The organism is Polaromonas sp., assembly GCF_030680935.1.
GTDB lineage: Bacteria > Pseudomonadota > Gammaproteobacteria > Burkholderiales > Burkholderiaceae_C > Polaromonas.
In genome coordinates, this window is the sequence record NZ_JAUXUP010000059.1 from 1 (window position 1) to 56132 (window position 56132).

The 56132-nt window shown below is 61.2% G+C and carries 54 protein-coding genes, 1 tRNA gene and 2 riboswitches (1 of these 57 running past the window's edge); of the genes, 33 read left to right on the forward strand and 22 right to left on the reverse strand.

The features are described 5' to 3' along the window. A partial coding sequence (locus tag Q8L50_RS14470) for a hypothetical protein (protein ID WP_305349340.1) occupies positions 1–237 on the reverse strand: 237 nt, incomplete at its 3' end. Here Q8L50_RS14470 and Q8L50_RS14475 point away from each other — a divergent pair. After that, positions 236–700, forward strand: coding sequence for a CBS domain-containing protein (locus Q8L50_RS14475; protein WP_305349148.1), 465 nt, complete (start codon positions 236–238; stop codon positions 698–700). The two genes, Q8L50_RS14470 and Q8L50_RS14475, sit on opposite strands and share 2 nt — an antisense overlap. 87 nt (positions 701–787) lie before the next feature. On the opposite strand, the gene Q8L50_RS14480 is transcribed toward Q8L50_RS14475, so the two are convergent. After that, on the reverse strand, positions 788–2008 hold the full coding sequence (locus Q8L50_RS14480) for a polyhydroxyalkanoate depolymerase (protein WP_305349341.1): 1221 nt from the start codon (positions 2006–2008) through the stop codon (positions 788–790). A gap of 154 nt (positions 2009–2162) precedes the next feature. On the opposite strand from Q8L50_RS14480, the gene Q8L50_RS14485 reads away from it, so the two are divergent. Next, a complete protein-coding gene (locus Q8L50_RS14485) occupies positions 2163–2819 on the forward strand; it encodes a glutathione S-transferase family protein (protein WP_305349342.1) in 657 nt (218 codons plus the stop codon). A gap of 239 nt (positions 2820–3058) precedes the next feature. On the opposite strand, the gene Q8L50_RS14490 is transcribed toward Q8L50_RS14485, so the two are convergent. Further along, positions 3059–3478 (reverse strand): cupin domain-containing protein, encoded by a 420-nt coding sequence (locus Q8L50_RS14490; protein WP_305349343.1) that lies wholly within the window; start codon positions 3476–3478, stop codon positions 3059–3061. An 867-nt stretch (positions 3479–4345) separates the two neighbouring features. Here Q8L50_RS14490 and Q8L50_RS14495 point away from each other — a divergent pair. From Q8L50_RS14495 to Q8L50_RS14510, 4 genes are all read left to right on the forward strand, one after another. Then, positions 4346–4633, forward strand: coding sequence for a hypothetical protein (locus Q8L50_RS14495; RefSeq protein ID WP_305349344.1), 288 nt, complete (start codon positions 4346–4348; stop codon positions 4631–4633). Between the two features lie 112 nt (positions 4634–4745). Beyond that, complete coding sequence (locus Q8L50_RS14500; RefSeq protein ID WP_305349345.1) at positions 4746–5072, forward strand: hypothetical protein; 327 nt, start codon at positions 4746–4748, stop codon at positions 5070–5072. Positions 5073–5223: 151 nt separating this feature from the next. Continuing rightward, on the forward strand, positions 5224–6318 hold the full coding sequence (gene aroC / locus Q8L50_RS14505; protein ID WP_305349346.1) for a chorismate synthase: 1095 nt from the start codon (positions 5224–5226) through the stop codon (positions 6316–6318). A 3-nt stretch (positions 6319–6321) separates the two neighbouring features. After that, entirely contained in the window at positions 6322–7533 is a 1212-nt protein-coding gene (locus Q8L50_RS14510) for an MFS transporter (RefSeq protein WP_305349347.1), read from the forward strand. A 94-nt stretch (positions 7534–7627) separates the two neighbouring features. Here Q8L50_RS14510 and Q8L50_RS14515 read toward each other — a convergent pair whose 3' ends face one another. Further along, positions 7628–8512 carry a DMT family transporter gene (locus Q8L50_RS14515; RefSeq protein ID WP_305349348.1) on the reverse strand — a complete coding sequence of 295 codons (885 nt, stop codon included), beginning with the start codon at positions 8510–8512 and terminating at the stop codon, positions 7628–7630. A 260-nt stretch (positions 8513–8772) separates the two neighbouring features. On the opposite strand from Q8L50_RS14515, the gene Q8L50_RS14520 reads away from it, so the two are divergent. The 8 genes from Q8L50_RS14520 (at position 8773) to arfB (ending at position 15822) form a co-directional block, all read left to right on the forward strand. After that, the gene (locus Q8L50_RS14520) at positions 8773–9456 is read left to right on the forward strand and encodes a TetR/AcrR family transcriptional regulator (protein WP_305349349.1); all 684 of its coding nucleotides are present in this window, start codon (positions 8773–8775) and stop codon (positions 9454–9456) included. A 116-nt stretch (positions 9457–9572) separates the two neighbouring features. Next, a complete protein-coding gene (locus Q8L50_RS14525; protein ID WP_305349350.1) occupies positions 9573–10112 on the forward strand; it encodes a TRAP transporter small permease in 540 nt (179 codons plus the stop codon). An 18-nt stretch (positions 10113–10130) separates the two neighbouring features. Next, positions 10131–11411 (forward strand): TRAP transporter large permease subunit, encoded by a 1281-nt coding sequence (locus tag Q8L50_RS14530; protein ID WP_305349351.1) that lies wholly within the window; start codon positions 10131–10133, stop codon positions 11409–11411. A 141-nt stretch (positions 11412–11552) separates the two neighbouring features. After that, positions 11553–12560: a TRAP transporter substrate-binding protein gene (locus Q8L50_RS14535; protein WP_305349352.1), complete on the forward strand. Its 1008-nt coding sequence runs from the start codon at positions 11553–11555 to the stop codon at positions 12558–12560. A gap of 144 nt (positions 12561–12704) precedes the next feature. Beyond that, positions 12705–13538, forward strand: a complete 834-nt coding sequence (locus tag Q8L50_RS14540) for a shikimate dehydrogenase (RefSeq protein ID WP_305349353.1) — start codon at positions 12705–12707, stop codon at positions 13536–13538. Positions 13539–13592: 54 nt separating this feature from the next. Beyond that, the gene (locus tag Q8L50_RS14545; RefSeq protein WP_305349354.1) at positions 13593–14504 is read left to right on the forward strand and encodes a 4-hydroxyphenylpyruvate dioxygenase; all 912 of its coding nucleotides are present in this window, start codon (positions 13593–13595) and stop codon (positions 14502–14504) included. Between the two features lie 5 nt (positions 14505–14509). Then, entirely contained in the window at positions 14510–15415 is a 906-nt protein-coding gene (locus tag Q8L50_RS14550) for a sugar phosphate isomerase/epimerase (RefSeq protein WP_305349355.1), read from the forward strand. Beyond that, positions 15412–15822 carry an alternative ribosome rescue aminoacyl-tRNA hydrolase ArfB gene (arfB, locus tag Q8L50_RS14555; protein WP_305349356.1) on the forward strand — a complete coding sequence of 137 codons (411 nt, stop codon included), beginning with the start codon at positions 15412–15414 and terminating at the stop codon, positions 15820–15822. Before Q8L50_RS14550 ends, arfB begins: the two co-directional genes overlap by 4 nt. Positions 15823–15927: 105 nt before the next feature. Here the strand turns inward: arfB and Q8L50_RS14560 are convergent, their stop codons facing one another. The 11 genes from Q8L50_RS14560 to Q8L50_RS14610 all read right to left on the reverse strand — a co-directional run bounded on the left by Q8L50_RS14560 (position 15928) and on the right by Q8L50_RS14610 (position 29671). After that, positions 15928–16506, reverse strand: coding sequence for an HAD family acid phosphatase (locus Q8L50_RS14560; RefSeq protein ID WP_305349357.1), 579 nt, complete (start codon positions 16504–16506; stop codon positions 15928–15930). A gap of 70 nt (positions 16507–16576) precedes the next feature. Then, positions 16577–17461, reverse strand: a complete 885-nt coding sequence (locus tag Q8L50_RS14565) for an N-formylglutamate amidohydrolase (protein ID WP_305349358.1) — start codon at positions 17459–17461, stop codon at positions 16577–16579. Positions 17462–17550: 89 nt separating this feature from the next. Beyond that, on the reverse strand, positions 17551–18306 hold the full coding sequence (locus Q8L50_RS14570) for a sulfite exporter TauE/SafE family protein (RefSeq protein WP_305349359.1): 756 nt from the start codon (positions 18304–18306) through the stop codon (positions 17551–17553). 9 nt (positions 18307–18315) lie between these two features. Further along, a complete protein-coding gene (locus Q8L50_RS14575; protein ID WP_305349360.1) occupies positions 18316–19872 on the reverse strand; it encodes a class I adenylate-forming enzyme family protein in 1557 nt (518 codons plus the stop codon). A gap of 112 nt (positions 19873–19984) precedes the next feature. Further along, complete coding sequence (gene gcvP / locus Q8L50_RS14580; RefSeq protein WP_305349361.1) at positions 19985–22879, reverse strand: aminomethyl-transferring glycine dehydrogenase; 2895 nt, start codon at positions 22877–22879, stop codon at positions 19985–19987. A 119-nt stretch (positions 22880–22998) separates the two neighbouring features. After that, positions 22999–23367 carry a glycine cleavage system protein GcvH gene (gcvH, locus tag Q8L50_RS14585; protein ID WP_305349362.1) on the reverse strand — a complete coding sequence of 123 codons (369 nt, stop codon included), beginning with the start codon at positions 23365–23367 and terminating at the stop codon, positions 22999–23001. A 25-nt stretch (positions 23368–23392) separates the two neighbouring features. Further along, the gene (gcvT, locus tag Q8L50_RS14590; RefSeq protein ID WP_370869808.1) at positions 23393–24577 is read right to left on the reverse strand and encodes a glycine cleavage system aminomethyltransferase GcvT; all 1185 of its coding nucleotides are present in this window, start codon (positions 24575–24577) and stop codon (positions 23393–23395) included. 2 nt (positions 24578–24579) lie between these two features. Next, a riboswitch (glycine riboswitch) is annotated at positions 24580–24681 on the reverse strand. 21 nt (positions 24682–24702) lie between these two features. Next, positions 24703–24804, reverse strand: a riboswitch (glycine riboswitch). 187 nt (positions 24805–24991) lie between these two features. After that, on the reverse strand, positions 24992–26269 hold the full coding sequence (locus Q8L50_RS14595) for a TRAP transporter large permease (RefSeq protein ID WP_305349363.1): 1278 nt from the start codon (positions 26267–26269) through the stop codon (positions 24992–24994). Further along, the gene (locus tag Q8L50_RS14600; RefSeq protein ID WP_305349364.1) at positions 26266–26760 is read right to left on the reverse strand and encodes a TRAP transporter small permease; all 495 of its coding nucleotides are present in this window, start codon (positions 26758–26760) and stop codon (positions 26266–26268) included. Before Q8L50_RS14600 ends, Q8L50_RS14595 begins: the two co-directional genes overlap by 4 nt. Before the next feature lie 81 nt (positions 26761–26841). After that, positions 26842–27813 carry a TRAP transporter substrate-binding protein gene (locus Q8L50_RS14605; protein ID WP_305349365.1) on the reverse strand — a complete coding sequence of 324 codons (972 nt, stop codon included), beginning with the start codon at positions 27811–27813 and terminating at the stop codon, positions 26842–26844. 172 nt (positions 27814–27985) lie between these two features. Further along, positions 27986–29671, reverse strand: a complete 1686-nt coding sequence (locus tag Q8L50_RS14610) for an electron transfer flavoprotein-ubiquinone oxidoreductase (RefSeq protein ID WP_305349366.1) — start codon at positions 29669–29671, stop codon at positions 27986–27988. 139 nt (positions 29672–29810) lie between these two features. On the opposite strand from Q8L50_RS14610, the gene Q8L50_RS14615 reads away from it, so the two are divergent. Continuing rightward, complete coding sequence (locus Q8L50_RS14615) at positions 29811–30593, forward strand: SDR family oxidoreductase (RefSeq protein ID WP_305349367.1); 783 nt, start codon at positions 29811–29813, stop codon at positions 30591–30593. Positions 30594–30611: 18 nt separating this feature from the next. Beyond that, positions 30612–31031, forward strand: a complete 420-nt coding sequence (locus Q8L50_RS14620; RefSeq protein WP_305349368.1) for a thioesterase family protein — start codon at positions 30612–30614, stop codon at positions 31029–31031. 62 nt (positions 31032–31093) lie between these two features. Here Q8L50_RS14620 and Q8L50_RS14625 read toward each other — a convergent pair whose 3' ends face one another. After that, entirely contained in the window at positions 31094–31702 is a 609-nt protein-coding gene (locus Q8L50_RS14625; RefSeq protein ID WP_305349369.1) for a peroxidase-related enzyme, read from the reverse strand. A 258-nt stretch (positions 31703–31960) separates the two neighbouring features. Here Q8L50_RS14625 and katG point away from each other — a divergent pair, with 258 nt between their 5' ends. From katG to Q8L50_RS14640, 3 genes are all read left to right on the forward strand, one after another. After that, the gene (katG, locus tag Q8L50_RS14630) at positions 31961–34156 is read left to right on the forward strand and encodes a catalase/peroxidase HPI (RefSeq protein ID WP_305349409.1); all 2196 of its coding nucleotides are present in this window, start codon (positions 31961–31963) and stop codon (positions 34154–34156) included. A 135-nt stretch (positions 34157–34291) separates the two neighbouring features. After that, complete coding sequence (locus Q8L50_RS14635; RefSeq protein ID WP_305349370.1) at positions 34292–34681, forward strand: carboxymuconolactone decarboxylase family protein; 390 nt, start codon at positions 34292–34294, stop codon at positions 34679–34681. A 152-nt stretch (positions 34682–34833) separates the two neighbouring features. Then, positions 34834–35193: an HPF/RaiA family ribosome-associated protein gene (locus Q8L50_RS14640; protein WP_305349371.1), complete on the forward strand. Its 360-nt coding sequence runs from the start codon at positions 34834–34836 to the stop codon at positions 35191–35193. Positions 35194–35303: 110 nt separating this feature from the next. Here Q8L50_RS14640 and Q8L50_RS14645 read toward each other — a convergent pair whose 3' ends face one another. Next, entirely contained in the window at positions 35304–35861 is a 558-nt protein-coding gene (locus Q8L50_RS14645) for a PAS and helix-turn-helix domain-containing protein (protein WP_305349372.1), read from the reverse strand. A gap of 101 nt (positions 35862–35962) precedes the next feature. On the opposite strand from Q8L50_RS14645, the gene Q8L50_RS14650 reads away from it, so the two are divergent. From Q8L50_RS14650 to Q8L50_RS14715, 14 genes are all read left to right on the forward strand, one after another. Continuing rightward, positions 35963–36670, forward strand: a complete 708-nt coding sequence (locus Q8L50_RS14650) for a CoA transferase subunit A (RefSeq protein WP_305349373.1) — start codon at positions 35963–35965, stop codon at positions 36668–36670. A 5-nt stretch (positions 36671–36675) separates the two neighbouring features. After that, complete coding sequence (locus Q8L50_RS14655; RefSeq protein WP_305349374.1) at positions 36676–37314, forward strand: CoA transferase subunit B; 639 nt, start codon at positions 36676–36678, stop codon at positions 37312–37314. A 351-nt stretch (positions 37315–37665) separates the two neighbouring features. Further along, on the forward strand, positions 37666–39213 hold the full coding sequence (locus Q8L50_RS14660) for an ExeA family protein (protein ID WP_305349375.1): 1548 nt from the start codon (positions 37666–37668) through the stop codon (positions 39211–39213). Continuing rightward, positions 39210–41018 (forward strand): pilus (MSHA type) biogenesis protein MshL, encoded by a 1809-nt coding sequence (gene mshL, locus Q8L50_RS14665; protein ID WP_305349376.1) that lies wholly within the window; start codon positions 39210–39212, stop codon positions 41016–41018. Before Q8L50_RS14660 ends, mshL begins: the two co-directional genes overlap by 4 nt. Next, positions 41015–42706: a tetratricopeptide repeat protein gene (locus tag Q8L50_RS14670; RefSeq protein ID WP_305349377.1), complete on the forward strand. Its 1692-nt coding sequence runs from the start codon at positions 41015–41017 to the stop codon at positions 42704–42706. The genes mshL and Q8L50_RS14670 overlap by 4 nt, the downstream gene beginning before the upstream one ends. Continuing rightward, positions 42703–44418 carry a GspE/PulE family protein gene (locus Q8L50_RS14675; protein WP_305349378.1) on the forward strand — a complete coding sequence of 572 codons (1716 nt, stop codon included), beginning with the start codon at positions 42703–42705 and terminating at the stop codon, positions 44416–44418. Before Q8L50_RS14670 ends, Q8L50_RS14675 begins: the two co-directional genes overlap by 4 nt. Continuing rightward, on the forward strand, positions 44418–45620 hold the full coding sequence (locus Q8L50_RS14680) for a type II secretion system F family protein (protein ID WP_305349379.1): 1203 nt from the start codon (positions 44418–44420) through the stop codon (positions 45618–45620). The genes Q8L50_RS14675 and Q8L50_RS14680 overlap by 1 nt, the downstream gene beginning before the upstream one ends. Positions 45621–45622: 2 nt before the next feature. Beyond that, positions 45623–47197, forward strand: coding sequence for a hypothetical protein (locus Q8L50_RS14685; protein WP_305349380.1), 1575 nt, complete (start codon positions 45623–45625; stop codon positions 47195–47197). Next, positions 47194–47826: a hypothetical protein gene (locus Q8L50_RS14690; protein ID WP_305349381.1), complete on the forward strand. Its 633-nt coding sequence runs from the start codon at positions 47194–47196 to the stop codon at positions 47824–47826. The genes Q8L50_RS14685 and Q8L50_RS14690 overlap by 4 nt, the downstream gene beginning before the upstream one ends. 14 nt (positions 47827–47840) lie before the next feature. Then, positions 47841–48413, forward strand: a complete 573-nt coding sequence (locus tag Q8L50_RS14695) for a hypothetical protein (protein WP_305349382.1) — start codon at positions 47841–47843, stop codon at positions 48411–48413. Beyond that, a complete protein-coding gene (locus Q8L50_RS14700; protein WP_305349383.1) occupies positions 48410–49255 on the forward strand; it encodes a type II secretion system protein in 846 nt (281 codons plus the stop codon). The genes Q8L50_RS14695 and Q8L50_RS14700 overlap by 4 nt, the downstream gene beginning before the upstream one ends. Positions 49256–49258: 3 nt before the next feature. Continuing rightward, complete coding sequence (locus tag Q8L50_RS14705) at positions 49259–49876, forward strand: response regulator (protein ID WP_305349384.1); 618 nt, start codon at positions 49259–49261, stop codon at positions 49874–49876. Next, a complete protein-coding gene (locus Q8L50_RS14710; RefSeq protein WP_305349385.1) occupies positions 49873–51039 on the forward strand; it encodes a HAMP domain-containing sensor histidine kinase in 1167 nt (388 codons plus the stop codon). The genes Q8L50_RS14705 and Q8L50_RS14710 overlap by 4 nt, the downstream gene beginning before the upstream one ends. Positions 51040–51112: 73 nt before the next feature. Beyond that, positions 51113–51763 carry a type II secretion system protein gene (locus Q8L50_RS14715; RefSeq protein ID WP_305349386.1) on the forward strand — a complete coding sequence of 217 codons (651 nt, stop codon included), beginning with the start codon at positions 51113–51115 and terminating at the stop codon, positions 51761–51763. A 127-nt stretch (positions 51764–51890) separates the two neighbouring features. On the opposite strand, the gene Q8L50_RS14720 is transcribed toward Q8L50_RS14715, so the two are convergent. From Q8L50_RS14720 to Q8L50_RS14740, 5 genes are all read right to left on the reverse strand, one after another. Further along, a tRNA-Gly gene (locus Q8L50_RS14720) sits at positions 51891–51964 on the reverse strand. 49 nt (positions 51965–52013) lie between these two features. Continuing rightward, positions 52014–52454: a DsrE family protein gene (locus Q8L50_RS14725; RefSeq protein WP_305349387.1), complete on the reverse strand. Its 441-nt coding sequence runs from the start codon at positions 52452–52454 to the stop codon at positions 52014–52016. Next, a complete protein-coding gene (locus Q8L50_RS14730) occupies positions 52451–53929 on the reverse strand; it encodes an NAD-dependent succinate-semialdehyde dehydrogenase (RefSeq protein WP_305349388.1) in 1479 nt (492 codons plus the stop codon). The genes Q8L50_RS14725 and Q8L50_RS14730 overlap by 4 nt, the downstream gene beginning before the upstream one ends. A gap of 35 nt (positions 53930–53964) precedes the next feature. Continuing rightward, on the reverse strand, positions 53965–55215 hold the full coding sequence (gene gabT / locus Q8L50_RS14735) for a 4-aminobutyrate--2-oxoglutarate transaminase (RefSeq protein WP_305349410.1): 1251 nt from the start codon (positions 55213–55215) through the stop codon (positions 53965–53967). Between the two features lie 40 nt (positions 55216–55255). Then, positions 55256–56132, reverse strand: partial view of a gamma-aminobutyraldehyde dehydrogenase gene (locus tag Q8L50_RS14740; RefSeq protein ID WP_370869809.1) — the 3' portion only. 578 nt of this gene lie beyond the right edge of the window; the window shows 877 of its 1455 coding nt (coding positions 579–1455); the start codon falls outside the window, past its right edge — the gene reads right to left on this strand; the stop codon is at positions 55256–55258.

Here is a 56132-nt window from a genome sequence, read left to right on the forward strand (position 1 = left end):
CGCGTCGGGTGTGGCGCCTGCGTGCAGCGCCAGCGTGTCGAAGCCCGGGTCAGAGTAGCCAGACATGGTGTCTCCAGAAAATGGCGGAAGGGATAGACAAAAACGGCGGCCAGCCTGAAACAACTTGAGGTGGCCTGCAAACGGATTGTGGGCTATATTTGAACTGAATTTTCCGCCGGGCGGCACCGGGGAAGAACCTGCAGACTGCCGAGACAAATTCCTGAAGGAGCGCCCCATGAAAGTCCTTGATATCCTGCGCGTCAAAGGCAACACCCTTTATACCGTCCATTCTGACGAACCACTGGCCAAGGCGGCGCAGATCATGGCCGAAAAAGACATTGGTTCACTGGTGGTGATGGAGCACGGCGACCTGGTCGGCATGTTGACCTTCCGCGAGGTGATTCTCTGCATCGTCAAAAATGGCGGCGAGATCGGCGGCACGCTGGTGCGCACGGCCATGGACGACGCGCCGCTGACCTGCACCCCCGACACCGAGATCGATGAAGTCCGCCGCATGATGCTGGGCCGGCATGCGCGCTACATGCCGGTGCTGAACAAAAAAGTGCTTGAGGGTGTGATCTCGTTTTACGACGTGGCCAAGGCGGTGGTCGATGGCCAGAACTTCGAGAACAAGATGCTCAAGGCCTATATCCGGGATTGGCCTTCTGAAGAAGACGAGACGCCAGAGACCAAGCTCTGAGGCATGGCCTCTGTCCGAATTTTGCTATAAATTCAGTAGCTGCCTACGCCCGGCAGCAAAGGGCTGGCGGCCAATTCGACTACAATTTTACCCCATGCTGGCGTGAATCATCTCCCTGACCCGAGGGTAAATTTGCTGGTTCCACCTGCGCCCGCTGAACACGCCGTAATGCCCTACACCGGTCTGCACATGGTGGGTTTTCATGAATGGCCGGATGCTGCTGCACAGGTCTTGCGCGGCCACCGTCTGCCCGACTGAACAGATATCGTCGCGCTCGCCCTCGACCGTCATCAGCGCGGTGCGGCGTATGGCGGCGGGGTTGACGATGCGGCCACGGTAGCTGAGTTTGCCGAGCGCCAGGTCGTAGGTCTGGAACACCTTCTCGACCGTTTCCAGGTAAAACTCGGCCGGCAGGTCGTTGACCGCCAGGTACTCGTCGTAAAACAGGCGGATCACATTGGCCTTGTCCACGTCGCCATCGACCAGGTGCTGGTACATGTCCTTGAAGGATTTTTTGTGCCGGTCCAGGTTCATGCTTAAAAACGCGCTGAGCTGCACAAAGCCCGGGTACACGCGGCGCATGTAGCCTGCGTGCGGCAGCGGTACGTGGCTGATCAGGTTTTTTTCAAACCACTCAATCGGTTTGCTGGTGGCCAGGGTATTGACGCCGGTCGGGTTGACGCGGCAATCGACCGGGCCGGCCATCAGGGTCAGGCTGCGCGGCTGGGCCGGGTCATCGTCTTCGGCCATGAGGGCGGTGGCGGCCAGCGCCGCCACGCAAGGCTGGCACACGGCAATGACATGGGTGCCGGGGCCAATGGCCTGGGTGAAGCGGATCATGTGTTCTATGTAGTCGTCCAGGCTGAAGGGGCCGTGGCGCAGCGATACATCCCGTGCGTTGTGCCAGTCGGTGATGTACACATCGTGGTCCTGCAGCAAGGTGCGCACGGTTTCGCGCAGCAGCGTGGCAAAGTGGCCCGACAGCGGCGCCACCAGCAGCACCGCAGGCTGGTGCGGCCTGTCAGCCGCTTCTTCTTTCTTGAAGCGCAACAGGGTGCCAAAAGGCAGGGACAGCACGGTTTCTTCGCTGACCGCCAGCTCGCGTTCGCCCAGGTGCACGCTTGTGATGCCGTAGGCCGGGCGTGAGTGGGTGACCCGCATGCGCGAAAAAACGTCCATCGAAGCCGACAGCTTGCGCAGCAAGCTGCCTTCCGTGCGCCCCAGCCAGAAGGCGGCGCTGCCGCTTTGCGCCAACAGGCGAAGCGGGGACATCAGGTCGGACTGGAGCTGGTAAGCCTGGTAAAGCATGGGAGTCCTGGCGTGAGCGGGCTTTTGGCCGATACCCGGGTGCAGGCAAGTTACGGGCCAATCCGCGCATGGGAGCAGTTGGCACAGGGCTTGCGGAGAGCTGGCACCTCCCTGCGGCAGCGGGGCACTTCTTTTCGCCTTCAGGAGTAGCGCCATGGCCAAAGCCGTCTTGACGATCAGCAGCAAAAACTACGGCGCCTGGGCCCTGCGCGGATGGCTGATGGTCAAATTTGCCGGTCTGGAGTTTGAAGAAAAAGTGATTTCCCCCGACGACCCGGCGATGAAGGCCGAGATGCTGCTGCTCGCGCCTTCCATGCTGGTGCCATCGCTGCAGCATGGCGGCGTGAAGGTTTGGGACACCCTGGCGATTGCCGAATACCTCAACGAAATCAAACCCAAAGCCGGCCTGTTGCCAGCCGAGGTGAAAGCCCGCGCCCATTGCCGCGCCATCTGCGGCGAGATGCATTCAGGCTTTTCGTCCATGCGCTCTTCGCTGCCCATGAACCTCAAGGCGCACTTTCCCAACTTCAAGATATGGTCACGCGCGCAGGCCGACATCGACCGCGTGCTGGAGATCTGGAAAGAATGCCTGGCGAGCTACGGCGGGCCTTATCTGTTTGGCAAGCAGCCCTGTGTGGCCGACGCCATGTACGCGCCGGTGGTGACACGTTTCCTGACTTACGACGTGGCGCTGGACAAAAGCGCTACCGCTTATTGCAAGCGCATCATGGAACTGCCCGCGATGAAAGAGTGGGTGGCCGCCGCGAAAAAAGAGCCGGACGATATTGACGAGCTGGACGCGGAATTTTGAACACCCCCATTCAGGCTCACTGCGTGTAGCCTGTTTCCCCCTTGCAGGGGGCGGCGCCTGCGGCCCGGCAGAGCCGGTTCCGCGGCCCCCGCTGGAAGGGGGCTTTGGCGTATGAACGACTAAACAGTCTGAGTCTTATTCAAGCAGGGGCCGCAGGTCCGGCTATGCCGGCCTGCAGGCGCAGCGGCCCCCTTGGGGGGCAGGGCGCTACACGCAGTGAGCAACCGTGGGGGCTCTATCTACCAGGGGGTGGGTGGCGGAATCTCGCAAACCGGCTCAACATCAATTGACGTGAAATCCGCTGGCGAAACAATCTCGAGGTACTCCATGTCGGGCGAATAGTCGAACAGGCAATGCTTGATGCCCGGGCGCTGGTGCACCACGTCACCGGCTTCGACCAGGGTTTCCTTGTCCTCGTACATGAAACGCGCCCAGCCCTTGAGCATGTACACAATCTGGAAGTCCGCCTCATGCCGGTGCCAGCCCGTGCCTGTTTCTGGTGCCATGTTCGCCTTGACAAGGTGCGCGATTACTTTTCCGCGTGTCGCCTCGGTTATGCCCAAATCGCGGTAAAGAAAAAAGTCGCGCAAACCGCCAGACACGAAGGGCGTGTCACCGGGTTTGACGTGGGAGAAGGTGGTGTTGGTGCGGTCCAGCATGGGGTGCTCCTTGGTGCGGTGCAGCGTTGAGGAAATGCTGCACTGCGGCAAGCAGGAAGTGTTCCAGGAAAACGACGCTCCGCCTGGTTGGGCAACGCTCTTGATGCCCGACGCCGCCTAAAATCAAGAACGGCACTGCCGGGTTTTGCGTTTGTTCTATACCTGTATAAATTCATGACCGATTTCCGCAAAGCCAATAAAGGCGCCTGTTTCAAAGGAATGGCATGTCCAGAATATCGAGCAGAGGCCAGTTTGTAGAGCAGGATTTGCTCCATACATTAAGTTAGGCGTCGCCAAATCCCCAGCATTACCCCGCAAAGCATCGCTATGAAGCCCCACAACGCAATCTCCCTCCTCCTCGCCATTTTGCTTCCACTGGCCAGCGCGGCTCAAGACAAGTGCACTGCCCAGGGTCAGGCAGAGCAGCTTCGTATTGAGCGGGAATTTGTGGCCCAGCGTCCTGAGAAGGGTGACAAGACCGCAGAGCAAATCTGGTCGAAAAATCTAAATGCTGCACTTGCGGCCGCTGCGAAACAAGTCGAAGACTGCACACGGGCGAGCAAGCCAAAGCCTTCACCCGCGGCCACAGCGAAAGTCGATGAATGCCTGGCCGGTGTACGACGCCGCGGAGACGACCTACAACAGCGATACAAGGGGCGGACTCTTACGTTTCAAGAGCAGACCACTTTGAGAGGCGAGGAGCAACGCCTACAAGACGAGTACATGTCATGCACAAGAACAGTCGCTCGGTAGCAGCACTCGCGGCGACGCCTAACGGGGTCGGCCCACACGGACACACAGCAGCAGGTTGCCGCTTCGCGGCGCTTGCTGTGCGCCGGTAGCCTCCAACGTTAAACCGCACAGTCCATGGCAGAAACAACGCCAATGCTTATCAACTGCGGCCCACACGGGGAGCGCGTAGCGACTGTCGTTTGTCAGCACCTGTTGGACGCCGCGAAGCTGTCACCTGCTGGGTTCGTTGAGAACTCGTCCGATCCTGCCGATCTCCAAGCCTGGTGCCATGCGTGTGAAGAGAAATTCCTGGCTGAAGGCGAGATGACCGAGGCCTTCAAGGAATTCAATGGAATGACAATTGTCTGTATCGAGTGTTTTGCGGGAATCAAATCTTGGCACACCATTCCGGCAGAGCAATAGATTTGGGTGAAGCGGTGCGGTTTAACATGGCAATCAACACGGACCCACAACAACAGGAGGCAGCTTTGCCGCAAGTTGTTTTGGTCCGATCGTCTTCACGTTACGCATCACAATGAAGCTCACACAGATCAAAGCTCTCCAGCGCACCTGCAAGGCGGCATTCATGGTCGCGATGGTCTGCTTCGTTTTACTTGGGGTTCAACCGCTGCTCCTTTCCAACTCCTTCGGTACGGTGGCACTTGCGGGTGCACTTGCCAGCTTCTTTGCCGCACTCTTTTTGCTTGGTGCGATTGTTTCTGCAAAGTGTCCCGCCTGTAAGAGGCCTTTTGTGGGCTCAACTGTCGAAGACGGTGTCCCGACTGCCTCCCTGTTCACCGTGAACTGTATGTATTGTGGTTTTCCGACTCACTGTATGCCGTCTGCGGAAGAGACAAAGTGAGGCCCAACAGGGCCGTCAACACGGACCCTTCCGGGCGTCCGCCGGCTGCGCCGGCCCTTTCCGCAGTCGCCGCTTACGGCCAACGTTTGCGATCAGTCCCGTAGTCCTGCCTTCTGGCCAAAGCCCCGACCCCATCTGGGATAATCCCCCCATGAGCGGCAACACCTTCGGCACACTATTCGCAGTCACCAACTTTGGTGAATCCCACGGCCCGGCCATTGGCTGTGTGATTGACGGCTGCCCGCCGGGCATGGCGCTGAATGAAGCCGACATCCAGGGTGACCTGGACCGGCGTCGTCCCGGCACCAGCAAGTATGTGACGCAGCGAAATGAACCCGATACCGTCGAAATCCTGTCTGGGGTGTACGTTGGCAAAACCACTGGCACGCCGATTTGCCTGTTGATCAAAAACACCGACCAGCGCAGCAAAGATTACGGCGACATCCTCAACACCTTCCGCCCCGGCCATGCCGACTACAGCTATTTGCAGAAGTACGGCATTCGGGACCCGCGCGGTGGTGGCAGGGCCTCGGCCCGGCTGACCGCGCCCATGGTGGCGGCGGGTGCGGTGGCCAAGAAGTGGTTGCTTGAAAAATACGGCACCAGTTTTCGCGGGTGCATGACCGAGGTGGGTGACATCGCGATCCCGTTCGAGTCCTGGGAACATGTGCCGAACAACCCGTTTTTTGCGCCAGTGGCCGATGTGTCCGCGCTGGAAACCTACATGGACGGGCTGCGCAAGGCTGGCGACTCTTGCGGTGCGCGTATCCGTGTCACCGCCACCGGCATGCCGGTGGGCCTGGGCCAGCCATTGTTTGACAAGCTCGACGCCGACATTGCCTTTGCCATGATGGGCATCAACGCGGTCAAGGGGGTAGAGATAGGCGCCGGGTTTGCCAGCGTGACGCAGCGCGGCTCCACCCATGGCGATTCGCTGTCGCCCGATGGTTTCAAATCAAACAACGCAGGCGGCGTGTTGGGCGGCATCAGCACCGGGCAAGATATTGAAGTGTCGATTGCCATCAAGCCGACCAGCTCCATCATCACGCCGCGCGAATCGATCGACATGGCGGGCCAGCCGACCTCGGTGGTGACCAAGGGCCGGCACGACCCCTGCGTGGGCATACGCGCCACACCGATTGCCGAAGCCATGCTGGCGCTGGTCGTGATGGAACACGCACTGCGGCATCGCGCGCAATGTGGTGACGTGGTGTCCCCGATGCAGGCCATCAACGGGTCGGCTTGACCGATGGTTGAGGCAGCGCCGGCCACCAGCCGCCGCCAGCTGGTGCCGTTTGCCGCGTTGTCGGCCAGCTACTTCGCGCACATCGGCTTTTTCAACCCCTATCTGCCGCTGTGGCTCAAGGATCTGGGCTTCAGCATTCTGGCGATCAGCCTGCTGACCTCGGTGCAGGCCGCCACGCGGCTGTTTGCGCCTTATGGATGGGGCGCCATCAGCGACCACACCGGTGAGCGTATCAAGCTGCTGCGTTACGGCGCCACCGTGGCGCTGGTGTCCTCGCTGGGCCTGTGGCTGGACTTTGACTCGACCTATGGCGTCTGGTGGCTCACGGCTGTGCTGCTGGTGATGTTCACCCACACCAGCTCCATGATGCCCATGAGCGAGGCGGCGATGGCGCATTTGATCAGCCAGGGCGGCGCGTTTGATGCCCGGCGTTACGGCCGAGTGCGTTTGTGGGGTTCGCTCGGCTTTCTGTTCACGGTGTTTGCGGCGGGCAGCTGGTTTGAGATTTTCGGCATGCGGCATTTCCCGGCCTGGACGTTTTTGTCCCTGCTGGCGGTGACCATCAGTGTCTGGTGGCTGCCCGACCTGAAAGAAGTGGCGTCGGCGCATGGCGACAAAGTGCCGGTGATGCCGATTCTTCGGCAGCGCGCAGTGCAGTGGTTTCTGGCCGCCGCATTTTTTCATGTGATGGCGCACATCGGCATCTACATCTTTTTCTCGCTGTATCTGGACTCTATCGGCTACAGCAAAACCATGATTGGTGTGTTGTGGGCGGTGTCGGTGGTCATTGAGATTGGCTGGTTTTACACGCAGGGCCGCTGGCTGCCCAGGCTCAGCCTGACCGCCTGGCTGATTCTGTGCTCGGCGGCCATGGCGCTGCGCATGGGCCTGACGGCCAGCTTTGCCCATGTGCTGTTGGTGCTGCTGTTTGCGCAGATGTTGCACGCGCTGACTTTTGCCACCCACCACACCGTGTGTATCGCGCTGCTGTCGCACCACTTTCCCGGGCGCCTGCGCGGCCGCGGCCAGGCGCTGTATGTGGTGGTGGCCTACGGCCTGCCGGGTGTGATCGGCGGGCTGGCCGGCGGGCTGCTCAGTTCAGCCTTTGGTCTGGTCAGTGTGTACTGGGCCTGCATGGTGATCAGTCTGCTGGCCACAGGCTGCGCTTTTGGGGCGTGGCGGCTGCAGCACGGCAAAAAGGCTGCTGCGGGCTAAAGCGTGATTTTGTTCAAGCGATTTATGCCTCTAGCCCCTATCTGGTATGCGTGAGCAGCTATACATTCAATAGCGAATCAAAAACGCGTGGGCCCTATTCAACGTCGCGTGCGGCCTTGAAGGGGTTGAAGCCGGTGATCAGCGCGGTGGCCGCCAGCACCAGCACACAGCCCGGTACCATGCCCCAGGTGACCGGCTCGCCCAGAAACAGGCCACCCCAGCCCACGCCAAACAGCGGGATCATGAAGGCCGCCGATGTGGCAGCGCTGGCCGGGATCTCGCGCATCAGCCGCATGCTGATCCAGTACATCAGGCCTGAGGTGACGATGCCCAGCATGGCCACGGCCAGCAGCGCAGCGGTACTGAAACGGGCGCCGGGCAAACTCGCCGCAGAAGGCAGCAGCAAAATCAGCGCTGCTGCCACATGCACCACCGCCGAAGCGGGCAGGGGCGCATGGGCCATGGTGGCGCGTTTCATCAGGATGGCGCCAAAACCGTAGGCCGCCGCTGCAGCGGTGCAGGCCAGCGCTGCCAGCACCACACGTGGCGTCACCTCAACCGGCCCCAGTTGCACCAGCAGGGCCACGCCGGCAAAACCGACCGCGCAGCCCAGCAGGCGGCGTGAGGTCAGGCGCTCTTCACGCGCTGCGGCGGCGCCCAGCACACCAAACAGCGGCGCTGTGGCATTGAGCACCGCTGAATAACCGGCGGGAATCACCAGTGCCGCCCAGTTGAACAGCACAAAGGGCGCCACCACTGTCAGCAGGCTCAGCAGCGCCAGTCGCGGCCAGGCGGCGCGCGGTGGCCATTGTTCACGCAGCACGCGCATCAGCAGCGTCAGCACCAGCGCGGCCAGCACGCAGCGTAGCCCCGCCAGCAGCCACGGGCCCAGCGCCGGGCTGGCGATGCGCAGCAAAGGGAAAGAGCCGCCCCAGAGGGCAGACAGGGCGATGAGCTGGAGGAAGTGGCGGGTGTGCATGGAGCCCGGCCATTGTGCGCGATTCGGCTCAAGGCTGCAGGGCTGCCGTCTGCCAGCTGCGGCTGGAATGAAGAATGAAATCGGTCTCCGGCCGAGTATTGACAGGCGCAAGCAGCTATCAAAAGAGGAGCGCATGAGGCGCCTTCCCACTCGTTCCGCATAAGCGACAGTCATGACTGGCGTCGGTTTGACGCAGACGCCGGCTGCTGTTGACCATGTACGCAGTGGCATAGCGGCCTTGCGGCCCCTATACTCGCAAAATGAACCAGGCAGTACATTTTGCGCAAAATGCAACACCGGCGGGCAAGGCCGTGCAGCGGGAAACCACACGCACGAATGACCCGGTGCGGACCATGGCCGGAATCCTCGAAGTGGCAACCATGGAGTTCGCCAACAAGGGGCTGAGCGGCGCACGCATCGACGAGATTGCGGCCGCTACGCGCACCAGCAAGCGCATGATCTATTACTACTTCGGCAGCAAGGTAGGCCTGTACATCGCGGTGCTGGAGGAAGCCTACCGCCGCATGCGCGCCATTGAGGGCGAGCTGCACCTGGAAGACCTGCCGCCCGAGGACGCGTTGCGCCGCCTCGTGGGCTTTACCTTCGACCATCACCATGACAACACCGACTACATCCGGCTGGTGATGACCGAAAACATGGAGCGAGGGGCCTACCTGGCGCAGAGCAAGAGTATCCAGGAGCTCAATGTGCCGGCCATCCAGGCCATCCGCCAGCTCTACGACCGGGGTGTGGCCAACAAGGTGTTCAGGCCCGGCCTGGACCCGATCGACATCCACGCCTCCATCTCGGCACTGACGTTTTTCAACGTGTCCAACCAGCACACCTTCGGCCTGATCTTCAAGCGGGACGCCCAGTCCCCGCAGGCCATTGCCGCCCGCCGCGCCAGCATCGTCGAGATGGTCGTGCGCTTCGTCCGCGCCTGAGCCACTCCTCCGACGAAGTCTCTTTCTTCTATGCGGGTAAATACCGATTTGTAGAAACTAACTAGTTCGTACATTACGGATTGAGCTCGCTTGTTGCGGCGCCCGCAGGAGACAACGTGGTCCAGAAAATCATTGACAGGTACTGCCAGTTTTTATGCTGGCTGATGGCCGCCAGCCTGGCCTTGATGGTGGTGCTGGTCTTCACCAACGTGGTGTTGCGCTACGCCTTCAACTCAGGCATTTCCGTGTCCGAAGAGCTGTCGCGCTGGCTGTTTGTCTGGCTGACTTTTCTGGGCGCCATCGTGGCCCTCAACGAGCGCGCCCACCTGGGCACCGACACGCTGGTGTCCCGCCTGCCTGTGCTTGGCAAGAAAATCTGCCTGGGCCTGGGCCATGTGCTCATGCTGTTCGTCTGCTGGCTGCTTTTCAAGGGGACGCTGGACCAGGTAAAGATCAACTGGGACTCCACCAGCGCGGCGATGGAAGTGTCCATGGCCCTTTTTTATGGCTGCGGCCTGGTGTTTGCGGTCTCCGGCGCAGTGATCCTGCTCAGGGATTTCTGGCGGCTTCTCACAGGGCAACTGGCTGACAGTGAACTGGTCGGCATCCGCGAATCGGAAGACGTGCCGCATGCCCCCACCACAGCTGCGCGCTAGCACGCAAGAGTCCTCCGCATGACCATAGCCGTCTTCCTCGGTTCCCTGCTCGCCGCCATGGCGCTGGGCATTCCCATTGCCTTTTCGCTGCTGCTGTGCGGCGCCGCGCTGATGTGGCACCTCGACATGTTCGATGCACAGATCCTCGCGCAGAACGTCATCAACGGGGCTGACAGTTTCCCGCTTCTGGCCGTGCCGTTTTTTATGCTGGCGGGAGAGGTGATGAACGCGGGCGGCCTGTCGCGCCGCATCGTCAATTTCGCCCTGACCCTGGTGGGCCACGTCAAGGGTGGCCTGGGCTATGTGGCCATTGTGGCGGCAGTGATGATGGCGGCGTTGTCCGGTTCGGCGGTGGCTGATGCGGCTGCGCTGTCGGCCCTGCTGCTGCCCATGATGGTGGCAGCGGGCCATGACAAGGCGCGCTCCGCCGGCCTGTTGGCGTCGGCCAGCATCATCGCGCCCATCATTCCGCCCAGCATTGGCTTCGTGATTTTCGGGGTGGCCGCGAACGTGTCGATCTCCAAGCTGTTCATGGCCGGCATCGCTCCCGGCATCATGCTCGCCGCAGCGCTGTGGGCCACCTGGTGGTACGTTGCACGCAAGGAAAACGTGGTCGTGCCGCCGCGCAAGTCACGCGCCGAAGTCATCGCCGCATTCAGGGACGCCACCTTTGCGCTGGTGCTGCCGGTGATCGTGGTGGTCGGCCTGAAGTTCGGCGTGTTCACACCCACCGAAGCGGCCGTGGTTGCCGCGGTGTATGCGTTGCTGATTTCGACCCTGGTCTACAGGGAACTCAAGCTCAGCCAGCTGTATGGCCTGTTCGTGGCCGCTGCCAGGACCACCGCCGTGATCATGTTTCTGGTGGCGGCAGCCATGGTATCGGCCTGGCTGATCACGGTGGCACAGTTGCCGGCGCAGGTTGTGACGCTGCTGCAGCCGCTGCTGGACAGTCCCAAGCTGCTGATGATGGCCATCATGCTGCTGGTGATTGTGGTGGGCACGGCGATGGACATGACGCCGACCATCCTGATCCTGACGCCGGTGCTGATGCCCATCGTCAAGGCCGCCGGCATCGACCCGGTTTACTTCGGTGTGCTGTTCATCATCAACAACGCCATCGGCCTGATCACACCGCCGGTGGGCACCGTGCTCAACACCGTTGCCGGCGTGGGCAAGGTCAGCATGGATGAGGTGACCCGTGGCGTCTGGCCCTTCATGGTGGCCCAGTTTTCGGTCATGTTTCTGATGGTGCTGTTTCCCCAGATTGTCATGGTACCGGCCCGCTGGTTTTATGGCTAAGCATGTTCCCCCAAGCCCGTTGCTTCACGTATCGGAGAGCCCGGTGCCGGGCGTTATTTCCATGGTGCAGGGCGTGTCTGGTACGCCGTACTCTGCATCTTCGCCGTTTGCGTACTTCGATTTTTTTCCAAGGAGACAACCATGAAACGACTGATGATCAAGACCCTGGTGGCTGCTGCCGCCCTGGCGACCTTTGGCCTGGCCGCCGCACAGGACATCAAGGAGCACACGATCAAGTTTGCCCACCAGAACCCCAAGGGCCATCCCATCGTGATGGGCATGGAAAAGTTCGCCGAGATCGTCACCGCCAGATCCGGCGGCAAGATCAAGGTCAACCTGTTTCCCGGCGGCGTGCTGGGCGGCGATGCCCCCAACGTGTCGGCGCTGCAGGGCGGCACCATTGAAATGGTGGTTCTGAACTCCGGCATCATGGCCAGCCAGGTCAAGGAGTTCGCGATTTACGACTTCCCGTTTCTGTTTGCCAACGCGAAGGAAGCCGATGCCGTGGTCGATGGCCCCTTCGGCAAAAAACTGCATGACAAGCTGCAGGAAAAAGGCATTGTGGGTCTGGCCTATTGGGAGCTTGGCTTTCGCAACATGACCAACAGCAAGCGCGCCATCAACAAGGTGGAAGACCTGGCTGGCCTGAAGATCCGCGTGATCCCCAACCCCATCAATCTGGACTGGGTCAAGGCGCTGGATGCCAACCCCACACCCATGGCTTTCCCCGAGGTGTACGCCGCCCTGGAATCAAAGGCGCTGGACGGACAGGAAAACCCGCTGAGCACCATCCTGGCCAACAAGTTTTCCGAGGTCCAGAAACACCTGACCCTGACCAGCCACGTTTACAACCCGCAGTCGGTCATCGTCAGCAAGAAGTTCTGGGACACGCTGACCAATGACGAGAAAAAGCTGCTGGGCGACGCCGCCGTCGAAGCCGGCAAGTACCAGCGCCAGACCGCACGTGATGCCGCCGGTGCCACGCTCGAAGCACTCAAGAAGGCCGGCATGCAGGTTACCGAACTCGCGCCCGCCGAAATGGCCAAGCTGCGCGAAAAGATGAAGCCGGTGATTGCCAAGTACTCCTCCGGTGTCGGTGATTCCACAGTCAACGAACTGATGGCCGAGTTGGCCAGGTTGCGCAAATAGTGCAGCCCCGCCCCGGGGAATTCACCCCCCGGGGCGATACGCCTTCGTCCCCTCGCTTCTTCTTTTTCTGATTGGCATGAACAGCACCCTGATCCCTGTCGCCGGCAGCCATGCCCAACACCCTGCCTCTTTGGGGAGGCGGTCATGATCCGCGGCACCACCACCCTGATTGCCCACCTCGGCTACCCGACCGACGCTTTCAAGGCGCCGATGATTTACAACCCCTGGTTCGAGCAGTCCGGCATTGATGCGGTGGTCATGCCCATGGGCGTCAAACCCGGGGACTATGCGATGGTTCTCCAAAGCCTGTTCAGGCTCACAAATATTCGCGGGGCGCTGATCACCATGCCACACAAGGTGAGCACCCTGGCCTTGGTGGACGAATGCACACCGGCGGCGGAAATTGCCGGCGCCTGCAACGCCATCCTGCGCCGACCCGACGGCAGCCTGCTGGGCGACATGTTCGACGGCGCCGGTTTTGTGCGCGGCGTGTTGCGCAAGGGCCTGAAACTGGCGGGCGCCCGCGTGCTGGTGGTGGGCGGCGGCGGCGTGGGGTCCGCAATTGCCGCGTCGCTGGCCGCGGCCGGTGTGGGTGCCATGGGCCTGTACGACGTGTTTCCGGCCTCTGCGGAAGCCCTGGGTGCCCGCCTGCGCAAGCATTACCCGGCGCTACAGGTCGGTACCGGCAGCAAGGACCCGGCCGGTTATGACCTGGTCGTCAATGCCACACCCCTGGGCATGAACGAAGACGACCCGCTGCCAGTCGATGTCGCGCGCATGGCGCCATCGACCTTCGCCGGCGAAGTGGTGATGAAAAAAGAGATGACGGCCTTCCTGCGCGCTGCCCAGGCGCGCGGCTGCCGGGTGCAGGTGGGCTCGGACATGCTGTTCGAGCAGATTCCGGCCTACCTCGAATTTTTTGGTTTTGGCACTGCCACGCCCGAGGACTTGCGCGCGGTGGCCCGCCTCAGCTATTGACCGCGTCGTGGCCCGATCGGCATGGCCTGATTCATTCCTGAACGGAGAGACCTCATGAACACTTTGAGCCCGACCCCGCTTGCTGACCGCGAATCGATTGACCAGGCCGCCAACCCGCTCGGGCTGGACGGGATCGAATTCCTCGAATACAGCACCGCGCGACCGCAGGCGCTGGGACAGGTGCTGGAGATGATGGGCTTTCGCCCGATCGCCCGGCACCGGTCGCGCGAGGTGCTGCTCTACCGGCAGGGCGCCATCAATGTGATTGTTAACGGCCATCTTCCGGCCGCGCCTGACGCCAGCGCCGTGGCGGCGGAAGGCAAACCGGTGCTGGCTGCCGTGGCGCTTCGCGTGCGGGATGCCGCAGCGGCTTACCGCCGCGCGCTGGACCGCGGCGCCTGGGCCGTACCTTCGCGCGTGGAGGTGATGGAGCTCAACATCCCGGCCATCCATGGCGTGGGTACCAGCCGCATCTACTTTGTCGACCGGCATGACAAATTTTCCATCTACGACGTGGACTTCGTGCCGATTCCCGGCGCGGAAACGCCGCCGCCGGTTATCGCTGACCTGCATTTTTTCGGTGTCGTGCAATACATCGGCAATGACCGCACGGAAGACTGGACGGAGTTCTACCGCGAGCTGTTCGGTTTCAAGGAGTTACCGGCGGTGCAGCGCTTCGGCATCCTGCCCAAGGGGCGCATCCTGCAGAGTCCGTGTCCGCCAGCCTCGCGTTTTTACATCCAGCTGATCGAGCCCGAGGCCGGCGTGCTGGACGTGGAGGACGACGAAGCCCTGCAGCGCATCGGTCTGGGCACAGCCGATGTGCTGGCGACGGTGGCCGGGCTCGGCAGGCGGGGCGTGGAATTTGTCGAATCACGTGGCGTGCATACCGGAGACCGCGGCGCGCTCACCAGGACCTGGCTGGGCGGCGTGAGCTTCGAGCTGGTGCACGACGAACGCAGGTGAGCAGCATGAGCCACTACAGCGGAAACATCGACGATTTCGGGATGGACACCATCTCGCTGGCCGGACCGCTCGAAGCCAAGCTGCAGGCCGTGCGCGATGCTGGTTTTACCCAGATCATGCTGGCCGCCAGAGACCTGGTGGGCCACCCCGACGGCCTGGAGGCGGCTGTCGCGGCGGTGCGTGCCAGCGGGCTGCGCGTCACAGGCTTCCAGGTGCTGCGCGACTTCGAGGGCCTGTCCGGCCACCTGCATGACTACAAGGTGGACATCGCCAAATCCATGCTGGAGATGTGCCACCTGCTGGGTTGCCGGCTGCTGCTGATCTGCTCGTCAACCTCGGTGCACGCCACCAGCGAGAAGCAGGCACTGGTTCGGGATCTGCGCAAGCTCGCCATGTTGGCCATTCCGATGAACATTCGCATCGCCTACGAGGCGCTCTCCTGGGGCCGTACCATCAATGAATTTCCGCAGGCCTGGGACATCATCAGCCAGGCCGACATGCCCAACCTCGGCCTGGGTTTTGATTCTTTTCACATGTTCGCGACCAACACCCCGCTGGACGAGATCGAGCTGCTGGACCCGGAGAAAATATTTCTGGTACAGCTGGCTGACTTCATGTGGACAGAGATCAAGTCGGTGGAAGAACGCATTGCCACCGCCCGGCATTTCCGCGTGTTCCCCGGCGAAGGCGTGCACAGCGAGGCCCTTGCTGCATTGGTGACGCGGCTGCATCGTCTGGGGTACCGGGGTGACTACAGCTTCGAGGTGTTCAACGACGACTACCAGCAATTGCCGCTGCCTACTGTGGCCCGGCGCGCCTGGCGTTCAGCCTTGTGGCTGGGGGAAGACGTGCTGCGCCGCTCTGTGCCCCTGCCCAACCAGATACGGCTCAAACGTAGAATGGGTGGGTGACGCTTTTACTGGAAATCAACGAAGCAGAAGTCGAGATCACTGCTATCCGCGCCCAGGGGGCGGGCGGGCAAAACGTCAACAAGGTTTCCAGCGCGGTGCATTTGCGCTTTGACATAGGCGCCTCTTCCTTGCCCGACGGTGTGAAAGAGCGGCTGCTGGCGCTGCGCGACAGCCGCATCACGCAGGAAGGTGTGCTGGTGCTCAAGGCCCAGCAGCACCGCAGCCAGGAAATGAACCGCGCCGACGCGCTGGCCCGGCTCAACGAGCTGGTCAACAGCGTTGCCGTGCCGCCGCGCGTGCGGCGGGCCACGAAACCGACCTACGGATCCAAACAGCGGCGCCTGGCGGGCAAAAGCCAGCGCTCGGAGATCAAGGCATCACGCGGCAAGGGTGGGGTGGGGGAGTAGCTGGCTGAAAATTGCAAGCCGTTTTGGCTGTTGGCCCTTATCGCGCTTGCGTGAGCAGCTATTTATTTGATAGCGGCTGGATGGTTGGCCATGCAAACATGGTTGTCAGTATGTCCGCGCAGGGGGCACTGATCTCACAAATTCAAGGTGTTCTGTCCAACCTTTGAGGCACTTGTTCCACTCGCCCCTGTGGCAATGGGGGTCATACCTGCGTTGCAGGGCGAAGACACGTTCTTTCGGTATGCCGGCTCGGGCATAGGCCAGAAAATCTGTGTACGAGTCTCCATAGGCGTAGCTTATATCCCATTCCTCGCTGATGATCTTTTTCAGCATGCGCGCCTTGTAGTCATCTGGAAAGTCGCGCTCTTCGTCTGTTTGTGCCACCAATACGCTGCCTGACGGAAACCTGTTGCTGGTCAGCCAGCCCGGTATGTTGGCCGAGACGAAACCGGCACGGGTGCTGAGGTAGAAAATCTTGTAGCCCTTTTTGGCGAACAGTTGCGCGGCGTCGGCGGCGTGTTCTCGCGCTTCAAAAATGGTGAGTACATCGGGCGTCAGCGTCCCGTCGATGTCAAACACAACCGCCTGAGCCTTCTTTTGCGGGGGCGGCAGAACCGGGTCAGACGGCAGTTGCGCACAACCGACACACAACATCGCTGTCAACACAATGATCAGGTGACGCATGGAGTTTCCTTTCGGGATGACAGGTAACCGGTAACCGGTGGCGGGTGGCGGGTGGCGGGGGAAAGGATATTCATTTGCGCAGAAGGTCGTACTCGGTCATGAAAACCACCAGCGCGTCCGCCAGGTCTTCTGCCAGGCGTGTATTCGCCCTGTGGTTTCTGCCGAACTCCAGCTGTATGGCGTCTATGCCTTGTGGTTGGTGGCTGCCATAAGTGGCTACCGTGTGGCCGCCGGCATACCGGGGGTCTTCACGCAGTGACTCTGCACCCACGGCGGGATGGACCGGGTAACCCTTGGATGCCAGCACGCCAGTGATGCTTTTTTCACCCTGCAGCGCGGGCTGGCCAAATCGACCCAGCAACGTTTTGGCTGTCAGCCCTGCGCGTGTGCCGCGAAATGTGGTGTCTGGGTCTCCCGACTGACCGTGTACATCAACCATCAACGCACCGGCAGGAAACTTTGTCTTGATCTCTGCGATGTAAGCGGTGATCTGGTCATGGTAGGCCCGGTACGCGGGCAGGGCGTCCTGCGATTCCATGGCCTCCTGCTCGGGCCGGTTGGCGTCCAGGTATTTCCGGCTGAATCTGGCCACCACGATGTAAGGCCGCTTGCCCAGACGCGCTTCAAGCAATGTGGCCACGCGCTCGGCAAGTTCCCGGGTACCTGCATCGCGGACCACAGTGCCTTTGGTGCGGGCAGGCAACGCGTCCAGGGGCTCAGCACCGTCGTGCGGCACGGTCAGGATCAGCGGCAGCGACCCTTTGGTAGAAACCACCATGGCCGATGCATCGTAGGCAAAAGCAGCGCCCGGCAGGGCAACGCAGGCCAGCAGGGAAAGCAGGGCTTGGCGGAACATGCGCATGAAGGGTGACTCCTGAATAGTCCACGGCGAACCCCAGACGGGATGCAGTACGCGGGCGTGGCGGCGGCTGGACCAGGAACGGTCCTGCCACATGGCACGATTTTAGGCAGCCACCAGCGGTGCGCATCCCCCAATCGGAGGGCAGGGCTGGCCTTTGTTGATCTGCTGCGGCGCAGGCATCGTCAGGCGAGACGCCGCAACAAACCCGGCACCGACGATACCAGCAGCGCAATGCCGGTACAAGTCAGCAGACTCAGCACCACCTTGCGAAAGGTAGCCTCACTGATACCGATATAGAGCCGCGCACCCAGTAGCGAGGGGATCAGCATGGCGGGCGCGACTATGGCCAGAAAGGGCAAGGTAGCGCTGCTGATGACGCCCGTGGCGACATAGGTGCCGAAGGTGACCAGCAGCATGGATAAATTGAAGTTCTGCACGATGGCGCGCTGGCTGTCTTTTTGCATGCCGCGCAGCGTGCACCAGAGGGTCGGCAACACGCCGGTAAAACCTCCCAGCGCGCCCATCACACCGCCGCCTGCGCCTATCACTGCGTCTGCGATCTGCCCGCCGCGTGTGATGCGTGGCAGTTGTGCACTGAACAGCATGGCCGGGCACCAGACGGCCAGCAAGGCGCCCAGAAAAGCCTTGAACACCTGAACGTCCAGCTGTGGCAACAGCCACATGCCCATCGGAAGGCCGAGCAGACCACCCAACACAAACGGTGCCAGTGTTTTGAGGTCAAATCCGCGCCGCACCGTGACGGCTGCAATGATCTGGCCGGTCAGGGCACCAAACACCGCCATGGCCGCCGCCAGGCGCGGGTCGATCGTCCAGGCCCAGAAGGACATGGCCACCAGGCCGAAACCAAAACCCGACAGACCCTGTACAAAACCCGCTGCGACGGCACCGGCAATGATGACCAGCGTTTGTGAGTCCATGCGCTTGGCTTATGGGCGCTCTGCAACTGGCTGAAAGCTGTCACGAAGCTCGCGCTTGAGTACCTTGCCGATGGCGCTTCGCGGCAATTCATCCATCCATTGCAGGTGGCCCAGGCGCTGGTTCTTGCCCACCTGGTTGTTGACCCACGCCAGCAGGTCTTCAGCGGACGCGATTTGCCCCGGGCGGCGCACCACAAATGCCGCGGGCGTTTCGCCCCATTTCTCCGAGGGCACGCCCACCACCGCAGCTTCCAGCACACAAGCGTGATTCCGCAGGATGGCCTCCAGGTCACTGGGGTAGACGTTGAAGCCGCCGGAGATGAGCATGTCTTTTTTGCGGTCAAAAAGAGTGAGAAATCCATCCGCGTCGAAGCGCCCAATGTCGCCGGTGCGGATAAAACGTTTGCCCTGCGGGTCAAACCATTCAGCGTCGCGGGTTTTTTCCGGCTGGCCGTGGTAACCGGTCATCATGCCGCCCGAATGGCCGACCACCTCCCCCGCCTCACCGGGAGCGACCTCGACACCGTGGTCATCAATCAGGCGGATATCGTGGCCCTCAGCGGGTTGACCCACGGTGTGTAATTTGTCCGGGTGGGCGTGGGCCTCCAGGATGCAGGTGCCGCCGCCCTCGGTCATGCCGTAAAACTCTACCAGGCCACCCGGCCAGCGCTTGAGAACGTCGGCCTTGAGTGCGGCGGTAAAGGGGGCGCTGGTGGAAAACTTCACCAGAAAGCTGGACAAATCGAACCGGTCAAAGTCGGCATGCGCCATCAGCCGCTGGTATTGCACCGGCACCAGCATGGTGTGCGTGACACGGTGGGTTTGGGCCAGTGCCAGGTAGCCTGCGACGTCGAATTTTGGCATCAGCACCACTGTGCCGCCAGCACTGAGCGTAGGGAATAAAACTACCAGCGTGGTGTTGGAGTACAGCGGTGTGGAAAGCAGGGTGACGGTGTTGCCGTCGTAGCTGTAGCTGGTTGCGCGGCGCACATGGGTCCAGCGCATGCCGTGTGATTGCACGATCCCCTTGGGCTCGCCGGTGGTTCCCGATGAATAGATGATGTTGAACGGCCAGTCAGCCTGAACGGCCACTGGCGCGGGTTGTTGGCCGGCTTCTGCCAGCCAGCTGTTGAGTGTGCGGCCGACGGCTGTGTTGTCCATGGCGATACGGGCAGGCGAGCCCGCACCTGTGCCAGCCGGCCCCAGCGACTCGCCGCCGTGGGCGTCGGTGAACACCCGTTTTGCCTGTGCGTCCTGCAGCATGCGCTGCAGGCTGCCCGCGCCGGAGCCGGGGGCCAGCGGCGCTACCGTCACGCCAGCCGGCAAAGCGCCCAGGAAGACTGCGGTGTATTCCATCGACATGCCCGCGCAGATGGCGATGGCGTCGCCGGGGCGAATACCGTCGCGCTGCAACGCACACGCAATGCGGTCCATCAGCGCATCGAGTGTGGCGTAGTCCATCCGGCGCTCGCCCTGGACCAGCACCGGCCGGGAGGGGGCTTGCTGCGCGTGCTGGCGAATCAGGTCGCTGATGAGTCCGAATTCGGTATCGAGAGCTGGGGTCATGGGATCCGTTCTGAAAGCTGTGCTTCACATGGTAGTCAGCATCTGCACAACCCCCTGTCGCGTGGTTCACACGCGGCGGCCCGGATTCAATTCTGGTGTGCCCTTGCCCGCATCAGGCGTAATCGGCCACCGGCACACAACTGCAAAACAGGTTGCGGTCGCCGTACACGTTGTCCACGCGCCCGACGGGTGGCCAATACTTGACCAGCTTGAGAGTGGCCAGCGGGAAGGCGCCGGTTTCGCGCGAATAGGGCCGGTCCCAGTCGGTACCCAGCAGGCTGGCAGCGGTGTGCGGTGCATGTTTCAGCGGGTTGTTGTCCTGCGGCCAGCTGCCGTCTTCGACTTTGCGGATTTCGTCCCGGATGGCAATCATCGCGTTGATGAAACGGTCCAGCTCGGCCAGTGTTTCGCTCTCAGTGGGCTCAACCATCAGGGTACCCGGCACCGGAAAGCTCAGCGTGGGCGCGTGAAACCCGTAATCCATCAGGCGCTTGGCCACGTCCTCGGCGCTGATGCCGCTGCTTTCCTTGAGCGGCCGCAGGTCCAGGATGCACTCGTGCGCCACATGGCCGTTTTCGCTGGCGTACAGCGTCGGGTAGTGGTCTTTGAGCCGCGCGCTGATGTAGTTGGCGCTCAGGATGGCGATCTCGGTAGCTTGCTGCAGGCCTTCGGGGCCCATCATGCGGCAGTACATCCAGCTGATGGGCAGCACAGAAGCGTTGCCGAGTGGCGCTGCTGAAATCGCGCCGACGCCGTTGACAGGGATGCCCGCCGTGGCGTGGCCGGGCAGATACGGCACCAGGTCGGCCACCACACACACCGGGCCCACGCCCGGTCCGCCGCCGCCGTGCGGAATGCAAAAAGTCTTGTGCAAATTCAGGTGGCTCACATCGCCGCCAAATTCGCCGGGGGCAGCGACGCCGACCAGCGCGTTCATGTTCGCGCCATCCACATAGACGCGGCCGCCGTGCGAATGCACAAGGGCGCAAAGCTCTTTCACCTGGGTTTCAAACACACCGTGGGTGCTGGGGTAGGTGATCATCATGCAGGACAGCTTGTCGCTGTACTGCTCGCACTTGGCTTTCAGATCGGCCATGTCGACATTGCCCTGCGCGTCGCAGGCGGTGACCACCACCGTCATGCCGACCATCTGCGCACTGGCCGGGTTGGTACCGTGGGCAGAAGAAGGAATCAAACAGATGTTGCGGTGGCCCTGGCCTTTGGCTTCATGAAAGGCCTTGATCACCAGCAGGCCGGCGTATTCGCCTTGCGAGCCAGCGTTGGGCTGCAGGCTGATGCCGGCATACCCAGTGGCCTGGCACAACCAGTCGCGCAATTGTTGGTCCAGCTCGGCGTAGCCCTGCAACTGGTCCTGCGGTGCGAAGGGGTGGATGTTGGCAAACTCCGGCCAGGTGACGGGGATCATCTCGCTGGTGGCGTTGAGCTTCATGGTGCAGCTGCCCAGCGGAATCATGCTGCGGTCCAGCGCCAGATCCTTGTCGCTGAGCATGCGGATGTAACGCAGCATGCCGGTTTCGGAATGGTGGGTATTGAACACTGGGTGGGTCAGAAAGGGTGTGCTGCGGCGCAGTTCCTCGGGGATCAGCGGCTCCACGCCTTTTTCAAAGTCACTCAGGCGCGGCATCGGTTTGCCGGGTTTCACAAAGAAGGACCAGAGCATCTCCAGGTCTTCGCGGGTGGTGGTTTCATCCAGCGACACGCCCAGGTGATTGTTCAGGCGATATCGGAGGTTGGCCCCCGACTGGCGTGCGCGCTCAGCTATTGAATTGGTAGCATCCCCGGTCTTGATGGTGACCGAGTCGAAGGCGCTGGAATTGGTGATCTCGTAGCCCATCTGCTGCATGCCGCGCACAAAAATAGCGGTGTAGCTGGCCACCCGCTGCGCAATGCGCTGCAGGCCTTGCGGGCCGTGGTACACCGCGTACATGCTGGCCAGCACGGCCGGCAGCACCTGCGCGGTGCAGATGTTGGAGGTGGCCTTTTCGCGGCGAATGTGTTGCTCTCGGGTCTGCAGGGCCAGGCGGTAGGTCGGGTTGCCGTGTACATCGATGCTGACACCGACGAGGCGCCCGGGCAGCGAGCGCTTGTATTCGTCGCGGCAAGCCAGGTAGGCCGCATGTGGCCCTCCGTTGCCCATGGCCACGCCGAAACGCTGGGTGTTGCCCAGCACAATGTCGGCGTCCCACTCGCCGGGTGGCGCCAGCAGCGTCAGCGCCAGCAGGTCGGCGGCCACGCACAGGGCGGCGCCTGTTGCGTGGGCGTGGCCAGCCAGCGGGCGAAGGTCGTGGATCATGCCGGTGGTGGCGGGGTATTGCGCCAGCACGCCAAAGTAGTCGCCCTCTGCCATCAGCTGGGGCAGGGTGACGGCGGCGGTGCTGACCTTGACGGTGATGCCCAGCGGTTTGGAACGGGTCTGGATCACTTCAATGGTTTGCGGGTGGCAGTCGCCGGCCACGATGAAAACATTGCTTTTGCTCTTCACGCTGCGTTTGGCCAGCGTCATCGCTTCGGCTGCGGCGGTGGCTTCATCGAGCATGGAGGCGTTGGCAATGGGCATGCCGGTCAGGTCGCAGACCATGGTCTGGAAGTTGACCAGCGCTTCCATGCGGCCTTGCGAAATTTCTGCCTGGTAAGGCGTGTAGGCCGTGTACCAGGCCGGGTTTTCAAGGATGTTGCGCAGAATCACGCCGGGTGTGTGGGTGCCGTAATAACCCTGGCCGATAAAACTCTTGAAAACCTTGTTTTTGGCCGCCATGGCTTTCAGCTCGGCCAGGGCCTGGGCCTCAGTCACCGGCGCCGGAATTGCCATGGCCTGGCTACGCGCAATGCTGCGCGGCACGATACCCTCAATCAGCGCGCGACGCGAAGCCGAGCCCACCACGCTGAGCATGTGGGTCTCGTCGGCGTCATCAATGCCGATGTGGCGGGCGATGAATTCGGAAGTATTTTCAAGCTCGCGCAGTGGTTTGGCGGTGGGCATCAGCATGGCAGGTCCAAAAATGGTGGGTGGGATATTGCGCTTGCCCCCGTTTGTCATCCCGGGCTCTTTCCTCCGGGATCCATGGATTGCGGGTCAGGCCCGCAATGACAGGAGCTGCAGTTGATTTATGCGGTTGCGGAAAAAGCGGTGTAGCTGGTCTCGTCCATCAGGGCGTCGAGCTGGCCCTTGTCGGCGAGCTTGACCTTGAAGAACCAGCCGGCACCCAGCGGGTCGCTGTTGGCCAGCGATGGGTCGTCGCGCAGCGCCTCGTTGACTTCAAGCACTTCGCCGCTGATCGGCATGTACACGTCAGCGGCGGCCTTGACGGACTCGACCACACCGGCCACCTCCTTCTGCGCGAAGCTGCTGCCTACCGAGGGCAGATCGACAAACACAACATCACCCAGCGCGTCCTGTGCATGGGCCGTGATACCAACGGTGGCGATGTCGCCGTCAACGCTGATCCATTCGTGGTCTTCGGTGTACTTGATCATGGGATTCTCCAGAATAAAAAAAATTTCAGCCGCGAAAATAACGATTTTGGACAAAAGGCATGGCGCTGACCTGCATGGGCACCGCTTTGCCACGCACGATGGCATTCACCAGAGTGCCGATGGCGGCAAACGCCGGCTGCACGTAGCCCATGGCCACCGGCTGGTTGATGCTGGGCCCCAGCAGGCCGCTGGTGACTTCACCGATGGCCGTACCCTCCATATTCTGCAATTCGGTGTGGTCGCGCACCGGCACGCGCTCCAGCGCGATCAGTCCGACACGTTTGCGGGTCAAGGTGGCCGGGTCGGCCAGCTGAGCCAGCACCCTGGCCGCACCCGGAAAGCCGCCAGCCCGTGCGCCGCCAGTGCGCCTCACTTTCTGGATCGCCCAGTTCAGGCTGGCTTCCACCGGTGTGGTGCTGGTGTCCAGGTCGTTGCCATACAGGCACAAGCCGGCTTCAAGGCGCAGCGAGTTGCGTGCGCCCAGGCCGACAGGTTTGACTTCGGGCTGCGCAAGCAGGGCTCCAGCCAGCGCATCGGCCTGTGAAGCGGGCACGGAAATTTCAAAACCGTCTTCGCCGGTGTAGCCGCTGCGTGTCAGAAAGCAGTCGCAGCCTGCGACCGTAAAACGCCCGCCGGTCATGAACACCAGTTTTTCAACACCCGGCGCCAACCGCGACAATGCCGCCACGGCTTGCGGCCCCTGTAGCGCGAGCAGCGCCATATCGGGCATGGGGATGACTTGGCAACGTGTGCCGATTTTTTGCGCGATGTGCGCGATGTCGCCGACCTTGCAGGCACCGTTGACGATCACAAAAATGTCGCCACCGTTCGCATAATCGCGGTTGAAAAACATCAGGTCGTCGATGACGCCGCCGTCTTCGTTGAGAAGCAGACCGTAGCGCTGTTTGCCGGCCGGCAGATCAATCACATCGACGGGAATCAGGGTCTCCAGGGCGGCCGCGGCGTCGGGGCCGACCAGGCGCAACTGGCCCATGTGCGAAACATCAAACAAGCCGGCTGCCTGGCGTGTGTGTAGGTGCTCGGCCATCAGGCCGGCGGGGTACTGCACTGGCATCGAGTAGCCTGCAAATGGCACCATGCGCGCGCCCAGCTCCAGGTGCAAGTTATGCAATGGCGTTTTCAGCAGGTTGGGGTCGGTAGCGGACAAAGGCGTTCTCCGGGGCAAACATACAACATGGCCATAAGCCATGGGCTGCCCCTGCTGTCCGCTTTACCTGAGAGATTCACCCGGCGATGCGGGTTTGCTCCTTCGGTGGGCCGCCTTGAAGGTGACCTCTCTCCAGTAGGGAACGCCTTTCCGCATGAGCTGCCGAAGGGCGGTTGCCAGTCCTTTTGCCTGAGCGTTCAGCGCCCCATTGTGGGGGTGCATGCGCCTTCGGCGGTTTTCGGGTGAAAACTCTCTCCTGACCTCGCAAGTGTAGCCCAAGGTTCATGCAGTCGCCCCCTCACTCCAAGGCTCTTCCAGAGGAAAAGGGGGGGCAAGAAAGTGCGGAGCCAGGGATTTTTTCCGCAGGGGCCGCGGAACCGGCTCTGCCCGGCCGCAGGCGCAGCGCCCCCTCGGGGGCAGGAAGCGACACAAAGTGCGCGACCGTGGTGGCTCTATCTACTTGGCATAGACCAGGTCGCGCAGGAAGAGCGACAGCTGCGGTACATAGGTGATCACCATCAGACAGGCCAGAATCACCAGCACAAAAGGAAGCAGGTGCGGCACAATTTTGTCGAGGGAAATCCTCGCCACGGTGCAGGCTGCAAACAGGTTGACGCCAAACGGCGGGGTGATCATGCCCAGTGCCAGGTTGACCACCATGATCAAGCCAAAATGCACCGGATCAACGCCAAAGTGGATGGCCACTGGCGCCAGTATCGGCGCCAGGACAATGATGGCGGCACTGGTTTCAATAAACATGCCGATCAGAAAAAGCGCGGCATTGACACCAAGCAGGAAAAGCGTCGGCGACTGCAGCACCGCCTCCAGATAACGGCCAATTGCGTCGGGTACACCGGCCCTGGTGATCAAAAATGCAAACAAGCCGGCGTTGGCAATGATGAACATGATGACCGCGCTGGACAGCACGGATTTGCGCAGAATGACGGCCAGATCGACCAGCTTGATCTCGCGATAAATCACCACCCCCACGACCAGCGCATAAAAAACCGCCACAGCCGACGCTTCAGTGGGGGTGAAGATGCCGCCATAAATGCCGCCCAGAATGATGACTGGCATCAGCAATGCCCAGCCGGCCTGCCAGGCGGCTTTGCCAAAGGGCTGACGTCCGTCGCCGTCTTTTTTGCCCCAGCCCTTCCAGCGGCAATACAGATGGACAAACAGCATCAGTGCCAGGCCAATGAACAGTCCCGGACCAAAACCGGCAATGAACAGCTCGCCAATCGAGACTTCGGCGCTCACCCCATACAAAATCAGTGGAATCGACGGGGGAATGATGACGCCAAGCTCGGCACTGGTGGCTTGCAGCGCAGCCGCGTAGGTTGTGGGGTAACCATGTTTGATCAGTGCGGGGATGAGGATAGCGCCAACTGCAAAGGTGGTGGCCACCGACGAGCCGGACACCGCTGCAAAAATCATGCAGGTCAACACGCAGGTCATGGGCAAGCCGCCCTGCACGCCACCGACAATACTCTTGGCAAATTCCACCAGCCGGCGCGAGATGCCACCGGTTTCCATCAGGTTACCGGCCAGGATGAAGAACGGGATCGCAGCCAGCGGAAATTTGTTGATGGCGTTGAACATTTCCTTGACCGAAATCAGCATGTGGGCGTTGGTGGCCTGTATGCCCAGCACAGAGGCCAGGCCAATCGATACGGCCACTGAAACGGTCAGTGCAAAACACAGCACCATGGTGGAGACCATGACGGCGGTCATTGCGCTGTCTCCAACTCGTTGCGCTGCGGGTCCACCAGGTTGCCGATGATGCCTATCACGCAAAACATGGCGCCTATCGGCATGGCCACGTAGCCCCAGAACATGGTCAGCTCTTCAAGCCCTGCCATCGACTGGACACGACCACGCAGCGCGTAGTCCCAGCCCCACCAGATGATCACCGCGATCAGCGCGAGTGCGGCCAGGCATACCACCCAGTCCAGCACACGCCTGATACCGGGTGGGCTCCATCGGTAGAGCACATCCACACTGACCATGGCGCCCTGGCGGAAGGCGGCGGGAATACCCATGAAAACCATCCAGATCAGCGACAGCCGGATCAGGATTTCTGTCCATTCGGCGGGTTGCTCCAGCACAAAACGCGTGATGATCTGGAACATGCCGAGCCCCGATGCAATCACCAGCATGATGCAAGCCACCAGCATGGAAAAGCCCGTGGTCCAGCGTTCGATCCTGAGAAAAGTGGCCTTCATGGGTGTGTGGGTCCTATTGGCAAGTAAAAACGCCCGCCAGTCCAATGACTGCGGGCGTAAGCAGCTATCAAAAAAATAGCGTTATTTGTAGTTGCGGATCTTGTCCATGTTGGCCTTGCCGAATTGCTTTTCAAACTCGGCATTGACCGGCGCCAGTGCGGCGACAAATTTGGCCTTGTCGACGTTGTCGATGACAGTCATGCCCTTGGAGCGCAGGTCGGCCACACCTTTGGCATCGTCTTCGTCAACCCGCGCACGGTTGGCTTTGGTACCCTCCGCCGCAGCTTCAAGAAAGGCCTGTTTGTCCGCGGCGCTGAGTTTGTCAAACACCGCCTTGTTCATGACCCAGATGCACGGTGAATAAACGTGACCGGTCAAGGACAGGTGTTTCTGCACCTGGTCAAACTTGGCAGCCAGAATGACCGACAGCGGGTTTTCCTGGCCATCAACTGTGCCCTGCTGCAGAGCGGTGAACACCTCCGGGAAGGCCATGGGTGTGGTGACAATGCCAAAACCCTTGTAGGCAGCGATGTGCACCGGGTTTTCCATGGTGCGCATTTTCAGGCCCTTGAGATCTTCAGGCGCCTTGACATCGCGCTTGCTGTTGGTCATGTGGCGGAAACCGTTTTCGGCCCAGCCCAGCGCCTTGAAACCCTTGGATTCGAATTTGGTCAGCAACTCTGCGCCAATCGGGCCATCCAGTACGGCGCGTGCATGTGCCTTGTCACGAAACAGGAAAGGCACATCCAGAATTTTGGTGTCGGGCACAAAGTTGGGCACCGGGCCGGTCGATGAAAACGCCAGTTCCTGGGTGCCGAGCTGCACGGCCTCGATGGATTCACGCTCGCCGCCCAGCGCGCCGCTGTAGAAAGTCTGAACCTTGTAACGCCCGCCGGTGCGTTTTTCAACTTCGCGCGCGAAGGTGTCAATGGCCACACCTTGGTGCGAGTTTTGCGCCGTCGAGATGCTGATCTTCATCGTGGTCTGCGCAGATGCGGCGGCCACGAGACCAAAAGTCATGGACATGCCGATGATGAGCTTGCTGAATGTCATGTTGTCTCCGGAGTTGTAGAAAACCCGGCCCTGCCTGGCAGCCGGAAGCTATGTGTGCATTGCATTATGGCTTCCGGCTGGCGGCGGGGTCTGCGGGTTTTCGCCTAAGAGCCCGGTGTGCTTCGCGTCACAAAAGAACAGGGGGGTCAAGCCAGGACGCCGCGTAGCCGGCTTACATGCCGCTGTAGTTTGGCCCGCCGCCGCCTTCTGGGGTGACCCAGACAATGTTCTGCGTGGGATCCTTGATGTCGCAGGTTTTGCAGTGCACGCAGTTCTGCGCGTTGATCTGCAGGCGGTCGCTGTTGTCGGGGTTCTTCACAAATTCATACACGCCGGCCGGGCAATAACGCGACTCGGGGCCGGCGTAAGTGGCCAGGTTGATGTTGACGGGCACACTGGCGTCTTTCAGGGTCAGGTGTGCGGGTTGATGCTCTTCGTGGTTGGTGTTGGACACAAACACCGAACTCAAGCGGTCGAAGGTGATCTTGTTGTCGGGTTTGGGATAGACAATTTGCGGGCACTCGGACGCTGGCTTGAGCTTGGCGTGGTCTGCCACCTTGTTGTGAATGGTCCATGGTGGCGCCTTGAAGCCGAGTTTGGGCAGCAGCCACAGCTCGATGCCGTTCATGATGGACGACAGGTACAAGCCCTTTTTCATCCACTGTTTGGTGTTGCGTGAAACCTCAAGCTCATCAAACAACCAGCTCTTCCGGAACGCTTCGGGGTAGGCGCTCAACTCATCATGCTGGCGCCCGCCGGCTACTGCGGCGTACGCAGCCTCTGCGGCCAGCATGCCGGTTTTGATGGCGGCGTGACTGCCCTTGATACGCGCGAAGTTGAGAAAGCCTGCCTCACAGCCCACCAGTGCGCCGCCCGGAAACACGGTTTTGGGCAGGCTCATCAAGCCGCCGCAGGTAATCGCCCGCGCGCCGTAGCTGATGCGTTTGCCGCCTTCCAGATACTGGCGAATCGCAGGGTGGGTTTTCCAGCGCTGCATTTCCTCGAAAGGGCTGAGCCACGGGTTGCTGTACTCCAGGCCGGTGATAAAACCCAGTGTGACCTTGTTGCCTTCGAGGTGGTACAAAAAACCGCCGCCGTAGGTCTGGTTGTCCATGGGCCAGCCCAGCGAGTGCACGACGTGGCCGGGCTTGGCCTTGGCCGGATCGATCTCCCACAACTCCTTGATGCCCAGTGCGTAGGTCTGCGGGTCTTTGCCGGCGTCAAGCTTGAATTTTTCTATCAACTGCCGGCCCAGGTGGCCACGTGAGCCCTCGGCAAAAATCGTGTATTTGCCATGCAGCTCCATGCCCAGCTGAAAACTGTCGCTCGGTTGGCCGTCTTTGCCGACGCCGAGGTTGCCGGTGGCCACTCCCTTGACTGAGCCGTCTTCGTTGTAAAGAACTTCAGAAGCGGAGAAGCCGGGGAAAATTTCCACGCCCAAGGCTTCGGCCTGCTGGCCCAGCCAGCGCACCACATTGCCCAGGCTGATGACGTAGTTGCCTTCGTTGTGCAGGCATTTGGGAATCAGAAATTGCGGGGTGCTGATCTTGCCGGTCTGGCTGAGAAACAGCATCTCGTCGCCGGTGACCGGCTGGTTCAATGGTGCACCAAGCTCTTTCCAGTTGGGAAACAGCTCGGTGATGGCGCGCGGGTCCATCAGTGCACCGCTCAGAATGTGCGCGCCGGGCTCTGAGCCTTTCTCCAGCACCACCACCGACAACTCCGTACCTTTTTCTGCGGCAAGCTGTTTCAGCCGGATCGCGGTGGACAGGCCACCCGGGCCGCCCCCCACCACGACCACGTCATATTCCATCGCTTCGCGGGGGCCGAACTGGGCCAGTATCTCTTGGTTGTTCATCGTGGACTCGCTGATAATGAATTTCAGGTAGGGCCGTCACTCGGACGACGGCGGCAGGTCTTGCGTGTGATTTTATGTCGTGAATGCAGCGAATCGAACGCTCGTTCGTATCGCTAACTGGAATAGAGAGGAGTCCCTTATGGCTTACAGCCTGGATCTTTCAGGGCGTGTCGCCCTCGTGACCGGTGCTTCGGGCGGGCTGGGTGCGCAGTTTGCCAAAACCCTGAGTCGCGCGGGAGCCGCTGTGGTGCTGGCCAGCCGGCGCATGGACAAGCTCAAGGAGCTGCGCGCGCAGATTGAGGCCGAAGGCGGCGACGCCCATGTGGTGTCGCTGGATGTGACGGACCATGCCAGCATCAAGGCCGGCGTGGCGCATGCCGAGACCGAGGTCGGCCCGATTGACATCCTGGTCAACAACTCGGGCGTGAGCACCACCCAACGCATTCAGGACGTGGCCGAAGAAGACTACGACTTCATCTTCAACACCAACGTCAAGGGGGCTTTTTTTGTGGCGCAGGAAGTTGGCAAGCGCATGCTGGCCCGATCGCGTGGTACGGCCCCAGGCACTTTTTCTGGCGGCCGCATCATCAATATCGCGTCCATGGCCGGGCTGCGTGTGTTGCCGCAGATCGGTGTGTACTGCATGAGCAAGGCGGCGGTGGTGCAGATGACCAAGGCCATGGCGCTGGAGTGGGGCAAGTTTGGCATCAACGTCAACGCCATTTGCCCCGGCTATATCGACACCGAGATCAACCACCACCACTGGGAAACCGAGCAGGGCAAAAAACTGGTGCAAATGCTGCCGCGCAAACGCATCGGCAAGCCGGAAGATCTGGATGCCCTGCTGGTGATGCTGGCCAGCGGCCAGAGCCACTTCATCAATGGTGCCGTGATTGCCGCGGACGACGGCTTCGGCGCCTGAGCCCAAAGCGCACGCCTTATGAAGATAGACATTCCCGAAAAGAAGAAGCTCGTTTTTGAGATGTGCATCCCGATCCGCTGGGGCGACATGGACGCCATGGGGCATCTCAACAACGGCAGTTATTTTCGTTATCTTGAGACCGTGCGCATTGACTGGATGTATTCGATTGGCTGCGTGCCAGACCCCAAAGGCGAAGGACCAGTCATCATCAACGCGTTCTGCAATTTCTATCAACAACTCGAATATCCCGGCGCTGTACGGGTAAAGATGTACGCCAGCGACCCCGGCCGCACCACCTTTGAAACCTGGGGCACGATGGAGCGCAGCGACCAGCCCGGTGTGATTTACGCGGCCGGTGGCGCCACCACCATCTGGGTGGACTTCCCGAGCCAAAAGGCGGTCACTTTGCCCGACTGGATGCGCGCCATCGTCAGTTAGGGGCCAAATCGGCCTCCAGCCCATGTGGGGCAGGTGCAAACAGCTATCAAAAATGTAGCGTGTCAGCCGGGTTGCTTTTGTTTGGGCGCGCGGCCCATCAGGTAAAACTCGGGGTTGGGCATCATGCTGGAGAAGCTGGCGATGCGGTTGGACAGGCCGAAAAACGCGGTGATCGCCGCGATGTCCCAGATGTCCTCGTCGGTGAAGCCGTGCCCGTGCAGCGCGGAAAAGTCGGCTTCTTCCACCTCATGCGAACGCTCGCAGACCTTCATCGCAAAGTTCAGCATGGCGCGCTGGCGCGGCGTGATGTCGGCCTTGCGGTAGTTCACCGAGACCTGGTCGGCCACCAGCGGCTTCTTCTCGTAGATCCGCAGTAGCGCACCGTGCGCCACCACGCAGTACAGGCACTGATTCGCGGCGCTGGTGGTGGTGACAATCATCTCGCGGTCGCCCTTGGTAAGGCCCGACTCTTCCCTGAGCATCAATGCGTCGTGGTAGGCGAAGAAGGCGCGCCACTCCGCCGGACGGCGCGCCAGCGCCAGAAACACATTCGGCACAAAGCCGGCTTTCTCCTGGACTTCAAGAATCTTCACCCGAATGTCTTCCGGCAGGTCTTTCAGCTCGGGGGCAGGGTAGCGGCTGGCCGGGCCCGGTGTGTTGGGGGTGGTCATGGATGTTTCCTTCAAAAAACTTTATGCGTCTGTGCCCGGCAAGCGTAATGCAATGCTGGCATGGCTGGTCCCTCTGAGGAGAGACGGTTTGGCGGGTTGGCGCCCGATACATTGATAAAAACTATCGTATAAATATTTTTAATTGACTATGAATATTTTGCTTTGAAACCTAGACTGGGTCATCCAGGCCAGGATCCTGGCATGCCGCACCCGGGCCCCACTTTTCAATTCAAAGGAAACATCATGTCTGAACAGCAAATGCAAAGCGAAGCCAGCTGCCCCTTCTCGGGCGGCGCACCGAAAAAACCCACGCCGCGCGGGACGACCAATGCCTCCTGGTGGCCCGAGCAACTCAATCTCAAGGTGCTGCACCAGCAGTCAGCGCTGTCCAACCCGATGAGCTCCGAGTTTAATTACGCGGAAGAATTCAAGACCCTGGACCTGCACGCCGTCATCAAGGACCTGCATGCCTTGATGACTGATTCGCAATCATGGTGGCCTGCCGACTATGGCCACTACGGCCCGTTTTTCATCCGCATGGCCTGGCATGCTGCAGGCACCTACCGCACGTTCGACGGCCGTGGCGGCAGCGGCAGCGGTGAGCAGCGTTTTGCACCGCTCAACAGCTGGCCCGACAACGGCAACCTCGACAAGGCGCGCCGACTGCTCTGGCCTATCAAGGCCAAATACGGCCGCAAGCTCTCCTGGGCGGACCTGTTCATCCTGACCGGCAACGTTGCGCTCGAGTCCATGGGCTTCAAGACCTTCGGCTTCGGCGGCGGCCGGCCCGATGTCTGGGAGCCGGAAGAAGACATCAACTGGGGTTCTGAGAGCACCTGGCTTGGCGACGAGCGCTACAGCGGCGACCGTGAGCTGGCCAATCCCCTGGCTGCGGTGCAGATGGGCCTGATCTACGTTAATCCCGAAGGCCCGAACGGCAAGCCGGACCCCCTCGGTTCGGCCCGCGACATCCGTGAAACCTTCGCCCGCATGGCCATGAATGACGAAGAGACTGTGGCGCTCACCGCCGGCGGCCACACCTTTGGCAAATCCCATGGTGCGGTCGACGCGAAATATCTTGGCGAGGAGCCCGAGCGCGCCGCGATTGAGAACATGGGTTTCGGCTGGACCAACAGCTTTGAGACCGGCCACGGTGTACACACGACCACCAGTGGCATCGAAGGCGCGTGGACCAAGAACCCCATTCAGTGGGACAACGGCTATTTTGAGAACCTGTTCGGCTACGAATGGGAGCTGACCAAGAGCCCCGCTGGCGCGCACCAGTGGAAACCCGTGGGCACGACAGGCGACGGTACCGTGCCCGACGCGCACGACCCGGGCAAGCGCCACGCACCGATGATGACCACGGCCGACATGGCGATGCGCATGGACCCGGCCTACGAGAAGATCTCGCGCCGCTTCATGGCCAACCCGCAGGAATTTGCCGATGCCTTTGCCCGTGCCTGGTTCAAGCTGACGCACCGCGACATGGGGCCACTTGCCCGTTACCTTGGCCCGCTGGTCCCGAAGGAAGAGCTGATCTGGCAAGACCCGGTTCCGGCCGTGGACCATGCGCTGGTTGATGACAGGGATGTGGCTGCGCTCAAGGCAAAAATCCTCGCCTCGGGCCTGAGTACCTCGCAACTGGTGACGACGGCCTGGGCATCGGCCTCGACTTTCCGTGGTAGCGACAAGCGCGGCGGTGCCAACGGTGCGCGCATCCGCCTGGCGCCGCAAAAGGACTGGGAAGTCAACCAGCCGGCTGAGCTGGCCAAGGTGCTGGCAAAGCTTGAGGTCGTGCAGAAGGAATTCAACGCTGCGCAATCCGGTGGCAAGAAGGTCTCGCTCGCCGACTTGATTGTGCTGGGCGGCACCGCTGCCGTCGAAGCGGCCGCCAGGAAGGCTGGTCACAAGCTGAGCGTTCCCTTTTCCCCGGGCCGTACCGATGCCTCGCAAGCGCAGACCGATGTGGAATCATTTTCCGTCATGGAGCCCGTGGCCGACGGCTTTCGCAACTACGTTCGCAAGGGCCACGAAGCGCAAATCGCCGAGCTGCTGGTTGACAAGGCCAACCTGCTGACGCTGACCGCGCCCGAGATGACCGTGCTGGTTGGTGGCCTGCGCTCCCTGGGGGCCAACGTCGGTGCAGCCAAACACGGCGTCTTTACCGAGCGCAAGGACGAACTGACCAACGACTTCTTCGTCAATCTGCTCGACATGAACACCAAGTGGCAGAAGTCCGCCGATGCGGAGTTTGTGCTGGAAGGGCGCGACCGCAAGACGAATGAGCTGAAGCTGACCGGCACCGTCGCCGACCTGGTCTTCGGTTCCAACTCGCAGCTCAGGGCGCTGGCTGAGGTGTATGCAAGCAGCGATTCGCAGGAAGTGTTTGTGCGTGACTTTGTGAAGGCTTGGACCAAGGTGATGAACCTGGACCGCTACGACCTGGCCTGAGCTGCCCGCGTTGATCTTGCATGATCGTGAGCCCGTCCCGGTGTCAACCGGGACGGGCTTTTTTATGGGACAGGAGTCCTGGCCTGTGTTGCCGGTCCGGCCTCCACTATGCTTGACCTTTTTGCGGAGAGCCTCATGACCGTTCCTTCAGACAAAGCTTTTGACAAGGGCCTCGCCACGCGCAAGCAGGTGATGGGCGAAGAGTTTGTGGCCAATGCGCTGGGCAACGCCACCGATTTCACGCGGCCTATCCAGGAGCACATCACGGCCAAGGCCTGGGGCGATGTCTGGCAGCGGCCCGGGCTGGACCTCAAGACCCGCAGCCTGATCACCGTGGCCATGCTCACGGCCCTGGGCAAGCAGCATGAGCTCAAGGGCCATTTGCGCGGCGCGCTCAACAACGGCGCCACACCAGCCGAACTCCAGGAGGTGTTGCTGCATGCCGCTGTGTACTGCGGCGTGCCTACCGCAGTCGACGCTTTTCGCACTGCCGCCGAAGTCGTGGACGGATCGAAAAGGGTGTGAGGCGTTGGCCGACCCTACTTCTCTCAGGGAATGAGGACTACAGGGCCTGCGGTGGGCAAGGCGCACAATGAATTTTCGCGCCGCCGCTCTGGCGGCTTCATGACAGCGCCGGTTACAGGCCGTGCGCTGCGGTTTTTGAAAGGAAGAGGCACATGCAAATTCAGGTCAACTCCAACCACACCATCGACACCGGCGAATCGTTTGAACGCTGGGCTGGCGCCGAGCTACATGAATCCTTGAGTCGGTTCAAGGGCGACATCACCCGCATTGAGGTGCATATGAGCGATGAGAACGCCGACAAGGTCAGTCCCGATCAGAAGCGTTGCCTGATGGAGGTACGGCTGGCGCACCATGAGCCCCTGGCTGTCAACCACCATGCGATCAGCCAGGGCGAGGCGTTTCGGGGCGCCACCGATAAACTGAAACGCTTGCTGGACCATACCCTGGGCAAGTTGCGCGACCACCGTGCGCGCGATTCGATCCGGCGCGACAGCGACGCCGGGCTCGTCTGAACCACCAGCACTGCCCGTTGACCCCGTGCGTTTTAGCTGATTTCAGCCTCTAGCCTTTGCCAGGCGTGCTCTGGCAGCTATTGATTCAATAGCAAATACGGCCCGCCCGTTCAGCCGCCCGCCATCAGCTTGTGCACCAGGTCAGCCGTGGTCGACGCCTTGTACTTGCGCATCAGTCGGGCGCGGTAGATCTCGACCGTCCGATGGCTGATGACCAGCGCCCGGCCTATCTCCTTGGAGGTCAGGCCATCCAGCAGATGCGCGGCCACTTCGCGTTCGCGCGCCGTCAGCTCCGCCTTGACCGGACGCCGCGAACTGAGGTCTTCAAAGCTCCAGATGCCCGACTCATGCGGCGCTGCGCGGTTCAGGGCCCGTCCGGTGACATGGCACCAGAAGGTTTCTCCCTTGAGCCGGCCGTCCAGCCGTTTCATGATGCGGTCGTCGGCGTAGTGGCCCTTGGCATTGAGAATCGGCAACATGCGCGCGCCTATACGTTCGTACTCGTCTGCGCTGGGGTAAAGGATCTGGAAGGACTGACCCATCAGCTGCTGTCGGGAGGCGCCAAACATCTCGCACAAGTGCTGGTTGCAGTCCACAATGGCGCGGTTGCGTGAGAGCACCAGCCCGACGGGGGCCATGTCAAATGCCAGACGGTAGTCAATGTCCATGAGGTGTGAGCGCGGGTTTGACTTTACGGAAAACTACGTAGTTGGTTAGGTAGTATCGTAAAGCTTTTGAGGTTCCTATTGAAGTTCTCCAGGAGATTTTTGTGAACAAACTCTTTCCCTCTGCGGCCGACGCGCTGAAAGGCGTTGTCAGCGACGGCCAGTTGCTGGCGGTTGGCGGTTTTGGCCTGTGCGGCATTCCGGAAGCGCTGATTGAAGCCCTGAAGGCCAGTCAGGTAAAAAACCTGACGGTGATTTCCAACAACGCTGGTGTGGACGGATTTGGTCTTGGCAAGCTGCTTGAGACAAGGCAGATCAAAAAGATGATCTCCAGCTATGTCGGTGAAAACAAGGAGTTTGAGCGCCAGTACCTGGCTGGTGAACTGGAACTGGAGTTCACGCCCCAGGGCACGCTGGCTGAAAAGCTGCGCGCTGGCGGCGCCGGTATTCCTGCGTTTTTCACCAAAACCGGTGTGGGCACCCAAGTGGCCGAGGGCAAGGAACTGCGCGATTTTGATGGCGAGACTTATGTCATGGAGCGCGCGCTGGTGCCCGATGTGTCTCTGGTCAAGGCCCATGTGGCCGACAAGTCGGGCAACCTGCAGTTCCGGCTGACCGCGCGCAACTTCAACCCGGCTGTGGCCATGGCTGGCAAAGTCTGCATCGTCGAGGTCGAGAAAATTGTCGAGACCGGCGAACTGGCCCCCGACCAGATTCATTTGCCAGGCATCTATGTACACCGCATCGTGCTCAATGCCCATCCCGAAAAGCGTATTGAAAAACGCACCATCACTGAAAAAGCCGGAGTTTAAAAATCATGCCCTGGAGTCAAGACCAAATGGCAGCCCGTGCTGCCCAAGAGCTGGAAGACGGTTTTTATGTGAACCTGGGCATCGGCATTCCGACGCTGGTGGCCAACTTTGTGCCGACCGACAAGGAAGTCTGGTTGCAGTCTGAAAACGGCATGCTGGGCATAGGCCCCTTCCCGATTGAAGAAGAAGTGGATGCGGACCTGATCAACGCGGGCAAACAAACCGTGACGACCATCAAGGGTTCGTCGATTTTTGGCAGCCACGACAGCTTCGCCATGATTCGCGGCGGGAAGATCAACCTGAGCATTCTGGGCGCCATGCAGGTCAGCCAGAACGGCGATCTGGCCAACTGGATGATCCCTGGCAAGATGGTCAAGGGCATGGGCGGCGCGATGGATCTGGTGGCTGGCGTGAAGCGCGTCATCATTCTGATGGAGCATGTCGCGAAGAAAAAAGACGGTACCGAAGATATGAAAATCCTCGAGAACTGCACCTTGCCCCTGACCGGGGTGGGCGTGGTGGACCGCATCATCACCGATCTGGCCGTGATGGACGTGACACCCCAGGGCCTGAAAGTCATCGAACTGGCGCCTGGCGTCACCCGCGAAGCGCTGCAAGCCAAAACCGGCTGCAAGCTGCACTGACGACCGTGGGCGCGGGGTGGTGCACGCGCAGTGCCACCCTCGCGTCCCTTTCGACCCCCCCTTTTCCTGCGCCGATTTCGACGGATGTTGCCCATACGACATGGGTCGGTGATCCTGCGCGCCTGACGCACTGCATCGCGCCCGGTTGCTTTTTGCGCACCTCCTCGTAAACTGACCTCCGGCGCGCACTGGAAGGTGCTCGCTCCGGCCCCTGTTCGTCCATACAAGGCCGTTTGGTGCAGAGTTGTAACAAATTTTTGCATATTCGGTTTCAACCGCATAATTCCTACCCAATATGGCTCGCCAAGAGTTACGCGGTACATGAGAAATCTTTAACAAGTAATTGAAAACATGAGTGTTCTTTACCTGGACCACTTTGGCCTTGCCACAGATCCTTTCCGCATAACGCCAGACACCGGTTTCTTTTTTACGGGTGGCCAGCGCGGCGATATTCTGGAAGGACTGATCGTCGCGTCCATGCACGACGAAGGCATTGTCAGTGTGGTCGGTGAGATTGGCATGGGCAAAACCATGCTCAGCCGCATGTTGCTGGAGCGACTGCGTCCGCTGGCGTCTGACACGGTGTACCTGGCCAACCCGGTTTTCGACCGCGACGAAATTCTTGGTGCCATTGCCAACGACCTGATGCCGGAGCCGCCTCAGGGCAACCGTGCGCACATGCTGGCTGGTCTGGAATCGGTGCTGATCGAGCGTTACGCCCAAGGTCGGCGCGTGGTGGTGGTGATCGACGAGGCGCACAGCATGCCGGCGACCACGCTGGAGGAAATCCGGCTGCTGTCGAATCTTGAAACGACGCAGCACAAGTTGCTCAAAATTGTGTTGTTTGGCCAGCCTGAGCTCGATGAGCTGCTGGCAGCACCGCAGTTGCGCCAGGTCAAAGACCGCATCAGCCACCGGTTTGAACTTCAGCCGCTCAATGCGCAGGAGGTGTCGGCTTATCTGATGTTTCGCCTGCACAAGGCGGGCTGGCAGGGCGGCGAGCTGTTTGACGCAGCAGCCCTGGCCTTGCTGGTCCAAGCTTCCGGGGGGCGTACCCGCAAGCTCAACATGCTGGCGGACAAGTCGCTGCTGGCCGCCTACGCGGAAGGGGTGCAGCTGGTCGGCCTGGATCAGGTGCGGCGCGCCGCAAACGATAGCCAGCCGTCCTTCGGGCGCAGGTCTGGTTTCGCAGGCGAGACCGGGTGGGGCCACAGCCCAGCCTGGCGCTGGGCGCCGGGAGTGTTGGCTCTTTTGCTCGCCTTGGGTGTGGGTTATTGGCTGGGCAACGGGCGACAGTCGCCGCGGGTGGAGCAAGCTGCGGCGAGTCAGGCGGTGCTGCCGGCCACGTCGATCGCATCCGTTGTTCCCGCGCCACCAGCCACTCCCGCAGAAAAAAGCAGGGTACCAACCCTGCCTGTTTCTGGCGGAATTTCGCAGCCCGCTGTCCCCGCCAACAAGGTCCCTGGCTTGCAACCCGGGGCCGGTGTGCCGGGCCCGTCTTCGGCCAGCCAGGAGGCGCCGCTTGGCGCGGGGCTGGCGGCGGGCCTTGCTGACGACTCGCTGGCGGTGCGCATGCGGGCAACCGATACATTTGTGGCGGCTCCGTCCACTCAGGGATTCACCGTGCAGCTGTTGTCCCAGCGGGCCCCGCGTGATGCCGAGTTGCTGGTCATGGTCAATGAAATTCGCGCTGCGCTGGACGCTTCGCCCCAGTCTGCCGTGCCGGTGCTGGTACACAACCGGCTTTACCGGCAGCAGGTTTTTCATGCGCTGTATGTGGGGCATTTTGAAACCCGCGCAGCGGCGCTGGAGTTCATACAATCATCTCCTCTGGCTATAAGGCGTTACAAACCTGTTGTACGCAGCCTCGCAGCCATCCGTCAGGAGCCTCGTCCTTGAAAAATCGATATCCCGCCAGCCGACCTGCCTTGTGCCTTGTCGCGGCCACACTATGGCTGGCCGGATGTGCCACCCCGCCCCCTCCCTTGTTGCGCGGGCACCTGGCCGAAGAGCCCTCTGCCGTTCCTGCACTGGCCGATCCAGGCGGCAACGCGGTCAACATCCCACCGCTTTCTGCCGGCGCACCGCGCTTGCCCGCGCCGCGCGCGGTCAAGCCGCAAGAGACCTACAGTGTGGTGGTCAGCAACGTCAATGCGCAGACTTTGCTGTTCGCGCTGGCCCGTGATGCCAAGCTCAACCTGGATGTACACCCCGGCATCACCGGCACAGTCACGCTCAATGCGCTGGATCAAACCATCGGTGAGTTGCTGGACCGGATCGGGCGGCAAATCGACATGCGGTATGAGCTGGAAGGCAAAAACCTTTTTGTGTTGCCTGATGCGCCTTTTTTGCGCCTGTACAAGGCCGACTACCCCAACATCACGCGTGACTCGGTCAGCAACACCGGTTCAGAATCGCAGGTGGCCACCACGGGGCAGGGCAGCGCAACAGGTACCGGCAATTCCTCGTCCGCGTCCATTCGCAACACGTCAAACAACCGCTTCTGGGTCACCCTGACCGAAAACATACGTGACCTGTTACGTGAAACTGACCGGGTGATTGACACGACGGCCCCTGCCGCACCGGCTGCCGCGCCAGCGGCCGCTGCGCCAACCATTGCTGGTGCGGCTGGCGCGGTGGCGCGCGCTGTAGCCGGCGGGTCCGCGCCGGCAGCCACAGCCAGCGCAGCAGTACCCGCATCTCCAGCAGCGCCGGTACCGCTTTATCGCGAGGCCGCGTCGGTCATTGCCAACCCTGAGACCGGCGTGATCAGCGTGCGCGCCACAGGAAAGCAGCATGCGCGGGTGCGGGAGTTTCTCGATCAGGTGGTGGGCAATGCCCGGCGCCAGGTTCTGATTGAAGCCACGATTGTCGAGGTGGCGCTCACGAATGATTATCAGCAAGGCATCAATTGGTCAGTGGTACGCAATGCGGTTTCGACGCCGCTGAGTCTGGTGATGGCCGGCGGAGGCGGGCGGGCTCTGTCCACTGGCGTCAACCCGCCATTTCTTGGTACTTTCACTGCTCGACGCTCTTACGGCAATACTGATATTTCTGCGACGGTGCGCCTGCTGGAGTCCTTCGGCAAAACGCGTGTACTTTCCAGCCCGAAAGTCAGCGTCATGAACAACCAGGCGGCGCTGCTCAAGGTGGTGGACAACAAGGTCTATTTCACGATTTCCGTTACGCCCGGCACACCCGCGTCGCTGGGGGTGCCGGCAACCGCCGCTGTCTATACCACCACCATCAACACCGTGCCAGTGGGATTTTTGATGAACGTGACAGCGCAGGTGGGTGATGATGACGAAATCACGCTGAACCTGCGTCCGTCGGTATCGCGCATCACCAGTTACGCCAACGACCCCAGCCCCGCGCTGGCGCAGGCCGGTATCACCAACCGCATTCCGGAAATACAGACACGCGAGTTTGAGTCGATCATGAAGGTCCGTGACGGTGAAACGGCAGTGCTGGGCGGCCTGATGCAGGATGACCAGAACAATGCCACCGACCAGATTCCCGGCGTGGGCAACGTGCCGCTGGTCGGCGAGTTGTTCAAGCTGCGCAGCAACCAGGCGAACAAGAGTGAATTGGTTATCTTCCTGCGCCCCACTATCCTGCGCGACTCCAGCATCGACGGCGATGCCTCCTTTATCCGCAGCCAGTTGTCCATAGGCACACCGGTTCCCGTGGGGCGCCGTCAATGAGCCTGTTGCTGGACGCCCTTCGCCGGGCCGAGGAAGACGCACGCAAGCGCAAACAGGACGTGAGCGAGCCGGCGGCCGAGTTGTCATTGCGGGAAGGCGTTGCGTCCGGTGCCACCGCACCCGCGGTCCCGGACCTGGTGGTGCAAGTCAACGCTGCGCCTGAAGATGCATTGGCCCTGAAGCTGGCAGACATCGATGCTGCGCCACAAGCGGAGGCAGCAAAACCAGAAACAGATACAGGTTTCCCAGAGCTGACATTGGCGCTGGCTGAACCCCCGGCCCCAGCATCTGAAGCCGAGCCGCCTGGCGCCTTGGTGATACCGCCTGCCAGCCCGCGAACCCCCGTTCAGCCCTATGGCCGATACGTCAGACCCACAGGCGCGCAGGCTGAGCAAGAGGCGCGTTTTGCCGCCAGCCAGAGCAGGGCGGCTGCGCAAGCAGAAAGTAAACCGGATGTTCCTGAGGTTGGTGCAGCCACTGCGCCGCCTGCTCGGGATGGGCGAGCCGGCACTGGGGCGGGCGAACCTGCCGAGGCGGCGCAGAGTGTCTTGCAACAGAACCGCGCCACAGAACGCAGGGCCCTGTCGGCTGCGGGTGTCATGGCAGGCAAATCGCGCCCGCGTGATGCCGGCAAGCGCCGGCAGTGGATGCTGGTTGGCATCGCCCTGGTGCTTGCTGTGCCATTGCTTGGTTTTCTCTTTTTTGGTGACGCGCTACTGGGTAGCAAAAGCACGCTGGTCGCAGCCAACCGGCCGAAACCAGCGGCTCCGCTGCCTGAAAGCACACCTGCGGTCGCGGTGGGTGATCCCGCCGTAGCTGCCGCTGCGGCGCCGGCTGTCAGTGTGGCTGCGTCATTGCCGGTTGCGGCCAGCAATCTGCCCCCGGCCGCATCGGCACCGCCAGCCCCTTCAACTCCCTCAAGCCCGCAACCCGCAACTGCCACCCCTGTTGCAGGTGCAAGGTCCGCCACCGCCACCGCGACCCCGCGCTCGCGTGCTGCGCCACAGGCCTCATCGCAAGGCACAGCGCGTACGTCTGCCAGTGGCAGCGCTAACGGCCCCAGCGCTGCGGTGGCCCTGGTGCCCAATGCCAGTGCCAAACCAGCCTCGCTCATGGATGCCGCTTACGCCGCCTACCAGGCCGGCAAACCGGCTGAAGCCACGCGCCTGTACCAGGACGTGCTGCGAGCTGACCCGACCCAGCGGGACGCCTGGCTGGGGCTGGCGGTGATTGCCCACGCCGGCAACCAGCGCGAGCCAGCGATGGATGCGTACAAACGGGTTTTGCGACTGGAGCCGCAAAACGCCACCGCGCTGGCTGGCCTCAGCAGCCTGATCACCAGCGCCGGTGAGCCGCAGCAGGAATCGCGGTTGCGTGAAATGCTGGCGCGCGCCCCGCAGGAGGCCGACCTGAACAACGCACTCGGGCTGGTTTTGTCTGGCGAGCAGCGCTGGTCCGAGGCGCAACCGCTGTTTTTCAAGGCGCACTCCGCGGCACCGCTGGAAGCCCAGTTTGCCTACAACCTGGCAGTGACGCTGGACCACTTGCGCAAATCGGCCCTGGCGGCCCAGTACTACGAAACTGCGCTGGGCCTGGCCGCGGGCAGGGCGTCGGGCTTTGACGAGGCCAGCGCGCGCAACCGGCTGACCGCCCTGAGGGCGCGTGCACCAGCGGGGCCCGCGCGATGAACGCCAAGCTCGACGTCTACAACCCGACGTCGTTTTACCTCGAGCTTGAACGCAGCGGACTGATCACGCCCGACCAGGCCGAGATCGCCTGGACCGAGCGCGAAAAGCGCGGCGGCTCTTTTGGCGACATTCTGGTCAGCCTGGGCATGCTCTCGCTGGATGACCTGACGGCCATCATGGCGGCGGCCAGTGCCACAGAGGCCATACGCCTTGGTGAGATGGTGCCCGACGACGGCGCCATCCAGCTCATTCCCAAAACACTGGCGCAAAACTACGATGTGTTCCCCGTCGGTCTTGACGATCAGACCAGGCAGTTGACGGTCGCTATCAGCGACACCAACGATGTGGTTGCCATGGACCAGTGCCGATCCGCTGTGCCAGCCGATATCTCGCTGCGCTGGCGGCTCGCTTCCAAGGCCGATATCAAGTCCGCCATTGACCGTTTTTACGGCTACGTCCTGTCGATCGATGACATCCTCAAGGGCTTGCGCACTGGCAAGATGGACGACAGCGCGCTGTCCATGCGCGGCGCTGAAGCGTTTGCCCACCCGATTGTCCGGCTGATTGATGCGCTGCTGGCCGACGCGGTGCTGGAAGGCGCCTCCGACATTCACTTTGAGCCCGAGGAAGGCTTTTTGCGGATTCGATATCGTATCGACGGTGTCATGCGCCAGGTGCGCGTGCTGCACAAGCAGTACTGGCCGGCGTTGTCGGTCAGGCTCAAGGTTTTGTCGGGCATGGACATCGCAGAAACCCGCGCGCCGCAGGATGGCCGTATCTCCATGGTCATACGCGGCCATGATGTGGACTTTCGTGCAGCAGCGCAGCCGACCATCCATGGTGAAAACTTTGTGTTGCGTGTGCTGGACAGGCGCAAGTCCATCGTGCCGCTGGAGCAAATGGGCCTGCCCCCAGATCGCATGAACACCTTGCGCCTGATGTTGGCGCGGCCCTACGGCATCATTTTGGTTACCGGCCCCACCGGCAGCGGAAAAACCACCACGCTGTATTCAATACTTAGTGAGATGAACACCGAAAGCGTCAACATCATGACGCTGGAAGACCCGGTGGAATACCCCATGGCGCGTATCCGCCAGGCATCCGCTGCCGACAATCCCAAAATGGATTTTGCCAATGGCATCCGCTCCATGATGCGGCAGGATCCCGACATCATTCTGGTCGGCGAGATCCGAGACCACGAGACCGCCGAGATGGCTTTTCGGGCTGCCATGACAGGGCACCAGGTGTTTTCCACGCTGCACGCCAATTCGGCCGTACTGGCGATTGCGCGCCTGCTTGATCTGGGTATTCCCTCCAGCGTGATGACTGGCAACCTGATCGGCATTGTGGCGCAGCGCCTGGTGCGCCTGCTCTGCCCAAAATGCAAAGAGGGCTATGAGGCAGGTGATGTTGAAAAATCGCTGCTGGGCTCTGCCCCCCACGCAAAGCTGGTGCTGTATCGCGCTGTCGGGTGCACCCATTGCAAGGCGCAGGGTTATAAAGGGCGCACGAGCATCATGGAGTTGCTGCGCTTTGACATGGGCCTGGATGACTTGCTCTCGCGCAATGCCCGCACGCCCGAGTTGCTGGCCCACGCGCAGGCCAGCGGTTTCACCACCATGGCTGAAGACGGCCTCGAGCGCGTGCTGGCCGGCACCACTTCACTGGAAGAGGTGGCGCGCGTGGTGGACCTGACCCGTCTGGCTGCCTGATGCTGGAGTTCAACTACCGCGCCATCACCCCAGAGGGGAGGACCATCTCGGGGCGCCAGTCGGCCACCAGTGAATCCGATCTGGAGGCGCGTCTGGGGCGTATGCAGCTGGAGCTGCTCAAAGCCTCGCCGGTGCGCGCGGCTTCGCTGTTTGCGCGCAAGCGTCTGGAGAGCAAGGAGTTGATCAACATCTTCATCCATCTGCAGACGCTGAGTCAGGCGGGTGTCCCCCTGTTCGATTCCCTGATCGATCTGCGTGATTCGGCCGATACGCCCACGGTACGGCGATTTATCTCCGACCTGGTGGATCGTATTGAGGGTGGCGCCACCCTGTCCGACGCGCTGGAGCAGTCTCCTGCAGGCATCGACAAGGTCAACATCAGCCTGATCCGCACCGGTGAAGCAACCGGCAAGTTGCCGGAAGTACTTGCAGAATTGGTTGAAAGCCTGAAGTGGTCGGATGAGATCACTGCGCAGACCAAAAAACTGCTGACCTACCCGGTGTTTGCCGGTACCGTGGTGCTGGGTGCGGTGGGGTTTTTGATGATTTACCTGGTGCCGCAACTGCTTGGTTTCATCAAAAATCTGGGTGGTACGGTTCCGATTCAAACCCGTGCCCTGGTGGCATTTTCCGGTTTTCTTGTGAACTACTGGTACACCATTCCACTGGTCATTGCGCTGATTGCGGGGGCCTGGGTGGCGGCCGTGCGACTGTCGCCGGCGGCCAGACTCTGGATTGATACCGCCAAACTCCGGGCGCCGGTGTTTGGGCCCATCCTCAAAAAAATCATCATGGCGCGGTTTGCCAAGTCTTTCGGTCTGATGTACCGAAGTGGTGTCTCTGTGCTGGACGCGCTTGGCTTTTGCGCCAGCTTGTCCACCAATGCTGCTTTTCGCAAAGCCATAGGCGGCGCGGCCCTGAGCATTTCACAAGGGCAGAAGGTATCGGACGCTTTTGCCGCTACCACTTTGTTCCCCGCGCTGGTGGTGCGCATGATCCGTGTGGGGGAGAGCACCGGCGGGCTGGATAAAGCGCTGGAAAACGTCAGTTATTTTTATACCCGCGAAGTCAATGACGCCATTGAAAAATTGCAGGGCCTGATCCAGCCGATCCTCACGCTGGTGCTGGGCGGCATGATCGCCTGGATCATGTCTTCGGTGATGCTGCCGATTTACGACTTGATCTCGAAGGTCAAGTTCTAGTCATGGCCGATTTTGTCATCGTCATCGCGCAGCAGTCGGTGCATTTGTACCGCTTCAATGGCGCCATTGCCGAGGCCGTTGCGAGCGCTGACGCCGACGAAGATCCGATGGCCTGGGTAGCTGCGCACATGCCGGCGCGGGGCAATTGCTCGCTGGTCAGCGACATCATGGACGAGGCGTATATCCGCAACGTGTTACCACCGATCTGGCTGGCGGGCACCCGTGATCAATTGCTGCAACGCAGGTTGCTGCAGCAACTGCGCGACAACCCTTACCGCGCGGCCGTGCTGACACCGTCGGGTTCCTGGCGTCCGCCTACCCGCGCCACCCTGATTGCCCTTGGCCAAAGTGAGCGGATAGCACTCTGGCTGGAAGCGCTGACGGCGCGTCGGGTCCGGGTCAAGGGGTTGTGGCCCTTGTCTGCGCTGATTGCCCTTGAGGTCAAATCAAAAGCGCCGCGGCGCCCGCGCGCAGAACCGGCGCAGGCGGGAGTGCAGCCCGAACCTGCCAGTTTGCGGCCCACGCTTGCGCTGGTAGCCACACCCGCCGGGCTTCGGCAGGTACTGGTGCGCGGCAAATCACCCTTGTTTTCGCGCTTGGCCCTGAGCGTAGGTGAGGGCAGCCTGTCGGCGAGCTTTGTACTGGCCGAAGCCCGAAGAACCGTCCAGTACCTGATTTCACAAGAGTGGCTGGGCAGTGCCGATCAGCCTGTCTCCACCCAGATGTGGCTGCCTTTTGACGATGACCAGGCACTGCAAGAGGTCGCCGAAGACCCGGCACTGGATGTTCAATTCATCGAAGCGGTGGATGACGCTTACGCCAGGTTGTTGCCACGACTCAAGTCCGTGTCGGCGCAGCTGCAATTTTTACCCGATGAATCACGCATTCAGTGGCGTGCCGCGCAATTGGGGGCAACAGCCAAATATGGGGGTATCGCGGCTTTGGTTCTGGCAGGGTTATGGTCTGCTGATCTGTTGTGGCTGTCCTGGGGCAAGCGCAGCCAGGCGCAAGCGCAATCGGCGCAGGCTGATGCCATCAACGAGCAGGCCAATCAGGAAATCCTGCGGGCCAAGGGCGATTTGAGCCAGGCTGGCCTGGCGGTGGCCACCGTTCAAGCCTGGCAACAAACCGTGGCGGTACAGCCCGACCAGTTTGCTGGCCTGCAGCGCCTTGCCAACGCACTTCAGCTTGCACCCGGGGTAGAGGTGCAGAAAATCAGCTGGCAATTGCCGAGCCTGCAAGTACAGACGCCTGGCGTCGCGCCCGCAGCTACAGCGCCTTTTGCCTGCCCTAAAGCGGCAACCGCTATACCTGCTGCAGAGGCCAACCCCCCTGCCGAGCCTCCCAAACCGGCAGTAGCCCTGCTCACCTTGGCAGCGACACTTCCCTTGAACCTGACCCAGCGCCAGGCATTGCAAATGCAAGACGGCCTGCTGGCAAGTTTGACGGGTGATGGCTGGACGGCTTCAGTCCTCAAATCCACCATCACGCTGGACCCGGTACAGGTGCAGACCGGCACGCTGGGTGAAGTCGCCGCACGCACGCTGGAACTCTGTGTGCAAAAGGCAGCGCCATGAACGACCCGCATCAGCCTCGCAGCATCTGGCGTATGGCCGCCAAGCGGCTGGTGTTGGGAGCGATCATGTTGGTGTTCGCTATTGCCATTGCGGGCGGGGCCAGCTTGCTGGCGCAAAATAGTGCGATGGAGCAAAGCAAGGCGCAGGCGGCACTGAACGCTGCCAGCCAGTCTTTACAAAATACCCAGTCAGACCGCACCCGGCTCGAAGAAAACCTGCAGATGTTTGGCAAGCTCAAACAGTCGCGTTTTGCCGCCACGCCAGACCGCTTGGCCATGCTCGAAACCCTGGAGACAGCGTCGCACGACCTGCGCAAAAGCACCTTGGTGTGGGAGCTGGGCGCGCAAGAAAAGCTCAAACCCCTGACCGACGACAAGACCGGGGAAGCCGTGGCGCACTTGGTGCGGGTGCCTATGAAACTCAGCGCCAGCGCCATTCATGAGGAAGAGTGGTTGCGTTTACTGGCCCGGCTGCAAGGCTCGGGTGCCGGACATTTCACGTCTGATAACTGCGTGTATGACCGGAGGATACTGGTCCGCCTGTCCGCTTCAGTGCCGTCGGTCGACGTGAAGTGTGATCTGTCGTGGCTGTATGTGGTGGCAGAAGGCGCACCCGCGAAACCACCATGAAGGCTGAATCTTTCATGAGCAGGTTCACCCCCGCTCTGACCAGCAGTGCGAAAAAAGCGCGCGGTGGTTTGTGTGTGCTGATGGCCTTCCTGGCCTGCGCAGCAGTTGCGCAGGCACCGCCGCCAGTGGCGGCGGCTCCGGGTCTTGCAGCGTCAGCCCCCAGCGCGTTAGGTGGCCTGATTCTTTCACCCGCCCAGCGCCGCAACCTGGAGGTGGTGCGCAACACCGCCAGCAGTGCAGACGGTGCTGCCCAGGTCGTCCCGGTCGATGGATCGCTAGCCGCGGGCACAGGCCTTCCCGACACGCTGGTGGTCAGCGGCGTGGTGGTGCGCTCTGGCAACCGCAGCACCGTATGGATCAACAACCAGCCGGTGTATGGGCAGGATGCAGTGACGCCCCTGCGCACACTGGCAGGGCAGGCCGGGGTGCTGCAGCCGGGCGCAAAAGACATGCGTATCAAAGCCCGTGCCGGGCAGGTGATTGATGTCCCATCCGGGCAGACGGTTGATTTGTTGCCGCCCGGGGCTATCCGGATCATTCCGCCCAAGGTGGGTGCGCCAGGTAATACCCAAAAGGAATCGAAATGACTCGACATTGCTTTAGTCGCGCGCTTTTTTTGCGTGTGTCCAAAACCCGGCAGAGCGGCTTCAGCTTGATAGAGATCGCGCTGGTGCTGGTGATTGTCGGCTTGGCCCTGGGCGGTATTGTTGCCGCCATTGGTCCGCAGCTCGACAATAAAAACGTCAGGGACACCCAGGAGCGCATCAAGCAGGCTTCAGAAGCCATCACGGCATTTGCCATTGCCAACCGCCGCCTGCCCTGTCCAGCGAGTGCCGCCAGTAACGGCGATGAGGTGGTCGTCGGCCTTCTGGGGCAGTGCGCTAATTTCAATAACGGTTTTGTGCCTGCACGTACCTTGGGCTTGGGCGACCGTGGTGCAAACGGCACCATGCTGGATGCTTGGGGTTTTGGCATCCGCTATTCGGTCACTCAAGTCACATACACGGGCGCTGGCAATGCGCCCGTCAGCATCAATTGTGGTGCGACCTGTTATCCGTTTACCCAGCTGGATGGCATCAAGAATGCCTATTACCTCAACGGCGCGGCGACCCCGCCTCAGCCTGCGGTTGCGCAGCTACAGCAAGTGTGTGCATCATCGACTGGTATTACCGCAACCACCTGCGGTGCCGCGGCCGCAAATCTGGTGGTGCAACCGGCCTTTCTTGTCTGGTCTACCGCTCGCAACGGTGCTCAGCTGCCCGGTGGCGCAGGCGCCGATGAGGCGGCCAATTTGAATGGTGACGTTGTTTACGTGATGCATCCACGAACAGAACCCACTGCAACGAATGGCGCGTTTGACGACATCCTGCAGTGGCAGACAGTCGCCACAGTGTTTCTCAACTTCACCAACATGGGGGTTCTCAAATAGGCCATGTCCGACAAGCGCACCGTACTGGTCGTTGAAGACGACGCCTCCCTGCGCGACTGGTGGTGCGGCTCGCTGGAAGACATGGGCTACCACGTGTTGTCCGCTGACGCGGCGCCCAAGGCTCTGGGCATGGCGCGGCAAAGTCAGATCCCGATTGAGCTGGCCTTGCTTGATCTGGGGCTTCCTCCGCATCCCAACGAACCTACCGAAGGCCTGGAACTGCTCCGCCTGCTGATCCTGGAACAACCCTCACTGAAAGTGGTGGTCCTCACCGGCCAGGATGAGCCTTCGGTGGCCCTGACCGCCATAGGCCTAGGTGCCTTCGACTTTTTGACCAAACCCGCCAGCAGCCAGCGCCTGCGCGAAGCGCTGGCCCGAGCGGTGCTGTTTCTTCAGGCGGAGAAGCAGCTCAGTACCGACGGGCAGGCGCGCATGACGCTCACCGCCCCAATTGGAGAAGGCGTCAGGGAATTCGGCGAGGCGGCGCAGGAGCGGCTGGTGCGTTCTGTTCTGGCCGATAGCCAGTTCAACGTGGCGCAAGCTGCGCGCAAACTGGGTCTGACCAGAGAGCACCTCTACTACTTCATGAAGAAGTTCGGTATAGAGAGGTCTTCACCGTGAACGACCTCTACGATGCAGCTACGGGCCTCGTGATCGCGGGACTTAGCGTTGGTTTCACGATGCTTTGGCTGCGTCACCTGAGTCGGCTGCACCGGCAGAACATGGACCAGCTGCTGGCGCTGCGCGAGGCCTTGCATGAAGACTTGCTCGGTACGCTGGTGAGGCACCAGCGCACGCTGGCAAAGTTGGGCTTGCTCAGCATTGACTGGCGCGGAAATTGGTATGGAACGCCCGTTTTCACCCGCATGGGGCCGCTCATTCCCTCCAATGTGCATGGCGGGCCACCCGGACCTGATCAAAACGACGCGGCCCGGTTTGACGAACAGGTGCTTTCCCAGAGTTTTCAGTATGACGATATCTCGCTGGAGTTCCGCGTTGGGCTCAAAGGCTTGCGGGGTGAGCGTCGGCTGTTTGCCATACAGGCGGCCGAGGTGCTGTTTGCCATGCTTCAAGGCGCTTTGGCCGGTCGGCAGTTGGCCTTAGCGGCGGCAGTCAGTCAGCGCGCTCGGGTTGGCGTTTTTTTGCAGCACGACATGCGCAACCTGGCGCAGTGGGTACAACTGGTGGCAGAGGATTTTGGCTCGGCGGAGACCGACAGCGAGTTGATGACCAAGGCGCGCCGCCTGCGCAGCAATTCGCTACTGGCGGCTGAGCGGGCACACCGCATGACACAAGCCCTGCTCAACCCGGCCTGGCAGGCTTCCGTTTCTGCACCGGTAACCACGCGGGACGACCCGGACGCCGCGCCCATGCTGGACCTGGACGAGCACATTCTTCAAGCTGGCCAGTTGCATCAGGTTGAAATCGATCTGCAGGGCGGGGCCTGGCTGACCTGGGACGCTGCGGCCCTTGCGACAGTGCTGGACAATGTGCTGGGCAATGTGTCCAACCTGTCGCGCGAGCGCATGGTGGCGGCCCATTGCCGGGTGACGGTGGAGCAAGAGGGGCAGGCTATTGTGGTGCACTTTGAAACGCCCCACCTGCCACTGGAAATTCCGCTGGACAAGCTGTTTGAACCCTGGGGCAGTTCGGGGTCTGCAAACAAGGGGCTGGGCATGTACCAGGCGCGAAAGCAGGCTCTGCATGCGGGTGGCGACTTGTACGCCGAACGCATGGGTAAAGGCTTAAGGGTGACGCTGCGCGTGCCTTGTAAAACTTCCTGACTCCCCTTGGCTGAGAACAAAAGATACATTTGCTCATCGATGCATGTCGCGTCGCCCAATTTGGAGTTAATCAATGAAAACCTTGAAAAAACAAGGCGGTTTCACCTTGGTGGAAATCGCCATCGTGCTGGTGATCGTGGGCTTGCTGCTGGCTGGCGTGCTGAAAGGTCAGGAATTGATCGAAAATTCCCGTATCAAGAACTTGGCCAAAGACCTGGATTCCATGACTGCAGTGGTGCGCAGCTATCAGGATCGGTACCGCGGAGTGCCCGGGGACGATTTGACTGCCACGACGCACACTGAGCGAGGCTGGGGTGCCACGGCTTTTACCGCTGGCAACAACAACGGTCTGATTGGCGCTGGTGGTGCCGTCATCATCTTCCCACCTGCAGCAGGTTCGGAAAACCTCCAGGCGTTCCAGGCGCTGCGCCGTGCGGGTTTCGTTGAAGGAGACCCGGCTGCTACAACACTTCCAACGAGTGCTGCCGGCGGCGGCATTTCCCTCACCAACAACGTGATGGGATTTGGATTGGTCAATGTGGTTTGTATGAGTGGACTGACCGGCAAGCAGGCCGGTGCCCTGGATCGCCTGCTCGACGACGGCGTCAATAACACCGGTAACGTGCGTGCGGCGATTACGGCTACGACACCTGCTGTTGCTGCAGGCGCGGTCGTGAATTACGTCGAAGCCACGGCTGGCTTCATGGTCTGCAAAATACTGTAAGCGGTTTCAACACCAGTAAAAAACCGGGCGCTGCCCGGTTTTTTTGTTTCTGCACGGGTAGATATACGTTTCAGCAGTTCTGAAGGAAGGCGCTGCAGCGCGCCATCCTGGAAAGAGCGAATGTAATTGGAGCGGGTGATGGGAATCGAACCCACGCTATTTGCTTGGGAAGCAAAAGTTCTGCCATTGAACTACACCCGCGTATGGCGATTGTAAAACCACCAGAACGGTGGTTGAAGGCAAAAGAAGCTCAAGGCCGCAAATAAGCCCAGCCTTCGCCCTGTTTTTTCATGATCTCGGTCACACCCGCCGGTACATAACTGATGGCGGGCAGCATGTCGTCTTTGGTGATTTTCTGGGCGCGCATGGTGTTTTCGCAGGCGACGACGCGTACATTGGCTTTCATCGCGTCGGCAACACGCGCACCGGTTGGCGATTCGAGCTTGAGCATGCCTATGCCGGGGCCGTAGGCGATGATGGCGATGTCCACGTTGGCGGCGCCCACGTCGTCTTGCACATTCTTCGCATTGTTCAATGCCAGGTTCCACTTGGCCGGGTCGTTGTCACTGACCTGAATCACCAGCTTGTGACGTTTTTGGGCTGTAGCCCCCGTCCCCTGTGCGCCAGCAGCTATCAAAAAAGTAGTGCCTGCAAACGCGATGCCGGCGTGGATAAAAAGTCTGCGCTTCATTTCAGCATGTCTCCCAGGCACAGGTATTTCATCTCCAGGTACTCTTCCATGCCGTGGCTGGAGCCCTCGCGACCCAGGCCCGACTGCTTGACGCCACCAAAAGGCACATGTTCGGTGGCGATCACGCCGGCATTGATGCCGACCATGCCGTATTCCAGCGCTTCGGCGACGCGGTAAATCCGGCCGATGTCGCGGCTGTAGAAGTAGCTGGCCAGGCCAAACTCGGTGTTGTTGGCTTCGTCAATCGCCTCCTGCTCATGCTTGAAGCGAAACACCGGCGCAAACGGGCCGAAGGTTTCTTCTTTGGCACACAGCATGTCGCCGGTGGCTTCGGAAATCACGGTGGGTTCAAAAAACTGGCCTTTGAGCTTGTGCCCACCGGCCAGCAACTTGCCGCCTTTGGCCAGTGCGTCTTCGACATGGCGCTGCACCTTGTCAACAGCGGCGTCTTCGATCAGCGGGCCTTGCACCACGCCGTCCTCAAAGCCATTGCCGACCTTGAGCAACTTGACCTTGGCCGCAAACTTTTCAACAAACTGATCGTATACGCCGTCCTGCACATAAATGCGGTTGGCGCAGACACAGGTCTGGCCAGCGTTGCGGTATTTGCTGGCCATCGCGCCTTCGACGGCCGAGTCGATGTCGGCATCGTCGAACACGAGGAAGGGTGCGTTGCCGCCCAACTCCAGCGAGAGTTTTTTGATCGACGGCGCGCTTTGTGCCATCAGGATGCGGCCCACCTCGGTGGAGCCGGTGAAGCTGATATGCCGCACCACGTCGCTGGCGCAGAACACCTTGCCGATGGCAATCGAGTTGTCGCTGTCGGCGGTCAGCACATTGAGCACACCGGACGGAATGCCAGCACGCAGGGCCAGCTCGGCAGCCGCCAGTGCAGTCAACGGTGTCAACTCCGCTGGTTTGATGACGACCGGGCAACCGGCGGCCAGCGCTGGCGCCACCTTGCGGGTGATCATGGCAAGGGGGAAATTCCAGGGCGTGATAGCGGCGCACACGCCGATGGGTTGCTTGAGCACCATCAAGCGGCGATTGTTGTCAAACTGCGGCAGCGTTTCGCCGTTGACGCGCTTGGCTTCTTCGGCAAACCATTCGACAAAACTGGCGCCGTAGGTCACCTCGCCCTTGGCCTCCGCAAAGGGCTTCCCCTGCTCGGCGGTCATGATGCGGCCCAGGTCCTCGACGTTGGCCATTAACAACTGGTACCACTTGAGCAGGATGGCGTGGCGTTCCTTGCCGGTCTTGCTGCGCCAGGCGGGCCAGGCGGCGTTGGCGGCAGCAATCGCGTCTTCAGCATCCTTGGTGCCCAGATTGGCCACGTCGGCCAGCTTCAGGCCGGTGGCCGGGTCGTTCACGTCAAAACGGGCGCTGCCCTTGACCCACTGGCCGTTGATCAGGGCGTCGGTCTTGAGCAGAGTGGGGTCTTTGAGCAGCGAAATCGGCGAGGTTTTCATGTCCATATCAGAGACTCCAGTTCGGGAAGCGTGATTTTGCCTCAAGTCCCGGTGAGAGCGGTCTCCAGCATGTCAAGGGCCTCCTCGAAGAGGGGCTGCTCAATCGTCAGCGGAAAGAGGAAGCGCAGCACGTTGCCGTCCATGCCGCAGGTCAGAAGGATCAGCCCCTGGGCCAGGGCGCGAGCCTGTACCTGCTTGGTGAAATCGGCGTCGGGGCGCCCGTCTGTATGGCGAAATTCAGCTGCCACCATGGCGCCCAGGCCGCGCACATCGGCCAGTTGTGGCACCCGGCTGCGAAGATCCCGCAGTCGTGCCTGGAGTTGATCGCCCAGCGCCTGACCGCGTGCGGGCAGACGCTCCTCGCGCATGATGTCGATGACGGCCAGCGCGGCGGCCACGGCCAGAGGGTTGCCGGCGTAGGTGCCGCCCAGTCCGCCTGGCGCTGGCGCGTCCATGATCTCTGCGCGCCCGGTAACAGCCGACAGCGTGAGGCCGGCGGCCAGCGACTTGGCAACGATCATGAGATCAGGCGCGATGCCCTGTCCGGCATAGTGGTCCATGGCAAAGAGCTTGCCGGTACGGCCGAAGCCGGTCTGCACTTCGTCGGCAATCATCAGAATGTCGTGCGCGTTGCAAAGTTCACGCAGCCAGCGCACTGCCTCAGGAAGGATGATGTTGAAGCCTCCCTCGCCCTGCACCGGCTCGTAGATAAAGGCCGCCACGCGGCCCGGTTCTATGTCGTGCTTGAACAGATATTCCACCGCCTTGCGCGCCTCGACCAGGGTGGCAGCGTCACAGGGGAAGGGCACATGGTAGATCTCTGGCGGCATGGGGCCAAAGGCGTTTTTGTAGGGCGTGACCTTGCCGGTTAGCGCCACCGCGTAGAGGCTGCGCCCGTGGAAGGCGCCGCCAAAGGCAATGACTCCGCTGCGGCCGGTAGCAGCGCGCGCGATCTTTATGGCGTTTTCCACCGCTTCAGCGCCGGTCGAAAACAAGGCCGTTTTCTTCGCGTGGTTGCCAGGGGTGAGGTCATTGAGCTTTTCGGCCAGGGCCACATAACTCTCGTAAGGTACGACCTGGTAGCAGGTGTGGGTGAAGCGCTCCAGTTGCGCCTGCACGGCGGCCACAACCCTGGGGTGGCGGTGACCTGTGTTGAGCACCGCGATGCCGCCAGCAAAGTCGATGTAGCGCCGGCCTTCGATGTCCCAGAGCTCGGCGTTGCTCGCACGATCGGCAAAGAAAGTACCCATGACACCGACGCCGCGCGGTGTGGCGGCGGCTTTGCGGGCCATCAAGGATTCGTTGGCGGACTGTTTCACCGTTTCTCCTTGTTCAGAGTCTGACCATCACATGCCGGGCCACCGTGTAGTCCTCCAGCGCATACATGGACATGTCCTTGCCATAGCCGGACGACTTCAGTCCGCCATGCGGCATCTCGTTGACCAGCATGAAGTGGGTGTTGATCCAGGTGCAGCCATATTGCAACTGTTTGGCCACACGCATGGCGCGACCCACATCCTGGGTCCAGACGCTGGACGCCAGGCCGTATTCGGAGTCGTTGGCCCATCCCACCACCTGGGCGTCGTCCGTGAAGCGGGTGACGGAAACGACAGGACCGAACACTTCGCGCTGCACTATTTCGTCGTCTTGCCGCGCGCCTGCAATCACAGTGGGCTCGTAGAAGAAGCCATTGCCCTGGCGCAGCTTGCCGCCGGTGGTGATTTCCATGTGGCCGGCCATCTGGGCGCGTTCCACAAAACTGGCCACGCGGTTACGCTGCCGGTCGGAGATCAACGGGCCCAGCTCGACGCCGTCTTCGTCCTGGCCCCCCATCTTGAGTGTGGAGACGGCGGAAGTCAGATCGGCCACCAGCCGGTCGTAAATTTTCGGGCCTGCGTAGATGCGGCAGGCGGCGGTGCAGTCCTGCCCGGCGTTGTAATAGCCAAAGGTACGCACGCCGGCAACCACTTCATCCACGTTGGCGTCGTCGAACACGATGACCGGCGCCTTGCCCCCGAGTTCCAGATGGGTGCGTTTGAGCGTGCCTGCAGCTGCCTGCAGGATTTTGCGACCGGTCGAGACATCGCCGGTGACCGACACCATGCGCACCTGGGGGTGTTCGACCAAGGGTTGGCCCACGCTCGCCCCCCGGCCACAGACCACGTTGAGAACGCCCCGGGGCAGGATGTCGGTGGCCAGTCGGGCAAAC

Bases quoted from the DNA above. Each gene is read 5' to 3' on its own strand.
- Q8L50_RS14475 (WP_305349148.1), top strand. From the start codon at position 236: ATGAAAGTCCTTGATATCCTGCGCGTCAAAGGCAACACCCTTTATACC.
- Q8L50_RS14480 (WP_305349341.1), bottom strand. From the start codon at position 2,008: ATGCTTTACCAGGCTTACCAGCTCCAGTCCGACCTGATGTCCCCGCTT.
- Q8L50_RS14485 (WP_305349342.1), top strand. From the start codon at position 2,163: ATGGCCAAAGCCGTCTTGACGATCAGCAGCAAAAACTACGGCGCCTGG.
- Q8L50_RS14490 (WP_305349343.1), bottom strand. From the start codon at position 3,478: ATGCTGGACCGCACCAACACCACCTTCTCCCACGTCAAACCCGGTGAC.
- Q8L50_RS14495 (WP_305349344.1), top strand. From the start codon at position 4,346: ATGGCAGAAACAACGCCAATGCTTATCAACTGCGGCCCACACGGGGAG.
- Q8L50_RS14500 (WP_305349345.1), top strand. From the start codon at position 4,746: ATGAAGCTCACACAGATCAAAGCTCTCCAGCGCACCTGCAAGGCGGCA.
- aroC (WP_305349346.1), top strand. From the start codon at position 5,224: ATGAGCGGCAACACCTTCGGCACACTATTCGCAGTCACCAACTTTGGT.
- Q8L50_RS14510 (WP_305349347.1), top strand. From the start codon at position 6,322: ATGGTTGAGGCAGCGCCGGCCACCAGCCGCCGCCAGCTGGTGCCGTTT.
- Q8L50_RS14515 (WP_305349348.1), bottom strand. From the start codon at position 8,512: ATGCACACCCGCCACTTCCTCCAGCTCATCGCCCTGTCTGCCCTCTGG.
- Q8L50_RS14520 (WP_305349349.1), top strand. From the start codon at position 8,773: ATGAACCAGGCAGTACATTTTGCGCAAAATGCAACACCGGCGGGCAAG.
- Q8L50_RS14530 (WP_305349351.1), top strand. From the start codon at position 10,131: ATGACCATAGCCGTCTTCCTCGGTTCCCTGCTCGCCGCCATGGCGCTG.
- Q8L50_RS14535 (WP_305349352.1), top strand. From the start codon at position 11,553: ATGAAACGACTGATGATCAAGACCCTGGTGGCTGCTGCCGCCCTGGCG.
- Q8L50_RS14540 (WP_305349353.1), top strand. From the start codon at position 12,705: ATGATCCGCGGCACCACCACCCTGATTGCCCACCTCGGCTACCCGACC.
- Q8L50_RS14545 (WP_305349354.1), top strand. From the start codon at position 13,593: ATGAACACTTTGAGCCCGACCCCGCTTGCTGACCGCGAATCGATTGAC.
- Q8L50_RS14550 (WP_305349355.1), top strand. From the start codon at position 14,510: ATGAGCCACTACAGCGGAAACATCGACGATTTCGGGATGGACACCATC.
- Q8L50_RS14560 (WP_305349357.1), bottom strand. From the start codon at position 16,506: ATGCGTCACCTGATCATTGTGTTGACAGCGATGTTGTGTGTCGGTTGT.
- Q8L50_RS14565 (WP_305349358.1), bottom strand. From the start codon at position 17,461: ATGTGGCAGGACCGTTCCTGGTCCAGCCGCCGCCACGCCCGCGTACTG.
- Q8L50_RS14570 (WP_305349359.1), bottom strand. From the start codon at position 18,306: ATGGACTCACAAACGCTGGTCATCATTGCCGGTGCCGTCGCAGCGGGT.
- Q8L50_RS14575 (WP_305349360.1), bottom strand. From the start codon at position 19,872: ATGACCCCAGCTCTCGATACCGAATTCGGACTCATCAGCGACCTGATT.
- gcvP (WP_305349361.1), bottom strand. From the start codon at position 22,879: ATGCTGATGCCCACCGCCAAACCACTGCGCGAGCTTGAAAATACTTCC.
- gcvH (WP_305349362.1), bottom strand. From the start codon at position 23,367: ATGATCAAGTACACCGAAGACCACGAATGGATCAGCGTTGACGGCGAC.
- gcvT (WP_370869808.1), bottom strand. From the start codon at position 24,577: ATGGCTTATGGCCATGTTGTATGTTTGCCCCGGAGAACGCCTTTGTCC.
- Q8L50_RS14595 (WP_305349363.1), bottom strand. From the start codon at position 26,269: ATGACCGCCGTCATGGTCTCCACCATGGTGCTGTGTTTTGCACTGACC.
- Q8L50_RS14600 (WP_305349364.1), bottom strand. From the start codon at position 26,760: ATGAAGGCCACTTTTCTCAGGATCGAACGCTGGACCACGGGCTTTTCC.
- Q8L50_RS14605 (WP_305349365.1), bottom strand. From the start codon at position 27,813: ATGACATTCAGCAAGCTCATCATCGGCATGTCCATGACTTTTGGTCTC.
- Q8L50_RS14610 (WP_305349366.1), bottom strand. From the start codon at position 29,671: ATGAACAACCAAGAGATACTGGCCCAGTTCGGCCCCCGCGAAGCGATG.
- Q8L50_RS14615 (WP_305349367.1), top strand. From the start codon at position 29,811: ATGGCTTACAGCCTGGATCTTTCAGGGCGTGTCGCCCTCGTGACCGGT.
- Q8L50_RS14620 (WP_305349368.1), top strand. From the start codon at position 30,612: ATGAAGATAGACATTCCCGAAAAGAAGAAGCTCGTTTTTGAGATGTGC.
- Q8L50_RS14625 (WP_305349369.1), bottom strand. From the start codon at position 31,702: ATGACCACCCCCAACACACCGGGCCCGGCCAGCCGCTACCCTGCCCCC.
- katG (WP_305349409.1), top strand. From the start codon at position 31,961: ATGCAAAGCGAAGCCAGCTGCCCCTTCTCGGGCGGCGCACCGAAAAAA.
- Q8L50_RS14635 (WP_305349370.1), top strand. From the start codon at position 34,292: ATGACCGTTCCTTCAGACAAAGCTTTTGACAAGGGCCTCGCCACGCGC.
- Q8L50_RS14640 (WP_305349371.1), top strand. From the start codon at position 34,834: ATGCAAATTCAGGTCAACTCCAACCACACCATCGACACCGGCGAATCG.
- Q8L50_RS14645 (WP_305349372.1), bottom strand. From the start codon at position 35,861: ATGGACATTGACTACCGTCTGGCATTTGACATGGCCCCCGTCGGGCTG.
- Q8L50_RS14655 (WP_305349374.1), top strand. From the start codon at position 36,676: ATGCCCTGGAGTCAAGACCAAATGGCAGCCCGTGCTGCCCAAGAGCTG.
- Q8L50_RS14660 (WP_305349375.1), top strand. From the start codon at position 37,666: ATGAGTGTTCTTTACCTGGACCACTTTGGCCTTGCCACAGATCCTTTC.
- Q8L50_RS14670 (WP_305349377.1), top strand. From the start codon at position 41,015: ATGAGCCTGTTGCTGGACGCCCTTCGCCGGGCCGAGGAAGACGCACGC.
- Q8L50_RS14675 (WP_305349378.1), top strand. From the start codon at position 42,703: ATGAACGCCAAGCTCGACGTCTACAACCCGACGTCGTTTTACCTCGAG.
- Q8L50_RS14680 (WP_305349379.1), top strand. From the start codon at position 44,418: ATGCTGGAGTTCAACTACCGCGCCATCACCCCAGAGGGGAGGACCATC.
- Q8L50_RS14685 (WP_305349380.1), top strand. From the start codon at position 45,623: ATGGCCGATTTTGTCATCGTCATCGCGCAGCAGTCGGTGCATTTGTAC.
- Q8L50_RS14690 (WP_305349381.1), top strand. From the start codon at position 47,194: ATGAACGACCCGCATCAGCCTCGCAGCATCTGGCGTATGGCCGCCAAG.
- Q8L50_RS14695 (WP_305349382.1), top strand. From the start codon at position 47,841: ATGAGCAGGTTCACCCCCGCTCTGACCAGCAGTGCGAAAAAAGCGCGC.
- Q8L50_RS14700 (WP_305349383.1), top strand. From the start codon at position 48,410: ATGACTCGACATTGCTTTAGTCGCGCGCTTTTTTTGCGTGTGTCCAAA.
- Q8L50_RS14705 (WP_305349384.1), top strand. From the start codon at position 49,259: ATGTCCGACAAGCGCACCGTACTGGTCGTTGAAGACGACGCCTCCCTG.
- Q8L50_RS14715 (WP_305349386.1), top strand. From the start codon at position 51,113: ATGAAAACCTTGAAAAAACAAGGCGGTTTCACCTTGGTGGAAATCGCC.
- Q8L50_RS14725 (WP_305349387.1), bottom strand. From the start codon at position 52,454: ATGAAGCGCAGACTTTTTATCCACGCCGGCATCGCGTTTGCAGGCACT.
- Q8L50_RS14730 (WP_305349388.1), bottom strand. From the start codon at position 53,929: ATGGACATGAAAACCTCGCCGATTTCGCTGCTCAAAGACCCCACTCTG.
- gabT (WP_305349410.1), bottom strand. From the start codon at position 55,215: ATGGCCCGCAAAGCCGCCGCCACACCGCGCGGCGTCGGTGTCATGGGT.